Below are 56,020 nucleotides of genomic sequence, written 5' to 3'. Positions count from 1 at the left end.
GGTTCTTTCTGATCGTTCCCGCGCTGGTGCTCTGCTACCTCCCCTACGCGCCGCGGCTCTAGACCTGCCCACGGCGCCAAGGTCGCCGCAACCGACGCAGCAGGGCCAGCCACTTCGGTCGAAAGCGGAGGTGGCTCGGCACAGACAGCCCCCGCGCGAACTTGCCGTGTTCGCGGACGGCAGGGGCGGCGTCGACAGCCTCGCCGTCGATGCCTTTCGTCTCCGGCGAGCTGGTGGGAGGCGCGTCAGTGGGAGAACAGGATCGGCACCGAGCTGAATTTCAGCAGCTCGCGTGTCACGCCGCCCAGCACCCATTCGCGGAAGCGCGAGTGGCCATAGCCACCGGCCACCAGCAGCTCGGCGCCGGACTGTTCTGCGTGTTTCATCAACGCCATCGCCACCGACTCGCCCGATGGCTCACTCACCACGACCCGCACCTTCAGGCCATGCCGGGCCAGGTGCGTGGCGATGTCGGCGCCCGGCTGCGGGCCATCGCCGCGCTCGCCGCCCTGCGGCCCCACTTCCAGCACATCGACCGATTCGGCCGCGTGCAGCAGGGGCATCGCGTCGTGCAAGGCACGCGTGGCCTCGCGGGTCGGGCGCCACGCGACGACGGCATGCTTGGCCGGCTGATGCGACGTGAACCGCGGTGGCACCACGAGCACCGGGCGTCCCGACTCCAGCAGCAGCGCGGAAAAAAAGCCGTGGATGACCGGTTCGTCGCTTGCGTAGCCGCTGGTCGCCGCCGTCATCACGGCCATGTCGCTGTAGCGCGCATGCAGGGCGGCCATTCTGGGAGGCTCGACAAAGAGCGCCTCGGCGACGCGGACCTCGGACGGGACGGACTCCTTGGCCAACCGCTCGCGCCACACCGCGGCATCGCCCTCGGCCTTGGCCCGCAAGGTGGTGTAGAGGTCGCTCATGGCCAGGTCCGGCAGCAGCCCCCACGGACTGGGGGCCGGCATCGGCAGGTTGAATGCCTCGAGCACGCACAGGTGCGCGTCCGTGCGTGCCGCCAGCGCAATCGCCGCAGCCAGCGCATTGGCATCGCCCGCGGTGTTGGTGATGGGGATCATCAGGTCCTTGACCATGATCGGTGCTCCAGCAGCGGCAGAGCCGGCAACGTGGCCTTCATTACGCGCCCGGCGCCGCTGCGCTTGTTGATCTGGATCAATCAAGCGATGCCGCCGGTTCGGCGCGCCCTCGACCGGCCTGGACTTGCGGCCGCACCGCTAGCGTCACCGAAGTTGACGCAGGTCAACGACTCCGCAGCCGGCATGACGACACTGGGATCGGATGTTTCCCATCACCAGTGTGCACAGCATCAACGGAGCCAGGCCATGCGTATCGTGCTTGCGGTAGACGGAAGTCCGGTAGCGGCTCGCGCCGCCCGCTTCGTGGCGCGGCTGGCGTCCAGGCTGGCGGAGAAACCCGAGGTCATCCTGCTCCATGTCGACGAGCCACTCCTGCAGAGCGTCGCGATCCACCTGGGCGTGAAAGGCGTGGAGAAGTATCACGCCGACAACGGCAAGTTCGCGCTGAAGACCGCGAAAGCGACCCTCAACCGGGCGGATGTCGCCTACGACGAGCAGCTGCTGGTCGGCGATCCGGCGGACACCATCGTCAAGTACGCAAGCTCCGCCAAGTGCGACCTGGTGGTCATGGGCTCGCACGGTCGCGGCGCGCTCACCAGCCTGTTCCTGGGCTCGATCACCATCAAGGTGCTGACCCACTGCGCGGTGCCGGTCACGATCGTGCGCTAGCCGCCTCGCGACCCGCCGTTCTCCGGTCGTGGGCACGCGGGAAAAGCCTGATCACGCGACACTCTGGCATTGTCGCAATGACGCCGCCGGCCGCGCCTGGTCGGCCACGCCGCTGCTGGAGTGGCGAGGCACCGTCGCAGATCCGGGCGTCGTCGAGCGGCTCCAACTGACTCAGGTCAAGGCGGCGGCCCCCGGCACCTGCCCACACTGCGACCCATGACTAGTCCACCGCGTCGCTCCTCGCCCGGCTTGTTGGCCGCGGCGCCGCACCGCCTGATGTTCTTCATCGGCGCCACCAACCTGCTGCTGGCGATGGCCTGGTGGGCCGCGTGGCTGGCAGCCGCGCGCTGGCCGGTGCTGGCGATGCCGCAATCATCGCTGCCCGCCGGCTGGGTGCATGCGTTCGTCATGCAGTACCAGATGCTGCCGAGCTTCTTCTTCGGGTTCCTGCTGACCACGTTCCCGAAATGGATGGGTTTGCCCGAGGTCGAGCGCTGGCGCTACGTGCCGGTCGGGCTGGGGCTGTTCGGTGGCCAGATCGCGACCCTGCTGGGTGCGCTGGGCTGGGAGGCCGGCATGCTGGTCGGCACTGTGTTCACCGCCGGCGGCTGGCTGGCGGGGCTGTGGATCCTGGGGTCGCTGCTGTGGCGCGACGAATCGGCGAACTGGCATGCCCGCTCATGCTTCGCCGCGCTCGCGCTGGGGCTTGTCGGTATCGCGGCGTGGGGCGCGTTCGTGCTCGGCGGGTCGCCGATCTGGGTGTTCGCCAGCATCAAGATCGGCAGCTTTGGCCTGCTGCTGCCGGTGTACCTGACCGTGGCGCACCGGATGTTTCCGTTCTTCGCCAGCCGGATCGTGCCCGGCTACCAGCCGTGGCGGCCGTTGTGGATCCTTGCCGCGTTGTGGCCGCTGTGCCTGGGCCATCTGCTGCTGGAACTGCTCCACCTCTATGTGTGGCTGTGGCTGGTCGACCTGCCACTGCTGGGCCTGACCGCGACGCTGCTGTGGCGCTGGTGGCCGCGCGGCGACAAGCCGGGGATCCTGGCCGTGCTGTTCCTCGCGCTGGCCTGGCTGCCGCTGGCGTTCGCGCTGTATTCGGCGCAAAGCTGGGCGTACGCGATGACCGGGGTGTACTGGCTGGGCCGCGGGCCGGCGCACGCGTTGTTCATCGGCTTCTTCGGCAGCGTGCTGGTCGCGATGGTGACCCGGGTGACCCAGGGGCATTCCGGACGGCCGCTGGTGATGCCGGCGGCCGCGTGGTTCGCGTTCGTCGCGATCCAGTTGGTGGCGGCGATGCGCGTCGCGGCGGAGATCGCGCCCGACACCATGGCCTGGCAGGCATTCGCGGCGCTGGGCTGGCTGCTGGCATTCGCGCCGTGGGTGGTGCGCCTGGGCCGGATCTACCTGAGCCCGCGCGCCGACGGCAAGCCGGGCTGATGGTGCGGCCCGACCACTGAATCCTCCACCGGTCCGAAACCCCAAGGAAAGTCGCTCGATGATCGAGTTCTACCCCCAGATCAAGCACGTCCACATCCTGCTGGCGCTGGCCAGCGGTGGGCTGTTCGCGCTGCGCGGCGCCGGCGTGCTCGCGGGCATGGCCTGGCCGAAGTGGCTGCTGGTGCGCTGGACCAGCTACGCGATCGACACCGCGCTGCTGACCGCCGCGCTGATGCTGCTGACGATCCTGCCCGGGGCGATGTTCGCCAACGGCTGGCTCGCGACCAAGATCGTGTTGCTGGTGGTGTACATCGTGCTGGGCGTGTTCGCGATCAAGCGCGGCCGCACGCGCGCGGCCCAGGCCGGGTTCTACGTCGCCGCGCTGGCCACGTTCGCGATGATCTACATCATCGCGCGTGCGCACCATCCGCTCGGCATTTTCCTTCGGTGGTTGGGCTGATCGCAGCGGTCCATCCCGAACGGGGACTGGTCGGCCCGGACGCGCTCGCGCGCAAGCCACGCTGGGCGCAAGGACACTCTCCCGCCCTGAACCGGTGCCTCGCGCCGGGGCCCGGCGCCCCGATTGCTTGCAGTCGGCTGAATGACCCGATCGGTCCGGCAGCCGATTGATCGAGATCAAGGCCGTCTTCGCCCACGGGCCGTACCTTGCATTCCGCAGGCGGTGCTCCGGCACCGGCGTGAAGCGGCCAACCGGCCGCACCGCACGCATCACCGCGCGACCTGCGGCGCGAGAGATGAGGCTCCCCTTGAACACGCTGATCACGCCTTTCGTCCAAACCCCCGCCGCCGTCGACCTGGACGTGCACCATGCCGCCCGCGACTGGTCCGACCGCGTCGCGTTCGGCATCACCCGCGGGCTGCGCTTCCTTGCCGACACGTTCTTCGCCAAGCGTTACGGCAACCGCGCGATTGTGCTGGAAACGGTCGCTGCAGTGCCGGGCCTGGTCGGCGCCGCGCTGGTCCACCTGCGCTGCCTGCGCTGGATGCGCGATGACCGCGGATGGATCCGCACGCTGATGGAGGAGGCCGAGAACGAGCGCATGCACCTGATGACCTTCATCGAGATCGCGCGGCCGAACTGGCTCGAGCGCGCGCTGGTGCTGGTCGCGCAGGCAGCGTTCTTCAGCTTCTTCCTGTTGCTGTACCTGCTGTCCTCGCGCACCGCCCACCGCCTGGTCGGCTACTTCGAGGAGCAGGCGGTGATCAGCTATACCCAGTACCTGCAGGAGATCGATGCCGGCCGGGTCGAGAACGTGCCCGCGCCACAGGTCGCGCGCGACTACTGGCAGCTGCCCGCGACCGCCAGGTTGCGCGAGGTGGTGCTGGCGGTGCGCGCCGACGAGGCCGGCCACCGCGACGTCAACCACGGCTTCGCCAACGACCTGCGCCCGATCCAGCAAGCGAACGCCGGCCTGGCCACCTGATTGCGGCGATCCGAAAAAGCCGCTGCGCGTCCAGCGCGCCGGCAATAACTGTCGCGCCGATTCGCGACCTTCAGACCGCCGCTTGAGTCCGCTCAAGGCGGCGGCGCCCCGAGCCCGACACCCAGCCCCATGCCAGCCTTCGACACCGACCTCCTGCGCCGTTACGACCGGCCCGGCCCGCGTTACACCTCATACCCGACCGCGCCGCAGTTCAGCGGCGAGTTCGGCGAGGCGCAACTGCGCGAGGCCGCGCAGGCCAGCAACGGCGATCCGATCCCACGGCGCCTATCGCTCTACGTGCACGTGCCGTTCTGCCTCAGTCCGTGCTTCTACTGCGGCTGCAACCGCATCATCACCCGCGATCTGTCGCGGTCCGACACCTACCTGGCGCGGCTGTACCGCGAGATCGACCTGGCCGCGGCGCTGTTCGACCGCGACCGCGAAGTGATCCAACTGCACTTCGGCGGCGGCACCCCGAACTTCCTCACCCCGGCGCAGCTGCGCGAGGTGGTGGAGACCCTGCAGCGCCAGTTCCATTTCTCCGCGAGCCGCGACCGGGACATCTCGATCGAACTCGATCCGCGCTTCATCTCGCCGGCCGACGTTGCCGAACTGGCGACGATCGGTTTCAACCGCGCCAGCCTCGGCGTGCAGGATTTCGATCCGGCGGTGCAGGAAGCGGTGAACCGGATCCAGAGCGTCGAGCAGACGGTGGCGGTCATCGAGGCCTGCCGTGCCAGCGGCTTCCGCTCGGTCAACGTCGACCTGATCTACGGCCTGCCGAAGCAGACCGCCGAGGGCTTCTCGCGCACCCTGGACACGGTCATCGGCATCCGCCCGGACCGGATCGCGGTCTACAGCTACGCCCACCTGCCCGAGCTGTTCAAGCCGCAGCGCCAGATCGAGGCCGCCGACCTGCCATCGCCGGAAGCGAAGCTGGCCCTGCTGCAACGGGCAATCGAAAAGCTCACCGCAGCCGGTTACGTCTACATCGGCATGGACCATTTCGCCCTGCCCGACGACGAGCTGGCGCAAGCCCAGTCGCGCGGCGGCCTGCACCGCAATTTCATGGGTTACACCACCCATGCCGACAGCGACCTGGTCGGCCTGGGCGTCAGCGCGATCAGCCACATCGGCGACAGCTTCAGCCAGAACCCCCGGGACCTGATCAGCTGGCAGGGCGCGATCGACGAGGGCCGGCTGCCGGTATTCCGCGGCATGCGCCTGAGCGAGGACGACCAGCTGCGCGCGGACCTGATCCAGAGCCTGATGTGCCAGGGCGAGGTGCCGATCACGGCGCTGGAGCGCCGCTACGACATCGATTTCGGCCGTTACTTCGCCGACTCCCTCGAACGGCTGCAACCGCTGGCCGCCGATGGGCTGGTCCGTATCGAGCCACGCCGGATCACGGTGACGTCGCGGGGCCGCCTGCTGTTGCGTAACATCGCGATGTGCTTCGACCGATACCTGGACAAACCCGTTGCGGTCACCCAGCCGCGATTCTCCCGCGCGATCTAGCGGCTGCATGGGAGTTGTCGTGAATCCGGCCACCTTCCCGCGCCTCGACCCGCGCACGCTCGCGGACGACGGCGACACCCTGCACTTCTGTTCGACCTGCGCGTTCTCGCAGGCATGCCTGTCCGAGGGCATGGACAAGAGCGCGTTGATGGACCTGCACGTGCTGGTCGAGCATGTCGGGCCCTACCACGCCGGTGACCACCTGTTCCGCGAGGGCGATCCGTTCGACGCGATCGCTGCGGTCCGCGCCGGCACGGTCAAGACCTACGTGATCGACCGCGAGGGCCGCGAGCACGTGCTCGGCTTCCATCTGCCCGGCGAGGTCATCGGCCTCAACGCGATCGATGGCGAGCACTACCCGTGCAATGCGGTCGCGCTCGACACGGTCATGCTCTGCCGCTTCTCGTTCCCGAAGATGGCGATGCTCGCCGCGCGCCTGCCCGGCCTGCAGCGGCAGTTGTTCCGGCTGCTCAGCCGCGACATCGGCCGCGCCGCGTTGCTCGCGGGCGACTGGACCGCCGACCAGCGCATGGCGGCGTTCCTGATCGGGCTGTCGGGGCGGCTGGCCGCGCGCGGCTTCTCGCCGCACCGCTTCCAGCTCACGATGCCGCGCACCGACATCGCCAATTACCTGCGCCTGGCCCCCGAGACCGTGAGCCGCGTGCTCAAGCGGTTCCAGGCCGAGGGCGTGTTGCGCGTGGACCGGCGTGAGCTGGAGGTACTTCAGCACGCGCAGCTCGCGGAGCTCGCGGCACCGGTATTGCGCCGATAGAAGCCACGCGCTGACGCAACACAAGACGCCGGCTTCTGCGCCCGGTTGCAGCCCGCCGTCGCACGGCAGATAGCCGCGTGCCCGCATGCCGCGCCGCGCAACTTGATCTGGATCAGGGCGTGCCTGCCCGCGGTGGCCGACCATGCGTCCATTCATTGGGAGGCCATCATGAGCAATAACAGGAAGCTATGGCTGGGCTTGGCTGCCCTGCTCATCGCATCGTTTTCGGTGCTGCTGTGGGCGGGGGGCGAGATCTTCCGCACCGCGCCGCCGATGCCCGAGCGGGTGGTCACGCAGCAAGGCGAGGTGGTCTACACGCGTGCGGACATCGAACAGGGCCGGCAGGTCTGGCAGTCGATGGGCGGCATGCAGCTGGGTTCGATTTGGGGCCACGGCGCCTACGTCGCCCCGGACTGGAGCGCGGACTGGCTGCACCGCGAGGCCACCGGGGTGCTCGACATCTGGGCCCGCGCCGACGGCGGCATGGCCAGCTATGCGCAGTTGCCCGAGGACGAGCAGGCCGCGTTGCAGCGCCGCCTGCAGTCGATGATGCGGGCCAACACCTACGACCCCGCCACCGGCACGATCACGCTGACGCGCGATCGCGCCGTCGCCGCGTCCAACGTCGCCGCCCACTACGTGAGCCTGTTCGGCAACGATCCCGCCACGGCCGAGTTGCGCGAAGCCTACGCAATGAAGGAGGGCACGGTCGACACGCTCGAGCACCGCCGCGCCCTGACCGCGTTCTTCTGGTGGACCGCCTGGGCGGCGACCACCGAACGGCCCGCAGCGGCCGACAACGCTGCCGCTGGCGGCTATCCGCTGAAGGTCGCCAACGCCGTCACCTACACCAACAACTGGCCGCACGAGCCGCTGGTCGGCAACAAGCCGGCCGCGTCACTGTGGCTGTGGTCGGTGTTCAGCGTGATGTTCCTGATCGCCGGCATCGCCCTGCTCGGCTGGCACTACGCGGTCAGCCACGGCCGTGGCGAGGAGCCGCACCAGATCCCGAAATCCGATCCGTTCGCGCTGCTGCGGATTACCCCGTCGATGCGCGCCACCGCGAAGTATTTCTGGGTCGTGCTCGCGCTGTTCCTGTGCCAGATCCTGCTCGGCGCGATCACCGCGCACTACCAGGTCGAGGGCCAGGAGGCGTACGGTTTCGCGCTGTCGCAATGGCTGCCGTACTCGCTGTCGCGCACCTGGCACACGCAATTGGCGGTGCTGTGGATCGCGGTGTCGTGGCTGGCCACCGGCCTGTACATCGCGCCGGCGCTGTCCGGGCATGAGCCGAAGTTCCAGCGCCTCGGGGTCAACTTCCTGTTCGTCTGCCTGCTGGTGATCGTGGTCGGCTCGTTCGCCGGGCAGTGGCTCGCGGTGATGCAGAAGATCGGCCTCGACAACAACTTCTGGTTTGGCCACCAGGGCTGGGAGTACGCCGACATGGGCCGCTTCTGGCAGTGGTTCCTGTTCGTCGGCCTGCTGCTGTGGGTGACCCTGGTCGGGCGCGCGCTGTGGCCGGTGCTGCGCGGCGCGGCGAACGAGGCGAAGTCGATCATCTCGCTGCTGTTCCTGTCCACAGTCGCGATCGGCGTGTTCTTCGGCGCGGCGCTGATGTGGGGCGAGCACACCCACATCTCCGAGGTCGAGTACTGGCGCTGGTGGCTGGTCCACCTGTGGGTGGAAGGCTTCTTCGAGGTGTTCGCCACCGCGGTGATGGCGCTGATCTTCACCCGGCTCGGGCTGATCAAGACCTCGGTGGCCACGGTCGCGGTGCTGTTCGCCACGATCGTGTTCATGACCGGCGGCGTGCTCGGCACCCTGCACCATCTGTACTTCATCGGCACGCCGACCTCGGTGGTCGCGCTCGGCGCGAGCTTCAGCGCGTTGGAGGTGGTGCCGCTGGCCTACATCGGCTTCGAGGCGTACCACACCTACAAGCTGGGCAAGGCCACGCCGTGGATGGCGCGCTACAAGTGGCCGGTGCTGTTCTTCATCGCGGTGTCGTTCTGGAACCTGGTCGGCGCCGGCCTGTTCGGCTTCCTGATCAACCCGCCGCTGTCGCTGTACTACATGCAGGGCCTGAATTTGACCGCGCTGCACGGCCACACCGCGCTGTTCGGCGTGTACGGCATGCTCGGCATCGCGCTGATGCTGTTCTGCCTGCGCGGCCTGCGCGGGCAGATGGTCTGGGACGTGCGACCGGTGAAGCTGGCGTTCTGGTCGCTCAACCTCGGCCTGGTGCTGATGGCGCTGCTGACCCTGCTGCCGCTGGGCATCCTGCAGCTGCGCGCTTCGATCGAACACGGCTACTGGTACTCGCGCTCGGCCGAGTTCATGCAGCAGCCGCTGATCGACATGCTGGTGTGGCTGCGGATGCCGGGCGACACGATCTTCAGCGTCGGCGCGGTCGCGCTGGCCTGGTTCGTGCTGCGCCTATGGGTGGTGCCGACGCGCGACCCGGCGCTGGTCGGCGTTGCCGGCAACGCCGAAGGCTGAAATCTCCGGTCAGCAGGACCCCATTGGGGTGGCTTCGGCCACCCCTTTTTTTCCTCTTGGCGCGGCCGAACTCGGACAGATCGGACAAAGCCAAAGCGCGCAGGCATCACCGCATGCGGCGCAGGGCCCGCGCAGCGATGGCGCAATCGGCGGCGGGCGATCCGGATCAAGGCCGCTGCGCCAGGAATGCCACACCGCGACATGCGAGCGACTGGCGATGACGCGCCGCGCTGGAGCGCGTCACCGCGGCCACCATCGGGCCAACGCGGGGCCGCGGCCCTGCGATCGCAGCTCAGGGCCGGGTCCACTCCAGCTGCAGCCACAGCTTGGTGGTGTCGCGCGCGAACCCGTCGCTGCGATAATCGGCGAGCTTGACCAGCCCGGTCACCGGTCCGCGCACCGGGAAGCCGAGCGACGCGTTCCACTCGCGGCCGTAGCGGCCGCCGCTGTCGGCGCGGTAGTCGTGCCAGGCCGCGGTCCAGCTGAGCTTGCCGGCGTGGGCGCCGCGGCCGAGCTTGCCCGCCACGGCGAGGTAGCGGTCGTCGAGCCCGCCCGCCGGCGTCACGCCGAACTTGTCGGCCCAGCCGTTGAACGGATGCAACGACGCCAGCGGGGTCTGCAGCGCATGGCGGCCATCGCCGCCCAGGTGCTCCCAGCCGGCCCGCCAAGTGACGCCGCGCCGCACCAGCGATGGTTCGAACAGCCAGTAGGCGTGGGCGAAATCGTGCGGATTGCCGGCGTGGTCGCGCTGGCGTGCGGCCTCGACCCGCCAGCCCCAACGGTTGCCGCCGCCGTCGTGCGCGTACTGGCCACTCCAGCGCACTCCGGCAGTCAGGGTCGACGCCGCCGGCACGTCGCGGTCCTCGTGCGCGAGCGCATACCCGCCCCATTGCTGATCGTTGTGCGCGAACGCCAGATCGAGCGCATGGCTGTCGAGGTCGCGTTCGCGCGCGAGCGGATCGCGCGCATCATCGCCGTTGACCCGGTGCACGCGGTCGAGCCAGACATAACGCGCGGTGAGCGCGGCGACCGGGGTCCATTCCAAGGCAACCGCATCGAAGGTCTGCTCGTTCTGGCGCCAGCCACTGTTGCCGAGCCAGCGCTGGTTGTCGAGCTGCACGCGCTGGCGCCCGGCCGTGGCCTTGGCGCGCTCGCCGTGCCAACCCAGCCACAGCTGGTTGAGCTCGGCGCCGGCCGGATCGGCGACCCCAGGATGGCCAACGCGTCCGTTCGCGCCGCTGTTGTAGCGGCCGTCGGCGGCAACGCCCTCGGCTTCCGCCAGCGCTTGCCAGTGGTCGGCCCAGGCGAAGCGCAGCCCGGCGCGCAGGCGCAGCGTGGTGGCCCCGGCGTTGCGCGCGAACGCGTCGTCGGCGACGTGTTCGTGGCGCAGGCGCAGGTTCCATTGCGGTTGCACGACGTCGCCGGCCGCGGCCGGCAGCGCACACGCGGCAAGCAGGAGCGCGGGCAACGCGCCATGGCGACACGACATCGGCAAACCCCTGTCATTGGTTGTGGTTGGAACGCAGCCTCGCGCGGCCGCGGTCAAGCCATCTTGATCCCAATCAAGCCGGAATGCGGTTCCTGCAGCTCCCTGCAGATTGAGCCGATGAATTGATCCAAATCAGGGCGGCGCTGCCGCTGCCGCGGCAACCTGCCGCCATCCGGCCTTGCGCCAACCTTGGGGAGTTCGCAATGAAGCGTGTCACCCGTCCTTTGTTGCTGGCGATCGCGGCGCTGGCGCTGTCATTGCCGGCGTGTCGCAGCGACGACAAGCCCGCGGCCGACGCGGCCCAAACCACTGCCCCCGAGGACCAGACCGGCGGCTCGCGCAAGGGCGACTTCGGCCCGCCGCAGGGCGAGCCGATCAAGGCGGTGCTGACGTCGCCGCCGCTGGTGCCGCCGGCCACCGGCCGCACCGCGCCGGCCAAGGTCATCGTCGAGCTCGACGTGATCGAAAAGGACCTGCCGATTTCCGAAGGCGTCACCTACACGTTCTGGACGTTCGGCGGCACCGTGCCGGGCAGCTTCATCCGCGTGCGCCAGGGCGACACGGTCGAGTTCCACCTGCGCAACATGCCCGACTCGAAGATGCCGCATAACATCGACCTGCACGGCGTCACCGGCCCCGGTGGCGGCGCCGCGTCGAGCTTCACCGCGCCGGGCCATTCCTCGCGCTTCACGTTCAAGGCGCTCAACGCCGGCCTCTACGTCTACCACTGCGCGACCGCCCCGGTCGGCATGCACGTGGCCAACGGCATGTACGGGCTGATCCTGGTCGAGCCGCCGGAAGGCATGCCGAAGGTCGACCGCGAGTACTACGTGATGCAGGGCGACTTCTACACGGCCGGCAAGTACCGCGAGAAGGGCCACCAGGCCTTCGACATGCAGAAGGGCATCGACGAGAACCCGACCTACGTGCTGTTCAACGGCGCCGAGGGCGCGCTGACCGGCGACAAGGCGCTGACCACGAAGGTCGGCGAGACCGTGCGCCTGTACGTCGGCAACGGCGGCCCGAACCTGGTGTCGAGCTTCCACGTGATCGGCGAGATCTTCGACAAGGTCTGGTACGAGGGGGGCAGCAAGTTCCAGGAGAACGTGCAGACGACGCTGATCCCGGCCGGCGGCGCGGCGATGATGGAGTTCCACATGGAAGTGCCGGGCAGCTACGTGCTGGTCGACCACAGCATCTTCCGCGCGTTCAACAAGGGCGCACTGGCGATCCTCAAGGCCGACGGCCCCGAGAACAAGGCGATCTACTCCGGCAAGGAAGTCGACTACGTCTACCTCGGCGACCGCGCGGCGCCGAACATGGCGGCGGTGGCCACCGCGGCGGCATCGGCCAAGACCGGCGACCTGTCGGTCGAGGAGCAGATCAACGCCGGCAAGGCGCTGTTCGCCGGCACCTGCTCGACCTGCCACCAGCCCGAAGGCCAGGGCATGGAGGGGGTGTTCCCGCCGCTGGCGAAATCCGACTACATCGCCGCCGACCCGAAGCGCCTGCCGAGCACGATCCTGCACGGCCTGGTCGGGCCGGTGAAGGTCAACGGCAAGGACTACAACTCCAACATGCCGCCGATGAACCAGCTGACCGACGACGAAGTGGCCAACATCTCCACCTACGTGCTCAACAGCTGGGGCAACCCGGGCGGCCGGGTCACCAAGGCCGACGCCGCCGCCGCGCGCGCCGCCAAGCCGGCCAACGCGTCGGGAGGCCACTGAGCCATGCGCCGCCTCGCCGCCCTGCTGATGCTCGTGCTGCCGCTCGCCGGCCTCGCCGGCGATGCGGGCCCGCGCTACGCCGGGCTGCCCGGCGGCGTGTTCCGCTCCGCATTGCAGTACGAGGACGCGAAGGACGGCGTGCGCATCGCGCCGTTCGCGCTGATGCGCAAGCCGGTCACCAACGCCGAGTTCCTGCGTTTCGTGCAGCGCAACCCGCAATGGCGGCGCGACCGCGTCGCCGCGGTGTTCGCCGAGCCGCGCTACCTCTCGCACTGGCAGTCGCCGGTGCAGCCCGGCCCGCGGGCGCTACCGCAACAGCCGGTGGTGTGGGTGACCTGGTTTGCCGCGAACGCCTACTGCGAGTCGCTCGGCGCGCGCCTGCCGACCTGGTCGGAATGGGAGTACGCCGCGGCCGCCGACGAGACCCGCACCGACGCGCGCAAGGACCCGGCGTGGCGCGAACGCATCCTGGCCTGGTACTCGCGCCCGTCCAACGAGGCGCTGCCGCGCACCGGCCTGCAGGCCCCCAATGCCTGGGGCGTGCACGACCTGCACGGCCTGGTGTGGGAGTGGACCGACGACTACTCCGCCCTGCTGGTCGACGGCGACAACCGCAACCAGGGCGATCCCGACAACGCCAAGTTCTGCGGCGCCGGCGCGTTGTCGATGGACGACCGCGAGAACTACGCCGTGCTGATGCGGGTGGCGATGCTGTCCTCGCTGCAGGGTCACAACGCCACCGCCAACCTCGGATTCCGCTGCGCCTGGAGCGCCAAATGACGCTGATCGCCCCCACCACCCTCGCCCTCGCCACGGCGCTGTTGTGCGCCGGCGCGCTGGCCGCACCACCGGAGCATGCCGCGCCCGCAGCTGCGAAATCCTCCCGCGCCGGATCGGCCGCGGCGTTGCCCACCGATTCGGTCTACCAGCTGTCGCTGCCGCTGACCGACCAGACCGGGCGCCCGTTCGACTGGCGCGCGCGTCGCGGCACGCCGCAGGTGGTGACGATGTTCTACACCTCGTGCCAGTACATCTGCCCGCTGATCGTCGACAGCGGCAAGGCGATCGAGAAGCAGCTGACGCCGGCCGAGCGCGCTCGCGTCGGCCTGCTGCTGGTCAGCATGGATCCGCAGCGCGACACCCCGCAGGCACTGGCCAAGGTCGCCGCGCAGCGCAAGCTCGATCCGCGGCACTGGACCCTCGCCCGCCCCGCGCCCGGCGACGTCCGTGCGGTCGCCGGCGTGCTCGGCATCCGCTACCGCGCGCTCGCCGATGGCGAGTTCAACCACACCAGCGCGCTGGTGCTGCTCGATCGCGACGGCCGCATCCTCGCGCGTACCGAGCAGGTCGGCAGCAAGCCCGATCCCGCATTCGTCGCCGCGGTGCGCCAGGCCGCCGCGCCGTAGGGCGGGTTTTCAACCTGCCGGTCGCGGCTGGCCGAACCGCTCGCGCCGAATTCCTCTTCCACCCGATGGCGGGTTGAAACCCGCCCTATTCACCTTTCCCAACCAGGAGTTACCTCCGTGAATCGCACCTCCAAGGCCCTGCTCGGCCTGGCCCTGCTCGCCTCCGCCGGCCTCGTCCATGCCGCCCCGAACTGCACGATCAAGCTCAAGGGCAACGACGCCATGCAGTTCGACCTCAAGACCGCGACCGTGTCCGCCGCGTGCCCGACGATCACGATCGAACTGGCCCACACCGGCAAGCTGCCCGCCAACGTCATGGGCCACAATATCGTCGTCAGCGCGACCGGCGACGTGTCCGCCGTGGCCGCCGCCGGCATGAAGGCCGGCGCCGCCGCTGCCTACGTGCCCAAGGCCGACGTCCGCGTCCTCGCCGCGACCGCGGTCATCGGCGGCGGCGCCAAGACCAGCACCAAGCTACCGGGCAAGAAGCTCAAGGCCGGCGGCGACTACAGCTTCTTCTGTTCGTTCCCGGGCCACGCCGGGATCATGAAGGGCAAGCTGGTGGTGACGAAATAGGCGCGTCGCCCGCCCCCATCTGCGCAAGATGCCGACGGCGGAGAGTTTCTCTCCGCCTTTTTTTTTGACCGGTGCCGGGCAGCGCCGGCTGTCACCCACAAAAAAGGGCCGGACCGAGGTGCGACCCGTGCAGCGCGGGCCCGGCCTGCGTTCTTCGCGCGCATGACCTGGATCAATGCGCGCGCGCACCGACGCTGCGACGCTGCCAGCCCACCCGAACCCGGACCAACCCATGTTGCTCGACCTAGAAAAGATCGCCTCCCACACCTGCGGCTGCACGATCAAGAAAGCGATCCGCGCCATCGATCCGACCGCGGCGGTCACCGTCGACACCGGCGCCAATCGCGTGCGCGTGGAAGGGCTGCTGACCGGTCAGCAGGCGATCAGCGCCCTGGCCGCCGCCGGCTACCCTGCCCGCCATGCCGCGCCGCACAGCGGCCAGGGCAGCGATTGCTGCGGTGGTTGCTCGTAGCACCGGGGCGCCGGACCGTTTGCGACTCGCCCTGCGGAGTGGAGGCAGATAATTGCCTCTCCTCCAGGAACACCGCCGACGTGCGTGATTTGCCGCAATGCCAAGGATCCCGCAGGGATTTTGGCCGAGCCGCCCGCTACGGCATGGGCCCAATTGATCCAGATCAAGTCGTGATCCGGCCCCCGCCGGGACAATGCGCAGCACCGAATTCCCAAGGTCTGCCATGACTGCGTTCGATCCCCCTGGCGCCGCGACGGGCGCCGCCCCTTTGCCTGCGCGCGGCAACCCATCCCACTCCGCGGCTGCGGCGGATCCGCGCGGCTTCTACAACGACAAGGTCGTCCAGCAGTTCACGATCGCCTCGATCGTCTGGGGCGTGATCGGCATGGCGGTCGGGGCGCTGATCGCGGCCCAGTTGTACTGGCCGGCACTGAACTTCGACACCGCGTGGCTGAGCTTCGGTCGGCTGCGGCCGATCCACACCAACGGAGTGATCTTCGCGTTCGGCGGCTCGGCGCTGTTTGCCACCAGCCTCTACGTGGTGCAGCGCACCTGCCACGTGCGGCTGATCTCCGACAAGCTCGCCTCGTTCGTGTTCTGGGGTTGGCAGGCGTGCCTGGTCGCCGCGGTGGTCACGCTGGCGATGGGCCTTACCCAGGGCAAGGAATACGCCGAGATGGAGTGGCCGGTCGACCTGATGATCACGGTCGTCTGGGTCGCGTACGGCTGGCTGTACTTCGGCACGATCGCCAAGCGCCGGGTCAAGCACATCTACGTCGCCAACTGGTTCTTCGCCGCGTACATCATCACCATCGCGATCCTGCACATCGTCAACAACCTCGCGATCCCGGTGTCGCTGGGCAAGTCATACCCGGTCTACAGCGGCGCGGTCGATGCGATGGCGCAGTGGTGGTACGGGCACAACGCGGTCGGCTTCATGCTGACCACGAGCTACCTGGGGATGATGTATTACTTCGTGCCCAAGCAGGCCGGCCGGCCGATCTTCTCGTACCGGCTGTCGATCGTGCACTTCTGGGCGCTGATCTCGATCTACATGTGGGCCGGCCCGCACCACCTGCACTACACCGCGCTGCCGGACTGGGTGCAGTCGGTCGGCATGGTGTTCTCGGTGATCCTGCTGGCGCCGTCGTGGGGCGGCGCGATGAACGGTCTGCTGACACTGTCGGGGGTGTGGCACAAGCTGCGCACCGACCCGATTCTGAAGTTCCTCGTGGTGGCGATCAGCTTCTACATGATCGCGACGTTCGAAGGCCCGCTGCTGTCGATCAAGTCGGTCAACTCGCTGAGCCACTACACCGACTGGACCGTCGGCCACGTGCACGCCGGTGCGCTGGGCTGGGTCGCGATGATCACGATCGGCTCGCTGTATTCGATGTTCCCGCGCACGCTGGGGCTCAAGGCGATGCACTCGATCAAGCTGATCGACGCGCACTTCTGGCTGCACACGCTCGGCGTGGTGTTCTACATCGTGTCGATGTGGATCGCCGGCATCACCCAAGGCCTGATGTGGCGCGCCACCAACACCGACGGCACGCTGACCTACAGCTTCGTCGAGTCGCTGCTGGCGACGTACCCCTACTACCTCGGACGCCTGCTCGGCGGGCTGATGGTGCTTGCCGGCATGGGCCTGATGGCGTGGAACTTCTGGCGCACCTGGCAACTCGTGCACGAGCCCGTGCCGCAACCGGTACTGGCGCCGCATGCCGCCGAAGCGCTGGGTTGAGGAGCTACCGATGAGCCTTGGACACGAAAAAATCGAGAAGAACATCGGCTTGCTGGCGGTGCTGGTCGCGGTCGCGGTCTCACTGGGCGGCCTGGCCGAGATCGTGCCGCTGATGTACCAGGCCGAGGCGATCGAGCCGCTGCCCGGGGTCAAGCCGTATCCGCCGCTGCAGCTGGCCGGGCGCGACGTCTACGTGCGCGAGGGTTGCTACAACTGCCATTCGCAGATGGTGCGCACGCTGCGCTTCGAGACCGAGCGCTACGGCCACTACTCGCTGGCCGGCGAGTCGGTCTACGACCGGCCGTTCCAGTGGGGCTCCAAGCGCACCGGTCCGGACCTGGCCCGGGTCGGCGGCCGCTATTCGGACGACTGGCACCGCGTGCACCTGGCCGATCCGCGCGCGGTGGTGCCCGAATCCAACATGCCGGCGTTCCCGTGGCTGCTGGAGACGCCGGTCGACGGTAGCCAGGTGGCCGACCGGATGAAGGCGCTGCAGCGGCTGGGCGACCCCTACACCGACGCGCAGATTGCCAAGGCGCCCGGCGAGGTCGCCGGCAAGAACGAACTCGATGCGGTCGTGGCCTATCTGCAGGGCCTCGGCAAGCACGCACCCAAGGGAGGCTGAGCGATGCTTTCGGGAATCGTCACACTGCTGCTGCTGCTGCTGTTCGTCGCCATCTGGGCCTGGGCCTGGCGGCCGCAGCACCAGCAGAATTTCGACCGCGCCGCGCGCCTCGCCCTCGACGAGGACGACGCCGGCCACCAGGGCGCCAGCGCCGGTAACGGGAAACCGCAGCCATGAGCGCCACCTGGTCGTGGTACGTCATCGCCCTGCTCGCGCTCAACATCCTCGGCATCGCCTGGCTGCTGTGGTGGACCGCCAGGCGTCGGCCGGGTGACCCGAAGCCGGAGGACACCAGCCATTACTGGGACGAGGACATCACCGAGTACAACAAGCCGATGCCGCGCTGGTGGATCAACGGCTTCTACCTGGCGATCGCGTTCGGCATCGGCTACCTGTTCTGGTACGGCGGCCTAGGCACGTACCAGGGCTACAGCCAGTGGAGTTCGGCGCGCGAGCACGAGCGCGACAAGGCCGCGCGCAACGCGACCCTGGCCGAGACGTTCCGCGCCTACGACGGCGCGCCGATCCCGCAACTGGCGGCCGATCCGGCGGCGCGGGCGCTGGGCCAATCGATTTTCGCCAACACCTGCGCGACCTGCCACGGCTCGTCGGCGCAGGGCGCGATCGGCTACCCGAACCTCGCCGACGACATCTGGCACTGGGGCGGCGAGCCCGAGCGCATCCTGCAGACGGTGATGGACGGGCGCGAAGGCGTCATGCCCGAGTGGGGCAAGGTGCTGACCGGCATTGGCGGCGACAACGCAGTCGACTACGTGATTGCCTACGTGCGCACGCTGGCGGCGCCGGGCAAGTCGCTGCAGAACGACTACCTCGCGTCGACCGGCAAGAAGCTCTACGACGGCGTCTGCGTGGCCTGCCACGGGGTCGACGGCAAGGGCAACACCGAGCTCGGCGCGCCCGACCTCACCGACGACTACTGGCTGCACGGCAGCAGCACCGCCAGCCTGCGCGAGACGATCGTCAACGGCCGCCACGGGGTGATGCCCGCGCACGCCGAACTGCTCGGCGAGACCCGCGCGCGGCTGGTGGCGGCGTACGTGTGGTCGTTGTCGAACCGGCCGGCACCGGCGGGATCCGCGTCCGCGGCCAACTCGGAACCGGCCAGATGAGCGTGCGCCCTGCCCCGTCGTTCGACCATCCGCCGCGGCCGATGGCGCAGCGGGTCGGCGCGGTGCTGTGGCCGAGCTTCTTCGCCGCCGGGGTGGCGACGATGGTGTTCTTCGCCTTCGTCGACCCGCTGGAACTGCGCGACATGACGTTCCCGCAGCTGCGGATCACGCGCAGCGCCGGCTACACCGTCGGCTTCTTCACGTTCTGGCTGGCGACCGCGTCGTCGAGCCTGTTCACCTGGCTGCTGCTGCGCCCGGCGAGCCGCTTCAACAAGTCGTTGCCGCCCGAGTAACCCGCGCTGTGAGCAAGACCATTCCCATCGATGTGCTGGAAGCGGGCGGCGACTCGCTCTACGTCAGCGAGCGCAAGGTCTACCCGCGCGACGTCGCCGGCCGCTTCGACCGGCTGCGCAAGCTCGCGGTGGTGTGGTTGCTGGGCATGTACTACGGCTTCCCGTGGCTGCAGTGGGACGGCCGCCAGGCGGTGCTGTTCGACCTGCCGGCGCGCAAGTTCCACGTGTTCGGGCTGACGTTCTGGCCGCAGGACTTCACCTTCCTGGCGATGCTGCTGATCATCCTGGCGCTGCTGCTGTTCTTCGTCACCGCGCTGGCCGGGCGACTGTGGTGCGGCTATGCCTGCCCGCAGACGGTGTGGACCGAGGTGTTCCTGTGGATCGAGCGCCGGGCCGAGGGCGACCGCCACAAGCGGATGAAACTCGATGCTGGCCGGTGGACCGGCGAGAAGGCGCTGCGCAAGGGATTCAAACACGTGCTGTGGCTCGTGTTCGCGCTGTGGACCGGCTTCACCTTCGTCGGTTTCTTCACCCCGATCACGAGCCTCGCCGTGCGCGTGTGGCCATTCGACTGGAACGGCACGGAAACGTTCTGGGTGCTGTTCTACGCGCTCGCGACCTGGGGCAACGCCGGCGTATTGCGCGAGCAGGTGTGCAAATACATGTGCCCGTACGCGCGCTTCCAGAGCGCGATGTTCGATCGCAACACGCTGATCATCGCGTACGACCCGCTGCGCGGCGAACCGCGTGGGCCGCGCAGGCGCGGCCTGGCCGACGTGGTCGCGCGCGGGCGCGGGGTGCTCGACAAGGTGCTCGCCTACGAACTGGTGTTCCGCGCCGGCGGCCATTCCTCGGCCGGCGACGCGATGGCGCAGGCGCGCGCCCAGGCCGGGCTGGAGAACGACGCCGCATTCCTGGCCCGGATCGAGGAACCCCTGCCGCGTCCCGCCGCGGACGCCGCAGGCGACTGCATCGACTGCACGATGTGCGTGCAGGTGTGCCCGACCGGCATCGATATCCGCAACGGCCTGCAGTACGACTGCATCGCGTGCGGCGCATGCATCGACGCCTGCGACGACGTGATGGACAAGATGGGCTACCCGCGCGGGCTGATCCGCTATTCGACCCAGAACGCGATCGACGGCGAGCCGACCCGCGTGCTGCGCCCGCGCGTGTTCGTCTACGCCGCGCTGCTGCTGGCGCTGGTGGCCGGCTGGAGCTGGGGCATCGCCGCGCGCAGCCCGCTGATCGCCGAGGTGCTGCGCGACCGCAACGCGTTGTACCGCGTCACCGACGACGGCATCGACAACGGCTACACCCTCAAGCTGGTCAACAAGACCGCGGCCGCGCAGCGTTACCGCATCAGCCTCGAATCCGGCACGCCCGGCATCGTCCTGCGCGGCGGGCCCCGCACGGTGCAGGCGCTGGCCGAGCAGGTCGTGTCGGTGCCGGTCGAGGCGACCGCGCCGGCGACGCTCAAGGGCCGGCACGCCGTGCGCTTCGTGATCGTGTCCGGCGACGGCCGCACCCGCGAGACGGTCGACAGCAGCTTCTTCGGACCGCAGTGATGCCCATCCAGCCCCCTTCCCCCGCAACGCCTCCGGGCCACGCCTCGCCCTGGCGCCAGCCGATCGTGTGGCTGGTCGTGGTGCTGGTCGCCGCGGCGGTGATCGGCGGCATCTTGATGGTGATCGTCGCCAACGACGGCAGCACCGACGCGGTCAGCGAGCCGGTGCAGCGCATGGCGCAGGTGCAGACCACCGACCTGGGTCCGGACGGCGTCGCGCGGAACGAGAAACTCAGCGCGATCGTGCGCGTCGATGCGGAACGGGGGTTGGTCGAGGTGCTGCCGGTCAGTGGCCCGTTCGATCGCGCCGTGCCGCTGCAACTGAGCCTCGCGCATCCGACGCATGCGAGTGCGGACCGGGTGCTGCGGCTGCAGCCCACCGAACTGGGCTGGCGCACCGAGGCCAGCGTCGACGGCAGCCACGACTGGAACGTCCAGCTCGGGCCGGCGGACGCGCGCTGGCGCCTGCGCGGTCGGCTGCCAAAAGGGCAGCAGGCGACGAACCTGCGCCCGGCGCTGCCGGACCGGTAGCGCAGCGACGATGAATAGCGCAGCGGCAACGACAATCGCGCTGGACCCGGGTGTGGCACACCCCGGCGATCTGCGGCTGGCCGATGCCGGCGGCTGCCATCACTGCGGCGAGGAGCTGCCGCCATCGCCGGCGCGGCTGCAGTTCGATGGCGCGATCCGCGCATTCTGCTGCGACGGCTGCGCGGCCGCCGCGCAGTGGATCCGCGAAGCCGACCTCGGCGACTACTACCGCCTGCGCAGCGAGCACGCGGGCCGCGTCGGCACCGAAGCGGTCGACCTGCGGGTGTGGGATCGCGACGAAGTGCTGGCCGAACATGCGCTCGTGATCGAGGGCGGCCGCGAGATCACCCTGCTCACGGACGGCATGCGCTGCGCCGCATGCGCGTGGCTGATCGACCGCGTGCTGGCGCGCGAGCCCGGCGTGCTCGAAGCCACCGCAAACGCGGTGACCGGCCGGATCCGGCTGGCGTGGGACCCGCGGCGCACGGCATTGTCGGCACCGTTGCAGCGGCTGGTGGCGCTGGGCTACCGGCCTTACCTGGCCAGCGGCGAGGCGCGCGAGCGCGAGCGCCGGCGCTCGCGCAACCGCGACCTGATCCGGATCGGCATCGCCGGGCTCGGCGCGATGCAGGCGATGATGCTGGCCGAGGCGCTGTACCTCGACTTCTCGTCGAGCATGTCGCTGCCGACGCGCGACTTCTTCCGCTGGATCACGTTCCTGGTGTCGACCCCCGTGGTGTTCTACGCCGGCTGGCCGTTCCTGGCCGGGGCCTGGCGCGAACTGAGGCACCGCCGGTTCGGCATGGACACCCTGATCGCCGGATCGACCTTGCTGGCCTACTTCGCCAGCGTGTGGGAAACCGTGCGCGGCGGCGCGCACGTCTGGTACGACGCGGCGGTGATGTTCGTGTTCCTGCTGCTGGCGGCGCGCATGCTCGAGCAGCGCGCGCGCGCCATCGCCAGCGCGCAGGTCGATGCGCTCGCGCGGGCACGGCCCGCGTTCGCGACGCGCGAGACGGCCGACGGCCAGCGCGAATCGGTGCCGCTGGCAGCGCTGGCGATCGCCGACATCGCCTGCGTCGCGGTCGGCGAGGTGGTGCCGGCCGATGGCGAACTGCTCGCGCCGGCGCGGTTCGAGGAAGCCTTGCTGACCGGCGAATCGTCGCCGGTCGACAAGGCAAGCGGCGACCGCGTCTATGCCGGGACCGTCTGCCGCGAACAGCCGGCGCGGCTGCGCGTCACCGGCACCGGCAGCACGACCCGGCTGTCGCAGCTCGCGCGCCTGGTCGACCAGGCCCAGGCGCAGCGGCCGGCGCTGGCGCTGGCGGCGGACCGCATCGCGCACCGGTTCGTCGCCGGCCTGCTGCTCGCCACGTTGGCGGTGTATGCCGGCTGGCGCGTGCACGACCCGGCGCGCGCGTTCGAGGTCACCCTCGCCCTGCTCGTCATCAGCTGCCCGTGCGCGTTGTCGCTGGCGGTGCCGGCCGCGCTCGCCGCGGCGCATGGCGCACTCGCACGGCTCGGGGTGCTCGCGGTGCGCGACCACGCGCTCGACCGGCTCGCGCAGGCGACCGACATCGTGTTCGACAAGACCGGCACGCTCAGCGACGGGCGGCCGGTGCTGGCCGCGGTCGAGGCATTCGCCGGCTTAGACCAAGCGCGGGCGCTGCGCATCGCGGCCGCGCTCGAACGCGACAGCGGCCACCCGATCGCGGCCGCGTTCGCGCAGGTCGACGGCGCCCCGAACGCCGACGACGTGCGCGCCGTGCCGGGCCAGGGCATCGAAGGCGTGGTCGAAGGGCGGCACTGGCGCCTGGGTCAGGCGGGTTTTGCGGCCGGCGGCGCCGATGACGGCCAGCTCTGGCTCGGCGACGGCGAGCGCGCCATGGCCCGCTTCGCGCTCAAGGAAAGCGAGCGCGTCGACGCCCGTGCCGCGATCGATGCGCTGCGCGCACTCGGACTGGCGGTGCACCTGTCCAGCGGCGATGCGGCCGGGCCGGTGCAGCGCTTCGCGCGCCAGGTCGGGATCGGCGAGGCGCACGCGCGCCAGAGTCCCGAGGACAAGCTCGCCTTCGTGCGCACGCTGCAGCAGCGCGGCCGCGTGGTCGCGATGGTCGGCGACGGCCTCAACGACGCGCCGGTGCTCGGCGGCGCCGATGTCTCGCTGGCGCTCGGCGACGGCGCCGCGCTGGCCCAGCGCGCCGCCGACCTGGTGCTCACCGGGCACTCGTTGTCGCGCGTGCCGCAAGCCATCGCGATTGCACGGCGCACCCGCCGGGTGGTGCGCCAGAATCTCGGCTGGGCGCTGGGCTACAACCTGCTCGCGCTGCCGCTGGCCGCGGCCGGCATGGTCACGCCGTGGCTCGCCGCACTCGGTATGGCGATCTCGTCGCTGGCGGTGACCGCGAACGCGCTGCGCCTGACCCGCACCACCGGCACCGGGGAGTCCGCGCGATGAACATCCTGCTGCTGATGATCCCGCTCAGCCTGCTGCTGCTTGCCGCGGCGATCTGGGCGTTCGTGTGGGCGGTGCGGCGCGGCCAGTTCGAGGACCTCGACACGCCGGCGATCGACATCCTGCGCGAGGACGCGCACGACCGGCAGGCGCCGGCCGGCACATCCGCTCCGGGGCCCGTCGACCGACCGGGAGGCGGCGCCGATGCCGATTGACTGGCTCACGCTGGGGGCAGCCCTGCTGACCGGGCTCATGGGCGGGGTGCATTGCGCGGCGATGTGCGGCGGCATCGCGACCGGATTTTCGGCGATGGGCCCGCGCGCGGGCTGGAAGTACGCGGTCGAGCCGAACCTGGGCCGCGTGCTGGGCTACGTGCTGGCCGGCGCGATTGCCGGCGGCGTCGGCCACGGCATCGTCGGATTCGCGCAAAGCCCGTGGATAGCGCTCGGCGCGCGGATGCTGGTCGGCGTCGTGCTGGTGGTCGCGGCACTGCGGCTCCTCGACCGCCACGGCCGCCTGGCCTTCCTGCAGGCGCCGGGCAAGGGCCGGCTCTGGCAGGGGTTGCGGCCCTTGCAGCGCCGCCTGTTGCCGGCCAACAGCAGCGGCAAGCGCATCGCGTTGGGCATGCTGTGGGGCTGGATGCCGTGCGGACTCAGCACCACGTTGCTTGCCGCCGCCTGGCTGCAGGCCGATGCCCGCAACGGCGCGCTGACGATGGCGGCGTTCGGCCTGGGCACGTTGCCGCTGATGCTGCCGTTGACCTGGTCGGGCGCGAGGATCGGCCAACGCCTGCAGCGCAGTGGCTGGCGTGCGGCCGCCGGCGCGCTGGTGCTGTCGGCCGGCGTGCTGACCCTGGGGGCGCCTTGGCTGATTCGGACACCTGCTCTGCACGCCCTGCTGACCGCGATGGGCTGCAGCACGCTGCCGGCCTGAGCCGGCTCACTAACCAGCCTGGGGCTTGGCTTCGCGCGCGCGGGTCGCGCCGGCCTCGGCACCGTGCGCGAGCCGGTCCAACTCGGCGGTATCGAGGATTTCGACCCGGCGACCGAACACGCTGATCACGCCGTCGTCCTGCAGCCGGGTGAAACCGCGGCTGACGGTCTCGAGCGCCAACCCCAGGAAGCTGGCGATGTCCTCGCGGCTCATCGGCAGCTTGAAGTCGGTGCCAGACTGGCCGATATGGGTGAGGCGTTCGCCCAGTCCATGCAGGAACAGCGCGATTCGCTCGTTGGCCTGGCGCCGCACCAGCATTGCCAAGTGGTCGTGATCACGACTGACGCTCTGACCGATGACCCGCATCAGCTGCTGCTGCAGGCTCGGCAACTGCGACGCCACGCTGGCCAGATCCGTGTACGGTACCTCGCAGACGTTCGCCGCGGTCAGCGCAACCGCCTCGCAGCGATGGGCCCCCGAGCCGAGGGCGTCGAGACCGACCAGTTCACCCGGCAAATGGAAGCCGATCACCTGTTCGTCGCCGGCCTCGTTGATGCTGATCGTCTTGAACGCGCCGTCGCGGGCGACATACACCGCCGACAACGCATCGCCGAAGCGGAACAAGCGCTCGCCTTTCTCCATCGGCCGGCGCCGCCGCACGATTTCATCGAGGCGGACCAACTCGTGGGCAGAGATGCCCGCGGGCAGGCACAGCTGCTGCAGCGAGCACTGCGCGCAGCCGCGGCGCAGACGAACGATATCGATGACGTGGTCGGCCATTCGACTATCGTGCCACGAGCTGGCGGATGGAGCCGTAACGAACTTGCCGACAACCGATCCGTGCATACCGCATCGGCCGGAGGCCGCCTGGAAACGAGCTCCACAGAACAGCCGCACGAGGAGCTTCAGCGTATCCACAGGCCGCGATGAGGCCAACTGCGTCGCGTGAAAATGACCAGGGCCGTGAAGGAGGGGCGTCCACCATCCACAGCTCGCATCCGCAGCTTGCGGAACACCTTTCGCGTGCCGAAAAACAAAAAAGCCACCCGAAGGTGGCTTTTCGTGTCCGTCCCACGATCAGATCGTAGGGGGTATTTAAGTGGCACATCAGCAACTTGACACCCCAAGTTGCTGATTTTTCTTCGCAGATGGTGCGCCCGGAAGGATTCGAACCTCCGACCCCCAAGTTCGTAGCCTGGTGCTCTATCCAGCTGAGCTACGGGCGCGCAGTCGGAGAATTATGACGACACGGTCGTAGTCCGTCAATATTCCGCGACAATTTTTTGCGTCGATCCGATCAGAAAGAACTCCGTCGAAACCGACAAAAAACCGCTTGAAACCGCGGTTCTTTGCAACTGGCGGAGAGTGAGGGATTCGAACCCTCGATAGAGCTTTTGACCCTATACTCCCTTAGCAGGGGAGCCCCTTCAGCCTCTCGGGCAACTCTCCGCGACACACACGTGTTGCGGGCGGGAAGCATAACGGCTCACTTCACGCGCGGCAAACAATTCTTTCGTCAGCCGTCGCTGTTCTTGCCGGTGTCGGCCTGCTCTTCGCCGCGCTGGATGCGCTGGTAGATTTCTTCGCGGTGAACCGCGACATCTTTGGGTGCGGTGATACCGATACGCACCTGGTTGCCCTTGACGCCGAGCACGGTGACGGTCACCGAGTCGCCGATCATCAGGGTTTCGCCGACGCGACGCGTCAGGATCAGCATGAAAACCTCCTCATGCCAGCAATCCTATTGCCGGCTCTAGCGCCGTCCACCAAGGGACGGACGCTTCCAATTTCGAAACAAACGTTTGCTATGTTAACGAGCGGACATGAATGGCCGCAAGGGTTAGTCGCCAACGGCTGGATCAGGACAGTTTCCGTTCAACCCAATCCGCCACCCCGGCCAAGGCCTGCAGCAGTGCCGGGCCGTCATCGCCACCGCCCTGCGCCATGTCCGGCCGCCCGCCGCCCTTGCCATTGATCTGACCGGCCACGTGGGACAACAGTTCCCCCGCCTTGACCTTGCCGGCGGCCGCGCCGCTCACGCCGGCCACCAATGCCGCCTTGCCCTCACTGGCACCTGCCAGGACGATTACGGCGTCTCCAAGCTGCTGCTTGAGGCGGTCGATGGCATCACGCAAAGCCTTGGCGTCGAACCCTTCGAGCCGCGTCGCGATCACCCGGATGTCCCCAATTTGGATCGCGGAAGCGGCGAGGTCGGAAGTCGCGCCCGAAGCGGCCTTGGCCTTGAGCGACTCGAGCTCGCGCTCCAGTTTCTTCTGGCGATCGAGCAGCACGCGGATCTTGTCCGCCACGTCGGCGGCATTGCCACCGAGCAGCTGCGCAGCCTCCTCAAGCCGGCGCTCCTCGGCGGCGACGTACTCGAGCGCGCCCTGCCCGGTCACCGCCTCGATCCGGCGCACGCCGGCGGAGACGCCGCCCTCGGACACAATCTTGAACAGGCCGATGTCGCCGGTACGCGATACGTGGGTGCCGCCGCACAGCTCGGTCGAGCCGGCGCCCATGCGCAGCACGCGCACCTGGTCGCCGTACTTCTCGCCGAACAGCGCCAGCGCGCCGAAATCCAGCGCCTCCTGCATGCCCATGTTGTGGACTTCGGCCGCATGGTTGCCACGCACTTCGGCGTTGACGCGACGCTCGATCTCCGCCAGTTCGGCGGCGGTCAGCGGCTGGAAATGCGCGAAGTCGAAGCGCAGCCGATCGGGTGCGACCAGCGAGCCCTTCTGGGTCACGTGCTCGCCGACCACGCTGCGCAACGCCGCATGCAGCAGGTGCGTGGCGGAGTGGTTAAGCACGGTTGCGGCGCGTCGCTGCGCGTCGACCGCTGCGAGCACCCGGTCGCCGCGCTTGAGCGTGCCCGCGCCCAGCGTGCCGAGGTGACCATGAAACTGGCCCGCGAACTTGACCGTATCGCGGACGACGAAGCGCGTACCGGACTCGTCGAGTTCGCCGGCATCGCCGACCTGGCCACCGCTTTCGGCATAGAAAGGGGTGCGATCGAGGATCACCACCGCTTCGTCGCCGGCGCTGATCGCGTCGACCGGGCGGCCGTCGCGCAGCAATGCCACGACCTCCAAGCCACCTTCGGTGAGCTTGTCGTAACCCAGGAACCCGGTCGGCGCGAGTTGCGCGGCTAGTTCGGCCGGCATCGTGCTGGTGTTGCCGAACTTGCCGGCGGCGCGCGCGGTGTCGCGTTGCTGGGTCATGGCTGCGTCGAAGCCAGCCATGTCGACCGACAGGCCGCGCTCGCGCGCAATGTCTGCGGTCAGGTCGACCGGAAAACCGTAGGTGTCATACAGGCGGAACGCGTCGCCACCAGGAATGGTGCCGCTGGAGCGCGCGGCGACCTCGTCGAAGATGCGCATACCCGAATCGAGCGTCTCGGCGAACCGCTCCTCCTCGGCCTGCAGGGCGCGCTCGACGAACTGCTGCTTGGCGGCCAGCTCGGGGTAGGCCTCGCCCATCGTTTCCACCAACGTGGCGACCATGCGATGGAAGAACGGCTGCTTCTGCCCCAGCATCCAGCCGTGGCGCAACGCGCGGCGAATGATCCGACGCAGCACGTAGCCGCGGCCTTCGTTCGCGGGTAGCACGCCGTCGACGATCAGGAACGAACAGGCGCGGATGTGGTCGGCAATCACCCGCAGCGACTTGTTGTTCAGATCGGTCGTGCCGGTGTACTGCGCGGCCGCGGCGATCAGGCGCGAGAAGATGTCGATCTCGTAATTGCTGTGCGCGTGCTGCAGCACCGCGGCCAGCCGCTCCAGGCCCATGCCGGTGTCGACGCACGGCGCCGGCAGCGGCGCCAGGCTGCCGTCGGGCTGGCGGTCGAACTGCATGAATACCAGGTTCCAGATCTCGATGTAGCGGTCGCCGTCCTCGTCGGGCGAGCCCGGCGGGCCGCCGAAGTGCTGCTCGCCGTGGTCGTAGAAGATCTCGGTGCACGGGCCGCACGGGCCGGTGTCGGCCATCTGCCAGAAGTTGTCGGAGGCAAACGGCGCGCCCTTGTTGTCGCCGATGCGGACGATGCGCTCGGCCGGGATGCCGATCTTCCGGTGCCAAAGATCGTAGGCCTCGTCATCGGTGTGGTAGACGGTGACCAACAGGCGCTCGGCCGGCAGACCCCAGACGCCGGTGAGCAATTCCCAGGCCCAGGCGATCGCGTCGTCCTTGAAGTAGTCGCCGAACGACCAGTTGCCGAGCATCTCGAAGAAAGTGTGGTGGCGCGCGGTGTAGCCGACCTGATCGAGGTCGTTGTGCTTGCCGCCGGCGCGCAGGCAACGCTGGACGTCGGCAGCGCGCACGTAGCCGGGCTTCTCGCTGCCCAGGAACACGTTCTTGAACTGCACCATGCCCGAGTTGGTGAACAGCAGCGTCGGGTCGTTGGCGGGCACCAGCGGCGCCGAGGGCACGATGGTGTGGCCCTTGCCGCGGAAGAACTCGAGGAAGTCGCGGCGAATTTGGGCGGTGCTGATCTTGGATGGAGTGTTCATGCCAGGCGCAAGGGTCGGAATCGGAGAGGCCGGCGGCCACGGCCGCGGGACGATGCTCCCAAGATGGGGGCGCCGATTCGAGCGTGCAACCAAATGCCGGCAAGCCCGTTAGGTTAGCAGGCCGGCCCAGTGCACGCCTCGGCGGACGACGGCAAGCCTTTGGACCCGGTTGATCAGGCGTCCGGGTCGAAACGGGTCGCGCTGCCGATGCTGGCGAACTCGAAACCGCGGCGTATCAGGAAATCGGCGGCCTTGCGCCGCGCCGCCGGATCCCGGGCGAGCGCTTCGCCGTAACGTCGCTGCACCAGGTCGCGAGCGTTCTCGGCCCAATCGCCGTCGAACGTCGCCAGCGCGCTGGCGATGGCCTCATGGTCGAGGCCATGGGTCGCCAATTCGGCTCGGATCCGCAGCGGTCCGTATCCACTGCTGACGCGGCTGCGCAGCAAGCTTTGGGCGAAGCGGGTGTCGTCCTGCCAACCGGCGTCGGCCAGCTTGGCCACCGCCGCCTCGGCGTCCTGGCTGGCGATCCCGCGGGTCGCCAGCTTGCGGGTGAGCTCCTTGCGCGAATGCTCGCGCCGGGTCAGCAGACCCAGCGCGCGTTGTAGCGGGGTCAGTTCTCGAGATGCGCGGCGGCCGCGCCCGGGGTGGGCGGATTCGCCGCCGTCGGGCGCGGCGGACCGATCGCTTTCCGATCGGTCTTCCGGGGGCAGCCTGTCTGCCATCTACTCCTCCCGTTCGCGACTCAGACCTCGGCGTCCTCGACCTCGTCGGGCTTGATGTCGGTGGGGACGAACTTCTCGCGCAGCGCCGCTTCCAGCCGCTGGGCGACCGCGGGGTTGTCCTTGAGGTACTGGCGGGCGTTCTCCTTGCCCTGGCCGATGCGCTCGTCGCCGCAGCTGTACCAGGCGCCGGCCTTGTCGACCAGCTTGGCCTCCACGCCCATCTCGATCAGCTCGCCCTCGCGCGAAATGCCTTCGCCGTAGAGGATCTCGGTGATGACCTGCTTGAACGGCGGCGCCAGCTTGTTCTTGACCACCTTGATGCGGGTCTGGTTGCCGATGATCTCCTCGCCCTTCTTGATCGCGCCGATGCGGCGGATGTCGAGGCGGATCGAGGCGTAGAACTTGAGCGCGTTGCCGCCGGTGGTCACCTCGGGGCTCTGGCCGGGCATCATCTGACCGATCTTCATGCGCAGCTGGTTGATGAACACCACCAGCGTGCCCGAACGCTTGATGTTGCCGGTCAGCTTGCGCAGCGCCTGGCTCATCAGGCGGGCCTGCAGGCCTGGCAGCTGGTCGCCCATCTCGCCCTCGATTTCGGCGCGCGGGGTCAGCGCGGCGACCGAGTCGATCACCACGATGTCGACTGCGGCCGAACGCACCAGCATGTCGGCGATCTCCAACGCCTGCTCGCCGGTGTCGGGCTGCGACAGCAGCAGGTCGTCGACGTTGACGCCGAGCTTGGCCGCGTAGATCGGATCGAGCGCGTGCTCGGCATCGATGAAGGCCGCGGTGCCGCCCTTCTTCTGGCACTCGGCGATCGCCTGCAGGGTGAGGGTGGTCTTGCCGGACGACTCCGGCCCGTAGATCTCGACCACGCGGCCCTTGGGCAGGCCGCCGATGCCCAAGGCGATGTCGAGCATCAGCGAACCGGTGCCGATGACCTCGGCCGCTTCCACGGCGCGGTCGCCCATGCGCATTACCGAGCCCTTGCCGAACTGCTTCTCGATCTGGCTCAGGGCTGCCGAGAGGGCGCGCTTCTTGTTCTCATCCATCGTGGAGTTTCCTTGGGTCGTGTGCGTTGATGGGCAATGTAGGGAAGGTGGATCGCAAGGACTGAGACAACTCGTCCGAAAGGGAAATTAGCGCCGCTGTCGGCTGGACTGCATCGGGGGCAGGGCTTGGTTCGGGGTGGGAAAATGCCGCGTCGCCGGCCGGGGAATGGCTGCGCGCGGATCGACAACCTCGCGCATCGCCCCGCCCCTCACCGGTTCGGCCTCACCAGGCCGCAATACAGCCCCTCGATCGCGAAGTCCTGGTCGGGCAGCACCTCGATCGGGGCGTAATCCGGGTTGCGCGGCAGCAGGCGGATGCGGTCCTTGGCGATCTTCAGCAGCTTGACGGTGATCTCTTCGTCGATGCGCGCGACCACAATCTGGCCCGAACGCGCCTCCGACGTGCGGTGTACGCCGATCAGGTCGCCGTCGAAGATGCCTTCGTCGCGCATCGAGTCGCCCTTGACCTTGAGCAAGTAGTCCGGCGCCGGCGCGAAGAAGTTCTTGTCCAGCAACACGTAATCGTCCGCGTCCAGCCCGATGCCATCGGAGCCGGCTCCGATCGGCCGGCCTGCGGCAACGCTGCCGAGCACCGGCAGGCGCAAGGCGTCGTCATTGGCGACCTCGGCAACGACCTCGCGGGGCTGGCACAGGCGGATGCCGCGCGCCTGGCCGGGGATGCGCCGGATGGCACCGGCCTGCTCCAGGGCTTCCAGGTGGTACTGAGCGGCGCGCACCCCGCTGAAGCCAAACGCGGCGGCGATCTCGGTCTGCGAGGGCGGGATGCCCTCGGATTCGATCCGGTCGGCGATCATGTCGAGGATGGCGCGCTGGGTGTCTGTCAGGCTCATGTTAGTAGTAATACTACTAACGACTACGAGAACGCAAGCTCCGCGTAGAGGTCAGGCGATCAACGCACCCAGCCCGCGCAGCGCGGCGGCGACCGTCTGCCGTCGCACCGCATCGCGGTCGCCCTCGAAATGGAACACCTCGGCCGCGGGGTAGCCGCCGCGGCGCTTCCAAGCGACCCAGACCGTGCCCACCGGTTTGTCTGCGGTACCGCCACCGGGGCCGGCGATGCCGGTCACCGCCACGGCCAGGCTGGCGCCGGAATGCACCAGCGCGCCGGACACCATCTCCAGCACCGCGTCGCGGCTGACCGCGCCGTGGTGTTCGAGGGTCTCCGGGCGCACGCCGAGCAGCGCCTGCTTGGCCTCGTAGCTGTAGGCGACCAGCCCGCATTCGAACCAGGCCGAGGAGCCGGCGATGTCGGTCAGGGTCTTGGCGATCCAGCCGCCGGTGCAGCTTTCGGCGGTGACCAGCGTGTGGTGATGGCTGAGCGCGGCCTGGCCGAGTGCTTCGGCGAGGCGCCGCAGCGCGGCGTCTGTGGGGTCGCTGGACATGCGGGCACTATAGCCGCTGCGCGACGCCGTCCCGGAACGACAACGGCCCGCACCTTTCGGCACGGGCCGTTGCGTATCGCAGCGCGGTGGAGGCTAGTACATCACGCGCAAGGTCACGCCGTAGGTCGCCGGCGCGCCAAGGAACGCGTTGTAGGAGTTGAACGGGTTGCCCGGAGCCGGCGAGACGTTCTGCAGCGGTGCATCGAAGCCGACCTGCGCGTACTCCTCGTCGAAGATGTTCTGCCCCCACAGCTCGACCATCCAGCGCCGGTTCTGCGCGCCGAAGCCGATCCGAGCGTTGACCACGGTGTACGCGTCCTGATGCTTTTCCGGATCCAGGTCGGAACCATTGTTGTAGTCCGACATGTACTTCGCGCCAATGTTGAAACGCGCCATCAGGTCGTTGGCGAAGCGCCAGTCGTAGGTCACCGAGGCCGAGCCCGACCAGTACGGCGCGAAGCTGATCTGGCTGCCCGGCAACTTGTACAAGTTGCCGGCCGGCGCGATGAAATCCGCGCCCGGGCGTTCGTCGCCGTAACGGGTGTCGGCGTAGGTCAGGCCGCCCTGCAGCATCAGGCCGCGGGTCGCTGCCCACAACACCTCGGTGTCGATGCCCTGCGACACCACTTCCGGGATCGAGCGCACCACGAAGCTGGTGCCCAGGAAGCTGTTGAGCTGGAAGCCGTCGTAGGTCTGGTGGAACAGCGTGGCGTTGAGCAACAGGTTGCCGTCGGCCCAGGTGGTCTTGGTGCCGAGCTCGAAGCTGTCGACGAACTCGCCCGGGAACGAGGTGTCGGCGGTGGTCGGCGTGATCGGCAACGGATTGGCGCCGACCGCGGCCTGGGTGCGATCCAGGTTGAAACCGCCGGCCTTGTAGCCGCGCGCGGCCGAGCCGTAGGTCATCACGTGCTCGTTCCAGCGGTACGCCGCCTTGAACGTGCCGGACCATTCCTTCTCCTCGCGCTCCTGGCGGGTGACGCGACCGTTGTGCAGCGGGTTGGTCCACGGCAGGCACGAGAACGAGATGATCTGCCCGATCGCCGCGCGCCCCGCCGGGGTGGCCAGCGCCGCGGCCGGGAAGCCGCGCGCCACCAGCGCACCGGCAATGCGCGCCTGTCCGCCCGGCCCGAGCATCGCCGAGCACCCCGGACTGCCATTGGGGTTGGAGTAGGACGCATCGAGTTGCTTGTCCTCGCGGGTGTAGCGCAGGCCCAGGGTCAGGTCGAGCGCGTCGGTCGCATGCCAGGTGTTGTTGGTGAACAACGCGGCGCTTTTGGCGTTTTGCTGGTAGCGGTCGTCGGCACCAAAACCCGCGAACACGGTGCCGAACGGGCGACCACTGGCTTCCGACAGGAATCGCGCCGCGGTCGGCGAGGCCCCCAGTGCCGGGCTGATCAGGTTCAGCAGCGCGATCGACAGATACGGCTCGTAGGCGCCGCCGACCCGATAGGTCTCGTTGCGCTTGAGGTCCTCGTCGGAGAAGAACGCACCGACCATCCAGTCGAAACTGTCGGTCGCGCCGGTCAGGCGGAACTCCTGGGTGAAGGTGTCGAAGGCGGTGAGGGACTCGTCCTCGTCGGCGTTGCGAAACAGGATGTCGGCGCTGCTGAAGTCGAAGTCCAGGCCATTGATCGACTGCCACTCGCGTTGCGCCGTGATCGAGGTCAGGGTGGCGCCGTTGAACCATGGCGTGATCCAGTTGACCTCGGCGGAGATGCCCTTGTCCTTGATGTCCTGCTCGGTGCTGCGGTTGCTGTAAGCCACGCGCGCGAACGGGTCGGCCACCAGCGCCACGCCTTCATCGGGCGACAGTCCGTTGACGATATCGCCGGTGCGGCCGCGCACGGTGGTCACGCCGACGCAGCAGTTCTCTTCGCGGCTGGTGAAGTCGGCGATCAGGTTGATGTCGAGGTTGTCGGTCGGTTCGAACAGCAACTGGCCGCGCAGCGAGTGGAAGTTCTGGTCCCCGTCCTCTTTTTCTTGGCGCGGGCCGGCGCCGGTGCGCACGTCGGTGAAGCCGTCGCGCTTGCGCTTGGCTGCGTAGACGCGGAACGCGGAGTTCTCGCCAATCGCGGTATTCAACGAGCCGGCCACGCCAACCGCGTTGTAGTTGCCGACGGTGAGCTCGCCCTCGACCGTGGTGTCGTAGCCCGGCCTGCGGGTGATGACGTTGATGACGCCGGCCGAGGTGTTTTTGCCGAACACGGTGCCCTGCGGGCCCTTGAGCACCTCGATGCGCTCGATCTCGCCCAGGTCGCCGAAGCCGACGCCGTTGCGCGGCCGGTAGACGCCATCGATGACCACGCCGACCGACGACTCCAGACCGGCGTTGTCGCCGACGGTGCCGATGCCGCGGATGCGCGCGGTGGTCTGCGCCTCGCTCTGGGTGCTGGTCACCGTAAGGCCGGGCACCAACACCTGCAGGTCCTTGACGTCGCGCACGCCGGTGTCGAGCAGCAACTGCTCCGGCAACGCGGTAATCGAGATCGGCACGTCCTGCAGCAGTTCCTCGCGCTTTTGCGCGGTCACGACCAGCGCGTCCAGCGTGGTGGCCTCTTCTTCCCCTGCGGTGGCCGCAGGCTGCTGCGCGTGGGCCGACATCGAAAACCCTGCTAGCGCGCTCAACAGCGCCAGCACCAACACACTACGTTCCGGCTTGCGTGAAATCATCGCGACCCCTCCCCTCAAATGATTGGAATGCCTCAATCAGCCCCTTCAGTCCCGTGCGCAGAGCCCTCTTGCGCCGGTCCGTCTTTGTGCGACCACCCTCACAAAGTGAGCTGGTGCCGCGAAACTAGCACGCGTTAGCAAAACGCTAATGTCGCATTGCAGCAATCCGGGCCGAGCGAGCCGGCTGGCATACTGTGGATCGACCGGTCACCCCGCATTGCCGGCCTTTCCGCGCCACCAGCAGCCCACTCCGTGCCCGACGCCAGCCCCAGTTCCAGCGCCCGCCCCGCGGATGCCCACACGCCCCTGATGAAGCAGTTCTTCGCCGCCAAGGCGGAGCATCCCGACGTGCTGCTGTTCTTCCGGATGGGCGACTTCTACGAACTGTTCTTCGATGACGCGCGCAAAGCGGCGCGCTTGCTCGACATCACCCTGACTCAGCGCGGCAATTCGGCCGGGCAACCGATCCCGATGGCCGGGGTGCCGCACCATGCGGCCGAGGGCTACCTGGCGCGGCTGGTGGCGCTGGGCGAATCGGTCGCGATCTGCGAGCAGATCGGCGACCCGGCGCTCGCGAAAGGCCTGGTCGAACGCAAGGTCGTGCGGATCGTCACTCCCGGCACGGTGACCGATGAGGCCCTGCTCAGCGAGCGCCGCGACACGCTGCTGCTGGCGGTGTCGCGCGGCGGCATGTCTGGCAAAGGCCGGGGCTACGGCATCGCGTGGGCGGACCTGGCCGGCGGCCGCTTCCTGGTCAACGAAGTCGCCAGCGATGACGCGCTGGAAGCCGAACTGGCGCGGCTGGAACCGGCCGAAACCCTGTGCGCCGACGAGGACGGCTGGCCAGCGTTCGTGTCGGCTCGGCGCGGTATGCGCCGGCGTGCGCCATGGCTGTTCGATGCCGACAGTGGGCGCCGCCAGTTGCTGCGGTTCTTCGGCCTGCACGACCTGTCCGGCTTCGGCCTGGAAGACAAGCCTCTCGCAATCGCCGCGGCTGCCGCGCTGCTGGGCTATGTCGAGGAAACCCAGAAGCAGCGCCTGCCGCACCTGACGTCGATCGCGATCGAATCGGGCGACGGCGCGATCGCGATGAACGCCGCCACGCGACGGCATCTGGAACTCGACTCGCGCGTCGACGGCGACAGCAAGACCACCCTGCTGGGCGTGCTCGACAGCACGATCACGCCGATGGGCGGCCGGCTGCTGCGGCGCTGGCTGCACCGGCCGCTGCGCGACCGCGTGACGCTGCGCCTGCGCCACCAGGCCGTGGCCACGTTGCTCGAATCGCGCTCGGGCGACGACGTGCGCGAACGCTTCCGCGCGCTCGGCGACCTCGAACGCATCCTCTCGCGCATCGCCCTGCGCAGTGCGCGCCCGCGCGACCTGTCGACCCTGCGCGACGGCCTCGGCCTGTTGCCGGACGTGCGTGCCCTGCTGGCGCCACTGGACTCGCCGCGGCTGGCAGAACTCGCCAACGAACTGGGCGAACACGACGCGCACGCGCACTTGCTGGCCGCGGCGATCGTGCCGCAACCACCGGTGCTGGCGCGCGATGGCGGCGTGTTCGCCGGAGGCTACGACGCCGAACTCGACGAGCTGCGCACGCTGTCGACCCACGCCGACCAGTTCCTGATCGACCTCGAAATCCGCGAGCGCGCGGCCAGCGGCATCCCCACGCTCAAGGTCGGCTACAACCGCGTGCACGGCTACTACCTCGAGGTCAGCAAGGGCCAGGCCGGCAAGGCGCCGACCCACTACACGCGACGGCAGACGCTGAGCAACGCCGAGCGCTACATCACCGAGGAGCTCAAGCAGTTCGAGGACAAGGTGCTGTCGGCGCGCGAACGTTCGCTGTCGCGCGAGCGGCTGCTGTACGAACAACTGCTCGATGCCCTCAACGAGCGTTTGGAGCCGCTCAAGCGCTGCGCTACGGCGATGGCGGAGCTCGACGTGCTGGCGGGCTTCGCCGAACGCGCGCAGGCGCTGGACTGGTCGGCGCCGGAACTGCGCGACGAGCCCGGCCTGGCGATCGAACGCGGCCGCCACCCGGTGGTCGAGGCGGTGCGCAGCGAGCCGTTCGAACCCAACGACCTGGTGCTCGGCGACGACCCCGCGCATGGCCACCGCCGCATGCTGGTCATTACCGGCCCGAACATGGGCGGCAAGAGCACCTACATGCGCCAGAACGCGCTGATCGTGCTGCTCGCGCACATCGGCAGCTTCGTGCCGGCAGCGCGCGCGGCGATCGGCCCGATCGACCGCATCCTGACCCGCATCGGCGCCGGCGACGACCTCGCGCGCGGCCAATCGACCTTCATGGTCGAGATGAGCGAAACCAGCTACATCCTCCACCACGCCACCGCGCAATCGCTGGTGCTGATGGACGAGATCGGCCGCGGCACCTCGACCTACGACGGCCTCGCGCTGGCCGAAGCCTGTGCCCGGCACCTCGCCCACCACAATCGCGCCTACACGTTGTTCGCGACCCACTATTTCGAATTGACCACGCTCGCCGAACCTGGAAGCGGCATCGCCAACGTGCACCTCGACGCGGTCGAGCACGGCGACCAGCTGGTCTTCATGCACGCGGTCAAGGACGGCCCGGCCGACCGCAGCTTCGGCCTGCAGGTCGCCGCGCTGGCCGGCCTGCCCAAGTCGGTGATCAAGCAGGCGCGCGGTCGGCTGGCGGAACTCGAGCAGCACAGTCGCGATGCACCGACGCCGTCGTTCGCGACCGTCGCGTTGGACGCGCCGCAACAGATTGGCCTGTTCGCGCCGACCTCGGCCGCGCTCGACGCGTTGGCCTCGATCGACCCGGACGAGCTGACCCCGAAGCAGGCGCTGGAGGCGTTGTACCGCCTCAAGTCGCTCGGCTGAATGACGTCCTTCGGCGTCAGCGCCGAGGAGCCGGGGGCGAACTGCCGCCATCACGATCACCGAACCCGGCGGCGCTACGATCGGGACCCCAAGCGCCCAGGACCAACCGCCATGACGACCCCGCTCAGCAACGACCTGCTCTCGCAACTGCAAGGCCAGCCGCTCGCACAGATGAGCAACCAGTTGGGGCTGTCGCCGGCGCAGACGCAGGACGCGGTGACCACGGCGCTGCCGCTGCTGCTCGGTGCGCTGGGGCGCAACGCCAGCCAGCCGCAGGGCGCCGAGGCCTTGTTCGGCGCCTTGCAGAAGGATCACGCCGGGCTGGATATCGGCAGCGTGCTCGGCGCGGTCATGGGCGGCGGCGGCCAGGGCGGGCAGATCCTGGAGCACATCTTCGGCGCGCGCCACGACACCGCGGCGCAGGGCCTGGGCACGGCGACGGGACTGGGTGGCAGCCAGGCGAATACCCTGCTCAAGATCCTCGCGCCGATCGTGCTGGCCTACCTCGCCAACCGGATGTTCTCGCAAGGCGCGTCGACCGCTCCGGCAACACCGCAGGGTCTGGGCAACGTGCTCGGCCAGGAGCGCGAGGCGATCCAGCAGCAAGGCGGTCTCGGCGGCGGCCTGCTCGGCTCGGTGCTGGACCAGGACGGCGACGGCCAAGTCGGCTTGGGCGACCTGCTCAAGATGGGCGGCGGCCTGCTCGGCGGCAAGCGCTGAGCACGCGCTACAGCGAGTCGATATCGCCCAACGCGCGGATCAGACGCCGCGCGCGCTTGTCGGGCTTGCTCTCCGGTGCGCTGTAGCCGGTGCGCTGCGCGACGCGCAGCGCGCGCGCCTGTTCGCGCTGCAGACGCGAGGCCTCGGTTTCCTCGTACAGCGCCTGGGCCACCTTGGCGGGACCGCGGCTGTCGCTAAGCGCGAGCACCTGCACCTCGAACACCTCCTCGCCGCGGGCGGCGCGCACGCCATCGCCGACACGCAGCGCGCGCGAAGCCTTCGCTCGCTGTCCGCCCACTTCGACCTTGCCGGTCTCGATGGAGTGCCGCGCCAGGCTGCGCGTCTTGTAGAAGCGCGCGGCCCACAGCCACAGGTCCAGGCGCACGCTGGCCGCTTCTGGCGGATTGGAAGGTGCTGTCGTCGTCATCGGTGCTGTCGTTGCCGGGCGAAGTGCTGCAAGTTGGCGCCATTGCGTTCTAGCGCATCCGACGTGATGCGGCGGTCTTGCCACACGCCATGCTTTTGCGCACCGGATCGAAAGAACGCGGTAGCGATAAACCCGACCGTACGACCAGCGCGCGGCCGCAACGCAAACGGCCGCCTTGCGGCGGCCGTCGGTTGCGCTTGCACGCAAGCAATCCAGGGATTACTTGGCAGCGGCGGCTTCGGCCTTGGCCTTGGCGTACGCGGCCAGGTCTTCCTTGATGCGCGCCTTCTTGCCTTCCAGGCCACGCAGGTAGTACAGCTTGCCGGCGCGGACCTTGCCGCGGCGCTTGACCTCGACCGAGTCGATGATCGCGCTGTGCGCCTGGAACACGCGCTCGACGCCGAAGCCGTGCGAGATCTTGCGCACGGTGAAGGCCGAGTTCAGGCCGCCGTTCTTCTTGGCGATGACCACGCCTTCGTAGGCCTGGACGCGCTCGCGGTTGCCTTCCTTGACCTTGACGTTGACGACCACGGTGTCGCCGGGGCTGAAGTCAGGCAGCTGGCGCTGGATCTGATCGGCTTCGAAGTTCTGCAGCAGCGTGTTGAGCGAGGGCTTGTTCATGGGACGGCCTGTTGGAGTAGTTGTAGCGCGAGTGCACGTGGACCCGCGTCTGGCTTTGGTGGAGCGAAGCCGCGCATTGTAGCGGAGATTTCCCTTGCGTGGCTAGGGGTTACGGTCTTTTTCCGACGCCGCCACGGGAATGGCCGGGGCGTCCGCGGCCGCGGCGTCGCGATAGGCGTCCAGCAGCCGGCGGTCCGCCTTGGACAGGGCCGCCTCGTCCAGCAACTCCGGGCGCCGTTGCGCGGTGCGGCCCAGTGCCTGCTGCCGGCGCCAGCGGGCAATGTCGGCATGGTTGCCAGACATCAGTACCGGCGGCACCGTCCCCAGTTCATGTTCGACTGGGCGGGTGTAATGCGGGCAATCGAGCAGGCCATCCTCGAAACTGTCCTGGACTGCCGATTCGGCGTCGTTGAGCACCCCGTCGCGCAGCCGCGCCACCGCATCGATCACCACTGCCGCGGCCAGTTCGCCACCGGACAGCACGTAGTCGCCGATTGACAGCTCCTCGTCGACTTCGGCCTGGACCAGGCGCTCGTCGATGCCCTCGTAGCGGCCGCACAGCAGGATCAGGCGCTCACGGGAGGCCAGTTCGCGCACCTTGGCTTGGGTCAGCGGCGCGCCCTGTGGGCTGAGGTAGATCACCTTGACCGGCGCCGGATCCGCCGCACGCGCCGCCGCCAGACTCGCGCGCAGCGGGTCGATCAGCATCACCATGCCAGGGCCGCCACCGAACGGACGGTCATCGACGCGTCGGTAGCTGCCTTCGGCGTAGTCGCGCGGGTTCCAGCCATGCAGCGACAACAGGCCGCGCTCCCCCGCCCGCCCGACCACGCCGAACGCCGCGCACTGCGCGACGAACTCGGGGAACAGGCTGATGACGTCGATGCGCATGGGCTAGACCTGTAGCGCCGAGCTTGCCCGGCTACGAAACCGCTGAGAACGCCGCTGATACCGGCGCTGAGGGCTGCTAGAAATCCGGATCCCAATCGACCGTGACCACACCGGCTTCGAAATCGACCGACGTGACGTACTGCGGCGTGATGAACGGGATCATGCGTTCGCGTTCGTCGTCGCGCGCGACCAGCACGTCGTTGGCACCGGTGGAGAACAGGTGCGCGACGGTGCCCAGCGAGACGCCATCGACCGTGACGACCCGCAGGCCCTCAAGGTCGACCCAGTAGTACTCGCCCGGCTGCGGCGGCGGCAACGCCGAACGCGGCACGTAGATCTCGGTACCGCGCATCGCCTCGACCACGTCGCGGTCGGTGATGTCGGGCCAGGTCGCGATCAGGAACTTGCCACTTTCGCGGCCGCGCACGCCGGACAGCTCGTGCTCGCGCCCCTGCGGGTCGCGCACGATCCAGGGCTGGTAGCGGAAGATCGCGGCGCGCGGCTCGGTCCAGGACTCGAGTTTCGCCTCGCCACGAATACCAAAGGCGCCCAGCACCCTGCCCAACAGGATGCGGCGCCCGGTATCGTTCATGTGCAGATGGCCGCGTGGGGCATCCCGGTCGGGAGCCGACGCGGCCTGCCGATCAGGCAGCCGGAGCGGCCTTCGCCGCTTCCTTGACCAGCACGGCGACCTTGTCGGTCAGCTGCGCGCCGTTGGCAACCCAGTGCTTGACACGCTCGAGGTTCAGCTCGACGCGCTTCTCGCCGCCGGTCGCGACCGGGTTGTAGAAACCCACGCGCTCGATGTTGCGGCCGTCGCGGGCGCTGCGGCTGTCGGTGACGATGATGTGGTAGAAGGGACGCTTCTTGGCGCCACCACGGGTAAGGCGGATCTTGACCATCTGCTGCAGTTCCTGTGTTGCCCAGTCGCCGGACGTGGCGAGGTAAGCCGGGCATTCTAGACCATTGATCAATAGAGGGAAACCCGCTGGGGTGCCTTCCGGCGGAGTGCGCCCGCAAACGAAAAAACGCCGGGCCCCGACAGGGCCCGGCGTTTGTTCGTTAACGAGGGCGGGACGACCAGCGCCCCGCCCCACAGCACCTACGGCGACGTCACCGTGAGTTTCACCGGCACGCCCAGCAAGGCCAGCGCCGGGTCGTTGCTGGCCAGGCAGACGCGACCGGTGTAGCTACCCGGCGCCAACCCCGCGGTATTGACGGCGACCGTCAGCGCGGTGGATTGCGAACCGCGCAGCGAACCGGCGCTGGGCACCACCGCACCCAGCCACGATGCACCGCACGCGACCACGCCGTTGGCCTCGAACGCCTGGCCCGGGAAGCCGGCAATCGGGCTCCAGGGGGTAGCGGTGCTGGGCTGAATCACCTGGGCGTTGCTGCCCGAGGCCTGGTTCGACCGGTACCAGGCCCAGCGGTTGGCGAGCGAACTGCGCACGTTGACCACCAGCCAGTACTTGCCCGGCGGCAGGTCGACCTGCTGCCCGGCCAGGGTCGGGTCGAACATCAGCCAGTTGCCGGCCGAACCCATGCCTGGGCCGTTGGGCGCGGTGGTGTAGCTCCAGACGGCCAGGTTCGGGGCGGTTTCCGGGTTGCCAGCCGGCACGCCGTTGGCATCCGGGTAGATCGACCAGGTGACGCTCTGGGCGGTCGTGGCGACCGGGAGCCCGGACACGGTGAAGCCATTCGCCGACAGGAAGTTCAGGCGCGTCGGCTCCAGGACCTGGAAATCATCCGCGCCGTAGATGCCCAGCCCCAGGTCGGTGATGAACGTGCTAACCGTCCCGCTGGTGACGCCCGCGTTGGATGCCGCATGCAGCACGGTGCTGACCGGCTTGCTGTTGTCGAGATTCCAGTTCAGCAGGCCGCCACCGGCGTTCCTGAGGTCGAACGCGACCTGGCCGTTCTGGCCTGCCGGCAGCGACAGGTTGACGTTGGGCGAGGCCTCGATCCGCGGCGCCGGGACCGCGACCCCGAGCGGCAGGTGCAGGTCCGGGGCGCGGTGGCTGGCGTGGGTCGCCAGCACCAGGTTGCCGAATGTCCAGCTCGCATTGGCCGGCAGCTGGCTGCTGTCGATGGTGACCGTCACTTCGACCTTCTCGTTGCCCTTGATCTTGAACGAGGCCGGCGAGACGGTGCCCTGTACGCCTTCCAGCTTCACGTTCCAGGTCATGTTGGGCGTGCGCGTGCTGCGGAACGTGCGCTTGAAGGTGCAACGGTCGATGCAGCGCGGGTTGTTGTAGCTGGGCAGGTTGAGCTGGTTGACCTGGCCGCCGGTGACCGGGTTGGCGGCCTGGTAGTTGGCGGTGGTCTCGTCCATGACCAGACCCGCGCGCGCGGCGTCGTCGACCTGAATGCGACCGGCCCCGCGGGCCAGCGGATCGGCCGCGGTGACGCCGTCTTCCTTCAGCACCGCTTGCTTGGCGGTCATCATCAGCGCCGACTTGATCTCCGCGGCGGTCCACGACGGGTACAGCTGGCGCAGCAGGCCGGCGGCGCCGGCGACGTGCGGCGACGACATCGAGGTGCCGTTGAGCAGCCCGACCGCGTTCTCGAAGCCGGTGATGGTCGAACCGGCGACTGCGGCGAGGATCGCCACGCCCGGCGCGGCCACGTCCGGCTTGATCAGGTCGTAGTTGGCCGGCCCGCGCGAGCTGAAGGCCCCCAGCTGGTCCGGCGTGTTGGCCAGGACCGTAGCCGGGAACGGAATCGCCGCGGTGGCGTTGGGCGCACCGGCGGCGAAATCGCGCAACGCATTGCCGCTGACCTGCAGGATGCCGAACGCCGGCACCGTCGTGCCCGGCACCGACGGGATGATCGCGCCGGCCGCGTTGTTGGCGATGACCACGGCGATCGCGCCGGCCGCGGCGGCATTGTTGGTCTTGATGGTGAACGAACAGGTGCCGCGACGGACCACCGCGATCGCACCCTGGAAGGTGTTGGCCGGAAACGCCGCGCAGCCGTCGGCCGCGGTGTCGATCCCGGCGCTGACCCGGATCGGCGTGCTGCCCGGAATCGAGGCCGTATGCGCGACGCCGCTACCACCAGGGCTGAGCACGATGCCCACCACGTTGGCCGGCGGCGTGCCCGGACCGGTGACGTTGAGCAGGAACTCGAAGCCGCCGCGACCGTGCTGCAACGCCGCGACCGTGGTCACCCACGGCTCGACGTGGCCGAGCGTGTTAGCGGCCGGGCCGGAATTGCCCGCCGACGCGGCAACGAAGATGCCCGCGTTGGTCGCGGCGAGGAAGCCCAGCGACACCGCCTCGCTCCACGGATTGACGCCGCCACCGATCGAGTAGTTGATGACGTCCACGCCATCGGCCATCGCCTGGTTGACCGCGGCCACCGCCGAGACGTTCGGGCACAGGCCGTTACCATCGCTCAGGCGCGTGTAGCAGATGTCGTACGCGATCAGGTTGCCGTGCGGCGCCACGCCGGAAATCTCGCGCTGCACGCCGCGGAAGGTCGCGCTGCGGTGGTTGCCCGCCGCGGTCGACGCGGTGTGGCTGCCGTGGCTGTTGTTGTCGCCGAAGCCCGGCTCCTCGCCGATGCCGGCCACGCCGCAGGTGTTGCCCGGCGCGCCGCAGACGAAGTCGTAGCCGCCGATCAGCTTGTCGTTGCAACGGCCTTGGTCGACACCACCGGGCGCGCAGGTGCCCAGGTAGTTGCCGGAACCGAACGGGTTGACGTGGCGGTAGCCGTCACCGCCGACCGCGGCGAACGACGGGCTGCCGAAATTGATGCCCGAGTCGAGGATGCCGTACACCATGCCCTCGCCCTTGGCATTGCGCGGGCCGCGATGACGGTCCTCGCCCGCGACCTGGCCCGGCGGCAGGCCGGTGCCGCGCTGCCAGACCGCGGTGGCGCCGATGAAGTCCGGGCCGGTGTCGGTATCGACTTCGTACTCGCGGTAGGGCTCGACCAGCACCACGTCGGGAAGCTGCGCGAGCGCTTCGGCCTCGGCCGTCGACAGTTCGGTGATCACGCCATTGAACACGTGCTGCATGCGCAGCTTGACCTGGACCTCGCGGCCGACGGCACGTTCCATCCGCGCTTCGTGGCCGTGCTGGCGAAGCGCCAGGTCGGCGACGTAGGCGCGCGCTTCCTGGCTGGCCACGTCGATGCGGCCCTTGCCCTCGCCCTTGCGGCGCGGGGCCGGCAGGCCGGGACGCTTGCCGGTGTAGTTGGCCAGCGCCGGTTCGGCGAAACCGACGATGTACGGCTGGGTGTCGCCGTGGTCGTCGGCGGCCGCCGCCAGCGGTTGTGGCGGGTCACCGGAAGGTTGCGAGGGCGGCGACTGCGCCGCGGCCGCCGATACCACGACCAAAAACGCCGTCCCGAGGACGACGCCCAATCTTGCTGCTGAAAACATCGGAATTCCCCTTGCGCAGTCGAACAGGGCGACTCGACGTTGCCATTGCGGCAACGAAGGTCGGCGGTAGGTACCGCTTCCTCCCCCTGTCCTCCCGCGCGACAACCGATGGTCCGGCTGCGCAAGGGAACCGCGCCGAAGCAAGCGCGATGGGCCGAAGATAGGAGGCTGGCACGGTCGGCGCAAGCTGCGTCGCGCCAAATTTTTCTGAACGCGCTGGCGACGGAATCGAGCCCCGTTTCCGGCCATGCGCCGCGCCACTGGCCTGACTTGCTTGCGCAATCGGCCGCGTGCGCGCGGCGCAGCCGCGGTCGGCGGAACCTCCGATCCCGCCGCGCTTGCGGTCCCTCAATCCAGGTAGCGAATCGTGCCGCGCAAGGCCGCGGCCGAGCCGCTGCAGCGGTAGACGAAGGTGGCGCGCAGGTTCTGGATCGCACCGGCGCCGTTGACCTTCATCGACTGGATCTCGAGCTTGCCGCTGGGATTCGCGCAGGCCGGCGCCATCGCCCCCAGCCCCCGGCGGATGCGCAAGCTGGCATGGTCCGGATCGGCGGCATCACTGGTCTGGTAAGTCTTCGCCTTCAGCGGCTGGCCCGTGGGCGGCGCGACCGAGATGCGCCAGGTGTCCTTGAGCACCGAGGCCTGGTACTCGAACCCGTCCGCGACCGTGCCATCAAGCGTGAACACGCTAGTGTCGCCATGGTTGGCCTGCGCGATCGCACCCCAGGCGAACGCCGGACTGGCGTTGAGCAGCAGCGACAGCGGCCTGGCCTGGTAGCGGATCAAACCGCCCAGCGCGGGCGCGTTCGCCGAACCCAGGCGCTGGGTGAACGTCGCTTCCAGCGACGTCAGGTTGCCCTCCGCGTCGTAGTCGATCTGGCGGATCGCGAACGAACCGAACAGGTTGTCGATGCCCTGGCTGTCGCTGCACACCGGGTTGTTGTCGGTGATGCCCATGCCCGGCGCACGGCCCATGCGCAACCCGAGCGGGCAGCCGGCGTTGGTGTAGACGCCCGGCCCCAGGGTTTCGCCGGCGGGTGCCTCGAAGCGCAGGTACCAGGCGTCACCGGGGCCGGCGACCGTCACGTTGATCGCCTTGCCGTCGCCATTTGCCAGGAACACCGAGTCCGCGGGCAGGAACACGCGGTCGTAGCCGCTGGCGTCGTTGTGGATGCTGAGGATGGACTGCGCCGGCGCCTGGGTGCTGGCGGCCAGCAAGATGGCGGCCGCGGCCACTGCGCGCGCGGCGGGTTTCAACGTCGTGTTCATAGACCCCTCTGAGGGAAGTGCAGCCACTGACCGGCGGTCAGTGCCCCTGCACCGTCTATCTACGCCGCGACTCGCGAGAGTCGGCCACCGTCGCGGTGGCCGCGATGGCTCACATGCGGAAACCGCCCGCGCCGCCCATCATTCCCTTCATGCCGCGCATCATTCCCTTGATTCCGCCGCGGCCGAGCTTGCCCATCATCTTCTCCATCTGCTGGAACTGCTTCATCAGCTTGTTGACGTCGGCCGGCGTCATGCCCGAACCGCGGGCGATGCGCGCGCGACGTGAACCGTTCAGCAGCGCCGGGTTGCGGCGCTCCTTCTTGGTCATCGAGTTGATGATCGCGACCATGCGCGGCACTTCGCGGCCGGTGACCTGCGCCTTCACCGCATCGGGGATCTGGCCCATGCCCGGCAGCTTGTCCATCAGGCCACTGATGCCGCCCATGTTCTGCATCTGCTCGAGTTGGTCGCGCATGTCGTTGAGGTCGAACTTCTTGCCCTTGGCGACCTTCTCGGCGAGCTTGGCCGCCTTGTCCTTGTCGACCTGCTGCTCGACCTGCTCGACCAGCGACAGCACGTCGCCCATGTCGAGGATGCGGCTGGCGATGCGCTCGGGATGGAACACGTCGAGGCCGTCGGGCTTCTCGCTGACGCCGATGAACTTGATCGGGCGGCCGGTCACGTAGCGCACCGACAATGCGGCGCCGCCACGCGCGTCGCCATCGGTCTTGGTCAGCACCACGCCGGTCAGCGGCAGCGCCTCGCTGAAGGCCTTGGCGGTGACCGCGGCGTCCTGGCCGGTCATCGAGTCGACCACGAACAAGGTCTCGATCGGATTCACCGCGGCGTGCAGCGCCTTGATCTCGACCATCATCGCCTCGTCGATCGCGAGGCGGCCGGCGGTGTCGACGATCAGCACGTCGACGAACGACTTGCGTGCGTCGTCGATCGCGGCGCGGACGATGGCTTCGGGCTTCTGCTCGGCGGTCGACGGGAAGAACAGCACGTCGACCTGCTGCGCCAGCGTCTTCAACTGCTCGATCGCGGCCGGGCGGTAGACGTCGGCGCTGACCACCATCACCTTCTTCTTGCGCTTGTCCTTCAGATGCTTGGCAAGCTTGGCGACGGTCGTGGTCTTGCCCGCGCCCTGCAGGCCGGCCATCAGGATCACCGCCGGCGCCGGCACGTTGAGGTTGAGGTCGCTGGCCTGCGCGCCCATGACCGCGGTCATCTCGTCGCGCACGATCTTGATCAGAGCCTGGCCGGGGGTCAGCGACTTGAGCACTTCCTGACCGACCGCGCGCACCTTGATGCGTTCGATCAGTGCCTGCACCACCGGCAGCGCGACGTCGGCCTCGAGCAGCGCGATGCGCACCTCGCGCAGGGATTCCCGAATGTTCTCCTCGGACAGGCGGCCGCGGCCGCGCAGGCGCTCGATGGTGCCGGACAGGCGCTGGGTCAGGGATTCGAACATGGGTTCCTCGGGGTCTCTCGCCGCGGCCGCGCGCATTGGCCGGCCACGGGGCAGTCGTTGATCTGGGCGCGGATTATAAGCCGCGCCGCGCCAGGCAGCCCTTCCTTTGCGACAGGCCTCCAACGCGCCGCCGCGCGCTGAGTTACCGCGCTAAGCAGAGACCCCCTTGAGACGGGCCCCCAACGCGCCGCCGCGCGCTGCGATACGCCCTTGCGACAGCCAAGCAGCACCGCAGGGCGGGTTTCAACCCGCCATTGCCCTGCACCACGTCCCGGCATGGCGGATAACAACCGGGATTGCGATTCCTCGCGACCTTGTGCGGACGGGATGGCGGGTTGAATCCCGCCCTACACACTTCATACCGGCCTCGGCGGTGTGGTTCGCGGCCGCAGCCGCTCCTACAGGCGGCAGCGCCTATGCGACACTGGCTCGATGACAATCGTTCTCATCGCCGTCGCCCTCTACCTCGTCGCCGCGGCGCTGCTGGTTGCCGACGTGCGCCGCGATGGCGACCGCCGCGCGCGCACCTGGCTGCTCCCCGCGAGCCTCGCGCTGGCGCTGCATGCGGCCGCGCACGTGCTGGCGTGGCGCGCAGCGGGCGGCGCCGACCTGCATTTCTTCGCTGCGCTGTCGCTGGTCGGGCTGGGCATGGCGGTGCTGACCTCGCTGGTCGGCGGCTCCGGGCGCATGGCGGCGCTGGGCGTGCTGGTGTTCCCGCTCGCCGCTCTGACCCTGCTGGGCTACCACCTGCAGGGCCACGAACCGCCGCGCCCGCTCGACTGGCGCCTGCAACTGCACGCCTGGTTCGCCCTGCTCGCCTACGCGACGCTGGCGGTGGCGGCGTTGCTGGCAATGATGTCGTGGCTGCAGGAGCGCGCATTGCGGCGGCGCGAGTTCCACCGCTGGCTGCGCGCGATGCCGCCGCTGGTCGAACTGGAAACGCTGCTGTTCCGCACGATCGCGGTGGGCTTCGTGCTGCTGACCGCGACCTTGCTGACCGGCGTGCTGTTCGTCGAGAACCTGCTGGCCCAGCACCTGGTCCACAAGACCGCGCTGAGCGTGCTGTCGTGGCTGGCGTTCGGTGCGCTGCTGCTGGGCCGCTGGCGCTACGGCTGGCGCGGCGCAACCGCGGTGCGCTGGACGCTGACCGCAATGGCGCTGCTGGTGCTGGCGTTCTTCGGCAGCAAGTTCGTGCTGGAGCTGGTGCTAGACCGGCCGCTGTAAACGCGTTTCGCTGGCGCGTCGGGGCGCATCACACTGGGGTAGGAGCGGCTTCAGCCGCGAGCTTTACCGAAAAGCCGCGGCGAAAAAGCAGTTGCCCGGTCGCGGCTGAAACCGCTCCTACGACGCGCGCTCAGGCCGCTTCAAGCGCCTCGGCCAGCCGCTCCACCCCGATCACCTGCATCTCGCCGATCCGCCCGCCCTTGGGCGCATTCGCCTTGGGCACGATCGCGCGCTTGAAGCCGTGGGTCGCCGCTTCCTTGAGGCGGTCCTCGCCGTTGGGCACCGGCCGGATTTCGCCCGACAACCCGACTTCGCCGAACACCACCGTGTGCTCGCTCAGCGGCCGGTCGCGCAGCGACGACAGCACCGCCAGCAGCACCGGCAGGTCGGCCGCGGTTTCCTGCACGCGGATACCGCCGACGACATTGACGAACACGTCCTGGTCACCGACACCGACGCCGCCGTGGCGGTGCAGCACCGCCAGCAGCATCGCCAGCCGGTTCTGTTCCATGCCGACCGCGACCCGGCGCGGGTTCGACAGCGGCGAGGCGTCGACCAGCGCCTGCACCTCGACCAGCAGCGGCCGCGTGCCCTCGCGGGTGACCATCACGCAGCTGCCCGGCTGCGGCGTGCGGCTGCCGGACAGGAAGATCGCCGACGGATTCGAGACCTCCTTCAGGCCGCGCTCGCCCATCGCGAACACGCCCAGCTCGTTGACCGCGCCGAAGCGGTTCTTGAACGCGCGCAGCACCCGGAAGCGGCTGCCGCTTTCGCCCTCGAAGTACAGCACCGCGTCGACCATGTGCTCGAGCACGCGCGGGCCGGCGATGCCGCCCTCCTTGGTGACGTGGCCGACCAGGAACACCGCGGTGCCGGTCTCCTTGGCGTAACGCACCAGCCGCGCGGCGCTCTCGCGCACCTGGCTGACCGAGCCCGGCGCGGCGCTGAGCTCCTCGGTCCACAGGGTCTGCACCGAGTCGGCGACGATCAGGCTCGGGCGCATCTTGGCGGCGTGTTCGAGGATGCGTTCGACCCCGGTTTCGGCCAGCGCGTGCACGCCGTCGAGCGGCAGGCCGAGCCGCGACCCGCGCCCGGCGACCTGCGCCAGCGACTCCTCGCCGGTGACGTACAGGCCCGGCATGTCCTGCGCCATCTTGCAGATCGCCTGCAGCAGCAACGTCGACTTGCCGATGCCCGGGTCGCCGCCGACCAGCACCACCGCGCCGGGCACCAGGCCGCCGCCGAGCACGCGGTCGAACTCGCCGATGCCGGTGCTGACGCGCGCGTCCTCGGTGTGGCGCACGTCCTTGAGCGCGGTGACCGCCGGCGCGTCGACCTTGCCGGTCCAGGTGCTGCGCCGCGACACCGCCGGGCCAGCCTTGTTCGCCGCCGGCTCCACGACGAACTCGCTGAGCGTGTTCCACACCCCGCACTCGCCGCACTGGCCCTGCCACTTGCCGTGGTCGGCGCCGCATTCGGAACAGACGTAGGCGGTGCGGGCGGCTTTGGCGGCGGACTTGCTGCTGGGCTTGTTCATGGGTGGGGCTTGAGGGCGATGACGCATCGTAGCGGGCGGGCGTCGCGTGGGGCGAGACCGGTGGTGGTTCGCAGGTCGGGGCGACCCGGCGGCGATGGCCGTCCGGAGACGGCCGCTATCGCAGGCCGATCACTCGAGTGACTGATTTCCCTCGGCGACGCGTGATTTCCACTCGAGCGCCAGTGATTTTCGCTCGGCGACGAGTGATTTCCGCTCGCCCGCGAGTGATTTCTGCTCGGCGACGAGTGATTTCCGCTCGCCCGCAAGTGATTTCTGCGCGCCGACGAGTGATTTTGACTCGCGCGCGAGTGATTTCAGGCGGCGCAGCAAGGTAGGGCGGGTTTTAACCCGCCGTTGGGGGCGGCCCCGAGCCGGCGGGTTAAAACCCGCCCTACCCGACCCGCTCCTACAGCCACCAGCGAGGTAGGGCGGGCCCTGGCCCGCCTTCCGGACGCGTCGCCACTCCCCAAATGGCGGGCCGGGGCCCGCCCTACCCCAGCCGCTGCCACAGCCACCAGCCCGCCAGTCCCGCCACCGCCAGAGACAGCCCCGGCAGCACCCACCGCGAATACCAGCCATGGCGGCGCAACGCGAACAGCAGCGGCAGCAGCAGCGCGACCACCGCCAGCTGCCCCAGCTCGACCCCGAGGTTGAAGCCCAGCAGCGCCCGCAGCCGCGCGCCGTCGGGCAGGCCCAGCTCGCCCAGCGCGCCGGCGAAGCCGAACCCGTGCACCAGCCCGAAGCCGAACCCGACCAGCCACAGCCGCCGCGTGACCACCGGCCAGACGTTGTTGAGCGCGGCCAGCAGCACGCTGGCGGCGATCGCGGCCTCGACCACGCGGCCGGCCGGGGTGACCCACCCGAGCGCGGCCAGCGTCAGGGTGACCGAGTGCGCGAGCGTGAACGCCGTGACGATGCCGAGCACGTGGACGAAGCCGCTGCGCAGGCCCGGCGCCGGCTGCCAATGGTCGCCACGGCGCAGCAGCGCGGCCGGCAGCAGCAGGCACAGCAGGAATGCGAGGTGGTCGTAGCCGATCAGGATGTGGTGGACGCCTTCGCGCAGGAAATCGGCGAACACCTGGCCACGGCTGCCTTCGCTTACGGTGCGCGCGGCTAGCGCGGCCGCGGCATCGCGGCCATTCGCAGGCGCGCCGCGGTCGCTCGCGCGCAGCACCGAGGCGCTAACCCGCTCGCCGCGGCGCACGGTCAGCAACGCGCGGTGCTGCGGGTCGCGGTCCATCAGCAGGCGGTAGGCCACCTTCGGTGCTCCGGCGTCCGGGCAGCGCGCGGTCCATTGCAAGGTGGCGTAGGCGCCGTCGTCGTAGCGGCGCGTCGCCAGCCCGGCCGGGTGCAGCGTGCAGGCGCCGCTGCGGGTCGACAGCGCGAGCCCCGACCGCGCCCAGGGCTCGAGTTCGCCGTGCAGCGCGCGCAACTCGCCCCAGGTGATGCGCTCGTCGCGGTTGGCGTCGAGCGGCAGGCTCAGGGCGATGTCGCGCAACGCCAGGTCGAGCTCCACGCGGATCGGGGCGGCGTCGTCCGGCACCTGGATGTCGAGGTGCGCCACCGACAGCGTGTGCGCGCGCGCTGGGGCTGCCACCGCGAGCCAAGCCAGCAGCGCCAGCCCGGCGGCGAGCGGTGCCGCGCACGCGCCGCGCCGGTTCATCGCACCTCCGCGGGCAACGGCCGCAGGTCGAGGCGCTGCGCCCTCGCCCATGCGTGCAGCGGCTGCAGCGCCTCGGGTCGGTTCGCGGCGTGCGACGCGCGACGCAACAGCGCGACGTCCTCGCGGTCGCGCTGGCTGGCGAAGTTGCGCTGCGCCAGCGGCAGTGCGGCCGCGGCGTCGCCGCGCAGGGTCAGTTCGAACTCGGCCTCGTCGCGCAGGTCGGGCTCGCTGCCGGCCGCGCGCGCAAGCCGGTAGCGCCGCGCGAGGCTTTCGATCAAGGCCGGCGCGGTGTCGAGCCGCGCCGCGTGCGCGGCCAGCGCGCGCTCCAGCAGCAGGTGGTCGCTGTCGGCGGTGTCGACGAGCAAGGCGTGCGCCTCGCGCGGCCGCCGGGTTTCGCGTAGGTGCCGGGAATACGCGGCCAGCGTGCGCACGTCATCGGACGCGGCCGCGAGCGCGCGCCGGAACCAGGCATCGGCCACGTCGGTGTTGACGGAGTCAACCTCCGCGGCGGCCTCGGCGCGCATCACCAGCGCATGGCGGCGGCTGGGGTCGCGTGGTCCGGCCTGCTGCAGCCAGCGGTCGAGCAGCTGTGCGGCCCGCGCCGCGTCGTCGCGACGGTGCGCGAGCGCCGCCGCGCACAGCAGCCCGCCGGCGGCATCGACGCTGAGCGCGAGCGTCGCGCACTCCGCGCGCGCCGCATCCAGGCGCCCCTGCACCAGCCACACCTGCGCGCGCATCAGCCGTGCATCGCCATCGCGCGGGTCGCGCTGGACCAAGCGCGCGAGCAGCGCCAGCGACGCCGGAAAGTCGTGCCGGTACTGCGCCGCGTACGCGCGGGCGCGCAGCACCGCCGGGGTGTCGTCGGCCGCCGGCCAGCGTGCCAGCGCGGCTTCGGCGCGCGCCACCAGGCGCGCATCGCCGCTGCGCGCGGCGGTGGCGAGCAGGCGTTCGATCTGCGCCTGCGGCAACGGCGCGTTGGCGCGCGCCGGCATCAGCTGGGCGTAGCCCCGCGGCAGGCGCTCGAGCACCGCGTCGGCGCGGGCGGGAACGACGGCCGGCGGCCGCTGCGCGGAGGCGGCGGAGGCCATCGCCACGGCGAGTGCGAACCCCAGCCCCAGGACCAGTCGCGACGTTCGCGAACGCTGCCAGGCGGCGTGGCCGCCGCCTGGCCCTCGTGACGCTCCGTTCATGGCCGCGCGCCGGTCGCCCGGTCAGTTGCTCGGCGAGCCCGGCAGCGGCGTGTTGAGGTACGGGAACGTGCTGCGGAACTCGTTGGCACTGAGCGCCGCGCCATCGGTGTACGGCAACTGCCCGGACGGCGCGTCGGCCGCCGACAGCAGCACGCCCATCGCCACGCGCAACTCGATGTCGACCACGTCGTCGCCGGGGCGGCGCCCGTTCGGGAACCCGGCCACGTCGCCGGCCAGCACGCCCAGGGTCTGCTGCTCGGCCGCCGGTTTCGGCGCGATCGAGGTGTTGAGCCGCATCATCTCCGCCGCGCGCACGCCGGCCGGCTGGTTCAGGCCCGGCACGCCGGTCAGGAACGCGGCCACCAGGTCGGTGCGCGGGAACAGGTTCGGCGCCTGCACCCCCGGGAACAGCGCCTCGATCAGCTCCGGCAACGTCGGGTTGGTCACGTACTGGGCGAAGCGCGCGTCGTTGCGCGGTTCGGACGCGTTGAAGCGGTCCTTGTCGGGCAGGCCGATGATGACCTCGTTGACCAGCGGCGCCGACAGACGAGACACCTGGGCGTAACGCGCGCTGCCGCGGAACGGCAGGCTGGCCGTGGTCCACGCGCCGATGATCGGGCTGCCGCCGTCGGTCAGGCAGGCGATCGGCACCTCAAGGGCAATCGTGGTGATGTTCTTGTCGTCGATGATGTTGCGCTCGCCGTCGGGCGGCCCGACCGGGTTGGTATTGATCAGGTCGAACACCTCGCCCAGGTTGACTGCGAAGCCTTCCTTGCGCTGCCCGGCGAACACCCGCGCCTCCCCCGCGCAGCCGTCGATCGCGGCGCGGTAGATGTGGCGGTCGGCATAGGCGGCGTAGTCGGGAATCGACTTGTTGCCGATGTTGTCGAACGGCTTGTAGAAGAAGTTGGCGTCCAGGCTCAGGTTGCGCGCGAGCTTCGGTTGGCGGCGCTCGCGCACGCTCGCGAACGCGTACGACTCGATCACGTTGCGGTTGCCCTCCTGCGCCGGACTGGAGCCGAACGGGCCGATGTTGCTCAACGGCACCGCGACGTTCACGCCGTTGACCGGCACGGTGAGCCCGCGCAGGTTGTTGGCGAAGCGGAAGTGGAACGTCAGGTCCTCGCGCGCGTCGCCGTCGTTGTCGATGTGGATGCTGTACAGCGCGTCCTCGTCCATCAGGAAGTAGTTCGGGCCGCCGTACGGGTCCTGCAACGGCTGGAAGTTCGCGAGCAGGGTCACGTACCCCGCGCGCCCGGCCTCGTAGCTGCGGAACAGGTAGAAGTCGGTGTTGTCGACCTTCGGGGTCTTGGTGATCAACGGCGCTTCGCGATGGCTCGACCCGATCGCGACGCCGCCCAGCATCAGACCCGCAAGGGCTATGGCGATGGCTGTGCGCTTCATGACTGAAATCCTGCATGGGTGCGGACGCGGGGGCGCCCGCCGGATGAATGCCCGCGCGCCCGGGGCCACGCCAGTCCAAACGGCGGGGCTGAAAGGCGTCGCGCGGCGATTCATCCGGGACTACGGACGGTGGATGGGAGCGGATGCAGCCGTCGGTCTGGCGGCGGCCGAATCGCACCTGCTCGGGTATCACCAACTGCCCCACGGCACGGCCAGGCAGGCGATCGCACCGCGCTGGTTCGATCGGCGCGGCTAGGTGCGCCGATGCGGCACATGAACGCGCGGATGCAAACGCCGGGAAAGCATGAAGGCCCGCCTAGGCGAGCCTTTTGAAGCAGCGATCCGGAAGGCGTCTGGCCTTCGGATGGTGTGCGTCAGCGGTTGGCTTGCTGACCCGGAAAGCGAAAAGCCCGCCAGAGCGGGCTTCTCGATTGTTTGATCCGGAGGGCGTCTGGCCTTCGGATGGGGTGCGTCAGCGGTTGTCTTGCTGACCCCGAAAGCGAAAAGCCCGCCAGAGCGGGCTTCTCGATCGTTTGATCCGGAGGCCGTCTGGCCTTCGGAGGGGGTTGCGTCAGCGGTTGTCTTGCTGACCCAATCACGTGGTGCCGGAAATAGGAATCGAACCTACGACCTACGCATTACGAATGCGCCGCTCTACCAACTGAGCTATTCCGGCGAATCTGGGGTCCGGCCGTCGATCGCCGGGCGCTTGCTGGGATCCGCAAGGGATGCGGATTCTAGGCTTCGCGCGACCCCGCGGTCAACGCAGCCCACGCAGGGTGAGGGTCAATTGACCAGCTGCAGCCGCAGCTCCTTGGGCAGCGCGAACACCATGTCCTCGGGCTCGCCGTCGAGTTCGGACACCTGCTGCGCGCCGAGTTCGCGCAGGCGCTCGATCACGCCGCGCACCAGCACGTCCGGGGCCGAGGCCCCGGCGGTGATGCCGATGCGCTTGCGGCCGTCGATCCAGAGCGGGTCGATCTCGGGCGCGCCGTCGATCAGGTAGGCCTCGACGCCCTCGCGCTCGGCCAGCTCGCGCAGGCGGTTGGAATTTGAGCTGTTCGGCGAGCCGACCACCAGTACCAGGTCGCAGTGCTTGGCCAGTTCGCGCACGGCGTCCTGGCGGTTCTGGGTGGCGTAGCAGATGTCGTCGTTCTTCGGTCCCTGGATCGCCGGGAAGCGCACCTTCAGCGCCTCGATCACGCTGCGGGTGTCGTCGACCGACAGCGTGGTCTGGGTGGTGTAGGCGAGGTTGCCGGGCTGGCCGACCTCGAGCACCGAGACGTCGTCGATGTCCTCGACCAGGTAGATCTGCCCTGCCCCGGCTTCGCGCTTCCACTGGCCCATGGTGCCCTCGACCTCGGGGTGGCCCTCGTGGCCGATCAGCACCACGTCGCGGCCAGCGCGGCAGTTGCGCGCGACTTCCAGGTGCACCTTGGTGACCAGCGGGCAAGTAGCGTCGAACACCTTGAGGCCGCGGCGATCGGCCTCGGCGCGCACCGCCTGCGACACGCCGTGGGCGCTGAAGATCACCGTGGCGCCGTCGGGCACTTCGTGCAGTTCCTCGACGAACACCGCGCCGCGGCGCTTGAG

Annotated in this window: 50 protein-coding genes and 3 tRNA genes (2 of these 53 cut by a window edge); 26 read left to right on the top strand and 27 right to left on the bottom strand. The window is 69.2% G+C overall.

Translation table 11 applies throughout. The features are described from left to right. Nucleotides 1-62, top strand: partial view of a DUF6868 family protein gene (locus tag ACFQZQ_RS01015; RefSeq protein ID WP_386810828.1) — the 3' end only. Its footprint begins 196 nt before the window's first position; the window shows 62 of its 258 coding nt (coding positions 197-258); its start codon lies off the left edge, out of view; its stop codon occupies nucleotides 60-62. 183 nt (nucleotides 63-245) lie between these two features. Here the strand turns inward: ACFQZQ_RS01015 and ACFQZQ_RS01010 are convergent, their stop codons facing one another. Further along, nucleotides 246-1,091, bottom strand: a complete 846-nt coding sequence (locus ACFQZQ_RS01010; protein WP_386810827.1) for a universal stress protein — start codon at nucleotides 1,089-1,091, stop codon at nucleotides 246-248. A gap of 249 nt (nucleotides 1,092-1,340) precedes the next feature. Here ACFQZQ_RS01010 and ACFQZQ_RS01005 point away from each other — a divergent pair, with 249 nt between their 5' ends. The 7 genes from ACFQZQ_RS01005 (at nucleotide 1,341) to ACFQZQ_RS00975 (ending at nucleotide 9,434) form a co-directional block, all read left to right on the top strand. Then, nucleotides 1,341-1,763 (top strand): universal stress protein, encoded by a 423-nt coding sequence (locus ACFQZQ_RS01005; protein ID WP_386810826.1) that lies wholly within the window; start codon nucleotides 1,341-1,343, stop codon nucleotides 1,761-1,763. Nucleotides 1,764-1,979: 216 nt separating this feature from the next. Beyond that, the gene (locus tag ACFQZQ_RS01000; RefSeq protein WP_386810825.1) at nucleotides 1,980-3,200 is read left to right on the top strand and encodes an NnrS family protein; all 1,221 of its coding nucleotides are present in this window, start codon (nucleotides 1,980-1,982) and stop codon (nucleotides 3,198-3,200) included. A gap of 58 nt (nucleotides 3,201-3,258) precedes the next feature. Beyond that, nucleotides 3,259-3,660: a SirB2 family protein gene (locus ACFQZQ_RS00995; protein ID WP_386810824.1), complete on the top strand. Its 402-nt coding sequence runs from the start codon at nucleotides 3,259-3,261 to the stop codon at nucleotides 3,658-3,660. Between the two features lie 307 nt (nucleotides 3,661-3,967). Continuing rightward, on the top strand, nucleotides 3,968-4,645 hold the full coding sequence (locus ACFQZQ_RS00990) for an alternative oxidase (RefSeq protein ID WP_386810823.1): 678 nt from the start codon (nucleotides 3,968-3,970) through the stop codon (nucleotides 4,643-4,645). Between the two features lie 129 nt (nucleotides 4,646-4,774). After that, on the top strand, nucleotides 4,775-6,163 hold the full coding sequence (gene hemN / locus ACFQZQ_RS00985; protein ID WP_386810822.1) for an oxygen-independent coproporphyrinogen III oxidase: 1,389 nt from the start codon (nucleotides 4,775-4,777) through the stop codon (nucleotides 6,161-6,163). A 19-nt stretch (nucleotides 6,164-6,182) separates the two neighbouring features. Next, complete coding sequence (locus ACFQZQ_RS00980; RefSeq protein ID WP_386810821.1) at nucleotides 6,183-6,935, top strand: cyclic nucleotide-binding domain-containing protein; 753 nt, start codon at nucleotides 6,183-6,185, stop codon at nucleotides 6,933-6,935. A 168-nt stretch (nucleotides 6,936-7,103) separates the two neighbouring features. Next, on the top strand, nucleotides 7,104-9,434 hold the full coding sequence (locus tag ACFQZQ_RS00975) for a nitric-oxide reductase large subunit (protein WP_386810820.1): 2,331 nt from the start codon (nucleotides 7,104-7,106) through the stop codon (nucleotides 9,432-9,434). 292 nt (nucleotides 9,435-9,726) lie between these two features. Here the strand turns inward: ACFQZQ_RS00975 and ACFQZQ_RS00970 are convergent, their stop codons facing one another. Further along, on the bottom strand, nucleotides 9,727-10,923 hold the full coding sequence (locus tag ACFQZQ_RS00970; protein WP_386810819.1) for an alginate export family protein: 1,197 nt from the start codon (nucleotides 10,921-10,923) through the stop codon (nucleotides 9,727-9,729). Between the two features lie 203 nt (nucleotides 10,924-11,126). Here ACFQZQ_RS00970 and nirK point away from each other — a divergent pair, with 203 nt between their 5' ends. The 15 genes from nirK (at nucleotide 11,127) to ACFQZQ_RS00895 (ending at nucleotide 24,385) form a co-directional block, all read left to right on the top strand. Then, a complete protein-coding gene (gene nirK, locus ACFQZQ_RS00965) occupies nucleotides 11,127-12,653 on the top strand; it encodes a copper-containing nitrite reductase (RefSeq protein ID WP_386810818.1) in 1,527 nt (508 codons plus the stop codon). Nucleotides 12,654-12,656: 3 nt separating this feature from the next. Continuing rightward, on the top strand, nucleotides 12,657-13,433 hold the full coding sequence (locus ACFQZQ_RS00960) for a formylglycine-generating enzyme family protein (RefSeq protein ID WP_386810817.1): 777 nt from the start codon (nucleotides 12,657-12,659) through the stop codon (nucleotides 13,431-13,433). Next, nucleotides 13,430-14,059 (top strand): SCO family protein, encoded by a 630-nt coding sequence (locus ACFQZQ_RS00955; protein WP_386810816.1) that lies wholly within the window; start codon nucleotides 13,430-13,432, stop codon nucleotides 14,057-14,059. The genes ACFQZQ_RS00960 and ACFQZQ_RS00955 overlap by 4 nt, the downstream gene beginning before the upstream one ends. A 117-nt stretch (nucleotides 14,060-14,176) precedes the next feature. Then, nucleotides 14,177-14,635 (top strand): azurin, encoded by a 459-nt coding sequence (gene azu / locus ACFQZQ_RS00950; protein WP_386810815.1) that lies wholly within the window; start codon nucleotides 14,177-14,179, stop codon nucleotides 14,633-14,635. Between the two features lie 175 nt (nucleotides 14,636-14,810). Then, nucleotides 14,811-15,107, top strand: a complete 297-nt coding sequence (locus ACFQZQ_RS00945; RefSeq protein ID WP_386810814.1) for a heavy-metal-associated domain-containing protein — start codon at nucleotides 14,811-14,813, stop codon at nucleotides 15,105-15,107. Between the two features lie 223 nt (nucleotides 15,108-15,330). Further along, a complete protein-coding gene (gene ccoN, locus ACFQZQ_RS00940; protein WP_386810813.1) occupies nucleotides 15,331-16,851 on the top strand; it encodes a cytochrome-c oxidase, cbb3-type subunit I in 1,521 nt (506 codons plus the stop codon). 10 nt (nucleotides 16,852-16,861) lie between these two features. Then, nucleotides 16,862-17,476, top strand: a complete 615-nt coding sequence (gene ccoO / locus ACFQZQ_RS00935) for a cytochrome-c oxidase, cbb3-type subunit II (RefSeq protein WP_386810812.1) — start codon at nucleotides 16,862-16,864, stop codon at nucleotides 17,474-17,476. Nucleotides 17,477-17,479: 3 nt separating this feature from the next. Beyond that, on the top strand, nucleotides 17,480-17,653 hold the full coding sequence (locus ACFQZQ_RS00930; protein WP_386810811.1) for a cbb3-type cytochrome oxidase subunit 3: 174 nt from the start codon (nucleotides 17,480-17,482) through the stop codon (nucleotides 17,651-17,653). After that, entirely contained in the window at nucleotides 17,650-18,606 is a 957-nt protein-coding gene (ccoP, locus tag ACFQZQ_RS00925; protein ID WP_386810810.1) for a cytochrome-c oxidase, cbb3-type subunit III, read from the top strand. The genes ACFQZQ_RS00930 and ccoP overlap by 4 nt, the downstream gene beginning before the upstream one ends. Next, the gene (locus ACFQZQ_RS00920) at nucleotides 18,603-18,899 is read left to right on the top strand and encodes a hypothetical protein (RefSeq protein WP_386810809.1); all 297 of its coding nucleotides are present in this window, start codon (nucleotides 18,603-18,605) and stop codon (nucleotides 18,897-18,899) included. Before ccoP ends, ACFQZQ_RS00920 begins: the two co-directional genes overlap by 4 nt. A gap of 8 nt (nucleotides 18,900-18,907) precedes the next feature. Continuing rightward, nucleotides 18,908-20,467 (top strand): 4Fe-4S dicluster domain-containing protein, encoded by a 1,560-nt coding sequence (locus tag ACFQZQ_RS00915; RefSeq protein WP_386810808.1) that lies wholly within the window; start codon nucleotides 18,908-18,910, stop codon nucleotides 20,465-20,467. After that, nucleotides 20,467-20,997, top strand: coding sequence for a FixH family protein (locus ACFQZQ_RS00910; RefSeq protein WP_386810807.1), 531 nt, complete (start codon nucleotides 20,467-20,469; stop codon nucleotides 20,995-20,997). The genes ACFQZQ_RS00915 and ACFQZQ_RS00910 overlap by 1 nt, the downstream gene beginning before the upstream one ends. 10 nt (nucleotides 20,998-21,007) lie before the next feature. After that, the gene (locus ACFQZQ_RS00905) at nucleotides 21,008-23,455 is read left to right on the top strand and encodes a heavy metal translocating P-type ATPase (protein ID WP_386810806.1); all 2,448 of its coding nucleotides are present in this window, start codon (nucleotides 21,008-21,010) and stop codon (nucleotides 23,453-23,455) included. Further along, complete coding sequence (gene ccoS / locus ACFQZQ_RS00900; protein ID WP_386810805.1) at nucleotides 23,452-23,667, top strand: cbb3-type cytochrome oxidase assembly protein CcoS; 216 nt, start codon at nucleotides 23,452-23,454, stop codon at nucleotides 23,665-23,667. The genes ACFQZQ_RS00905 and ccoS overlap by 4 nt, the downstream gene beginning before the upstream one ends. Beyond that, a complete protein-coding gene (locus ACFQZQ_RS00895) occupies nucleotides 23,657-24,385 on the top strand; it encodes a sulfite exporter TauE/SafE family protein (RefSeq protein WP_386810804.1) in 729 nt (242 codons plus the stop codon). Before ccoS ends, ACFQZQ_RS00895 begins: the two co-directional genes overlap by 11 nt. Before the next feature lie 9 nt (nucleotides 24,386-24,394). On the opposite strand, the gene fnr is transcribed toward ACFQZQ_RS00895, so the two are convergent. The 10 genes from fnr to ACFQZQ_RS00845 form a co-directional block, all read right to left on the bottom strand. Further along, nucleotides 24,395-25,303 (bottom strand): fumarate/nitrate reduction transcriptional regulator Fnr, encoded by a 909-nt coding sequence (fnr, locus tag ACFQZQ_RS00890; protein WP_386810803.1) that lies wholly within the window; start codon nucleotides 25,301-25,303, stop codon nucleotides 24,395-24,397. A 231-nt stretch (nucleotides 25,304-25,534) separates the two neighbouring features. Next, nucleotides 25,535-25,611, bottom strand: a tRNA-Arg gene (locus ACFQZQ_RS00885). Between the two features lie 130 nt (nucleotides 25,612-25,741). Beyond that, a tRNA-Ser gene (locus tag ACFQZQ_RS00880) sits at nucleotides 25,742-25,834 on the bottom strand. A 67-nt stretch (nucleotides 25,835-25,901) separates the two neighbouring features. Further along, on the bottom strand, nucleotides 25,902-26,102 hold the full coding sequence (gene csrA / locus ACFQZQ_RS00875) for a carbon storage regulator CsrA (RefSeq protein ID WP_386810802.1): 201 nt from the start codon (nucleotides 26,100-26,102) through the stop codon (nucleotides 25,902-25,904). Between the two features lie 142 nt (nucleotides 26,103-26,244). Continuing rightward, nucleotides 26,245-28,893, bottom strand: a complete 2,649-nt coding sequence (gene alaS / locus ACFQZQ_RS00870) for an alanine--tRNA ligase (RefSeq protein WP_386810801.1) — start codon at nucleotides 28,891-28,893, stop codon at nucleotides 26,245-26,247. A 173-nt stretch (nucleotides 28,894-29,066) separates the two neighbouring features. After that, nucleotides 29,067-29,615, bottom strand: coding sequence for a recombination regulator RecX (recX, locus tag ACFQZQ_RS00865; protein WP_386810800.1), 549 nt, complete (start codon nucleotides 29,613-29,615; stop codon nucleotides 29,067-29,069). 20 nt (nucleotides 29,616-29,635) lie between these two features. Beyond that, nucleotides 29,636-30,667 carry a recombinase RecA gene (recA, locus tag ACFQZQ_RS00860; protein ID WP_386810799.1) on the bottom strand — a complete coding sequence of 344 codons (1,032 nt, stop codon included), beginning with the start codon at nucleotides 30,665-30,667 and terminating at the stop codon, nucleotides 29,636-29,638. Nucleotides 30,668-30,876: 209 nt separating this feature from the next. Further along, nucleotides 30,877-31,518 (bottom strand): transcriptional repressor LexA, encoded by a 642-nt coding sequence (gene lexA / locus ACFQZQ_RS00855; RefSeq protein ID WP_386810798.1) that lies wholly within the window; start codon nucleotides 31,516-31,518, stop codon nucleotides 30,877-30,879. 51 nt (nucleotides 31,519-31,569) lie between these two features. Next, nucleotides 31,570-32,070, bottom strand: a complete 501-nt coding sequence (locus ACFQZQ_RS00850) for a CinA family protein (RefSeq protein WP_386810797.1) — start codon at nucleotides 32,068-32,070, stop codon at nucleotides 31,570-31,572. 93 nt (nucleotides 32,071-32,163) lie between these two features. Continuing rightward, the gene (locus ACFQZQ_RS00845) at nucleotides 32,164-34,740 is read right to left on the bottom strand and encodes a TonB-dependent receptor (protein WP_386810796.1); all 2,577 of its coding nucleotides are present in this window, start codon (nucleotides 34,738-34,740) and stop codon (nucleotides 32,164-32,166) included. A gap of 309 nt (nucleotides 34,741-35,049) precedes the next feature. Here ACFQZQ_RS00845 and mutS point away from each other — a divergent pair, with 309 nt between their 5' ends. Beyond that, entirely contained in the window at nucleotides 35,050-37,617 is a 2,568-nt protein-coding gene (gene mutS, locus ACFQZQ_RS00840) for a DNA mismatch repair protein MutS (protein ID WP_386810795.1), read from the top strand. A gap of 111 nt (nucleotides 37,618-37,728) precedes the next feature. After that, complete coding sequence (locus ACFQZQ_RS00835) at nucleotides 37,729-38,337, top strand: DUF937 domain-containing protein (protein ID WP_386810794.1); 609 nt, start codon at nucleotides 37,729-37,731, stop codon at nucleotides 38,335-38,337. Nucleotides 38,338-38,344: 7 nt separating this feature from the next. Here ACFQZQ_RS00835 and ACFQZQ_RS00830 read toward each other — a convergent pair whose 3' ends face one another. From ACFQZQ_RS00830 to ffh, 8 genes are all read right to left on the bottom strand, one after another. Then, the gene (locus ACFQZQ_RS00830; RefSeq protein ID WP_386810793.1) at nucleotides 38,345-38,764 is read right to left on the bottom strand and encodes an RNA-binding S4 domain-containing protein; all 420 of its coding nucleotides are present in this window, start codon (nucleotides 38,762-38,764) and stop codon (nucleotides 38,345-38,347) included. A gap of 219 nt (nucleotides 38,765-38,983) precedes the next feature. Next, complete coding sequence (gene rplS / locus ACFQZQ_RS00825) at nucleotides 38,984-39,385, bottom strand: 50S ribosomal protein L19 (protein ID WP_386810792.1); 402 nt, start codon at nucleotides 39,383-39,385, stop codon at nucleotides 38,984-38,986. 102 nt (nucleotides 39,386-39,487) lie between these two features. Beyond that, nucleotides 39,488-40,276, bottom strand: a complete 789-nt coding sequence (gene trmD, locus ACFQZQ_RS00820) for a tRNA (guanosine(37)-N1)-methyltransferase TrmD (protein WP_386810791.1) — start codon at nucleotides 40,274-40,276, stop codon at nucleotides 39,488-39,490. Nucleotides 40,277-40,352: 76 nt separating this feature from the next. Then, entirely contained in the window at nucleotides 40,353-40,868 is a 516-nt protein-coding gene (gene rimM / locus ACFQZQ_RS00815) for a ribosome maturation factor RimM (protein WP_386810790.1), read from the bottom strand. Nucleotides 40,869-40,920: 52 nt separating this feature from the next. Further along, nucleotides 40,921-41,178: a 30S ribosomal protein S16 gene (gene rpsP, locus ACFQZQ_RS00810; protein ID WP_386811622.1), complete on the bottom strand. Its 258-nt coding sequence runs from the start codon at nucleotides 41,176-41,178 to the stop codon at nucleotides 40,921-40,923. A 200-nt stretch (nucleotides 41,179-41,378) separates the two neighbouring features. Then, the gene (locus ACFQZQ_RS00805; protein ID WP_386810789.1) at nucleotides 41,379-44,666 is read right to left on the bottom strand and encodes a S8 family serine peptidase; all 3,288 of its coding nucleotides are present in this window, start codon (nucleotides 44,664-44,666) and stop codon (nucleotides 41,379-41,381) included. 348 nt (nucleotides 44,667-45,014) lie between these two features. After that, a complete protein-coding gene (locus ACFQZQ_RS00800; protein ID WP_386810788.1) occupies nucleotides 45,015-45,935 on the bottom strand; it encodes a hypothetical protein in 921 nt (306 codons plus the stop codon). Between the two features lie 109 nt (nucleotides 45,936-46,044). Further along, the gene (gene ffh / locus ACFQZQ_RS00795; RefSeq protein WP_386810787.1) at nucleotides 46,045-47,409 is read right to left on the bottom strand and encodes a signal recognition particle protein; all 1,365 of its coding nucleotides are present in this window, start codon (nucleotides 47,407-47,409) and stop codon (nucleotides 46,045-46,047) included. Between the two features lie 432 nt (nucleotides 47,410-47,841). Here ffh and ACFQZQ_RS00790 point away from each other — a divergent pair, with 432 nt between their 5' ends. Then, the gene (locus ACFQZQ_RS00790) at nucleotides 47,842-48,633 is read left to right on the top strand and encodes a cytochrome C assembly family protein (protein ID WP_386810786.1); all 792 of its coding nucleotides are present in this window, start codon (nucleotides 47,842-47,844) and stop codon (nucleotides 48,631-48,633) included. Between the two features lie 130 nt (nucleotides 48,634-48,763). Here ACFQZQ_RS00790 and radA read toward each other — a convergent pair whose 3' ends face one another. The 7 genes from radA to ispH all read right to left on the bottom strand — a co-directional run. After that, nucleotides 48,764-50,170: a DNA repair protein RadA gene (radA, locus tag ACFQZQ_RS00785; RefSeq protein ID WP_386810785.1), complete on the bottom strand. Its 1,407-nt coding sequence runs from the start codon at nucleotides 50,168-50,170 to the stop codon at nucleotides 48,764-48,766. A gap of 129 nt (nucleotides 50,171-50,299) precedes the next feature. Continuing rightward, complete coding sequence (locus tag ACFQZQ_RS00780; protein WP_386810784.1) at nucleotides 50,300-50,500, bottom strand: hypothetical protein; 201 nt, start codon at nucleotides 50,498-50,500, stop codon at nucleotides 50,300-50,302. A gap of 160 nt (nucleotides 50,501-50,660) precedes the next feature. Continuing rightward, a complete protein-coding gene (locus ACFQZQ_RS00775) occupies nucleotides 50,661-51,833 on the bottom strand; it encodes a HupE/UreJ family protein (protein WP_386810783.1) in 1,173 nt (390 codons plus the stop codon). Next, nucleotides 51,830-52,921 (bottom strand): tetratricopeptide repeat protein, encoded by a 1,092-nt coding sequence (locus ACFQZQ_RS00770; RefSeq protein ID WP_386811621.1) that lies wholly within the window; start codon nucleotides 52,919-52,921, stop codon nucleotides 51,830-51,832. The genes ACFQZQ_RS00775 and ACFQZQ_RS00770 overlap by 4 nt, the downstream gene beginning before the upstream one ends. Nucleotides 52,922-53,044: 123 nt before the next feature. Next, the gene (locus ACFQZQ_RS00765) at nucleotides 53,045-54,427 is read right to left on the bottom strand and encodes a DUF4331 domain-containing protein (RefSeq protein ID WP_386810782.1); all 1,383 of its coding nucleotides are present in this window, start codon (nucleotides 54,425-54,427) and stop codon (nucleotides 53,045-53,047) included. A gap of 600 nt (nucleotides 54,428-55,027) precedes the next feature. Continuing rightward, nucleotides 55,028-55,103: transfer RNA gene (locus tag ACFQZQ_RS00760), tRNA-Thr, on the bottom strand. 110 nt (nucleotides 55,104-55,213) lie between these two features. Next, on the bottom strand, nucleotides 55,214-56,020 hold the 3' portion of the coding sequence (gene ispH, locus ACFQZQ_RS00755) for a 4-hydroxy-3-methylbut-2-enyl diphosphate reductase (protein ID WP_386810781.1). It continues 144 nt past the right edge of the window; the window shows 807 of its 951 coding nt (coding positions 145-951); its start codon lies off the right edge, out of view — the gene reads right to left on this strand; it ends in the stop codon at nucleotides 55,214-55,216.

This window comes from Lysobacter koreensis (assembly GCF_042677045.1).
GTDB classification, from domain to species: domain Bacteria; phylum Pseudomonadota; class Gammaproteobacteria; order Xanthomonadales; family Xanthomonadaceae; genus Lysobacter_K; species Lysobacter_K koreensis.
Note: the sequence above shows the minus strand (reverse complement) of the source record. Positions and strands in the feature narration are given on the sequence as shown.

What these genes read in the sequence shown, in the direction of transcription:
- ACFQZQ_RS00835 (WP_386810794.1), top strand. Translation starts at nt 37,729, where the DNA reads ATGACGACCCCGCTCAGCAACGACCTGCTCTCGCAACTGCAAGGCCAG.
- ACFQZQ_RS00805 (WP_386810789.1), bottom strand. Translation starts at nt 44,666, where the DNA reads ATGTTTTCAGCAGCAAGATTGGGCGTCGTCCTCGGGACGGCGTTTTTG.
- lexA (WP_386810798.1), bottom strand. Translation starts at nt 31,518, where the DNA reads ATGAGCCTGACAGACACCCAGCGCGCCATCCTCGACATGATCGCCGAC.
- rpsP (WP_386811622.1), bottom strand. Translation starts at nt 41,178, where the DNA reads ATGGTCAAGATCCGCCTTACCCGTGGTGGCGCCAAGAAGCGTCCCTTC.
- recA (WP_386810799.1), bottom strand. Translation starts at nt 30,667, where the DNA reads ATGGATGAGAACAAGAAGCGCGCCCTCTCGGCAGCCCTGAGCCAGATC.
- ACFQZQ_RS01010 (WP_386810827.1), bottom strand. Translation starts at nt 1,091, where the DNA reads ATGGTCAAGGACCTGATGATCCCCATCACCAACACCGCGGGCGATGCC.
- ACFQZQ_RS00800 (WP_386810788.1), bottom strand. Translation starts at nt 45,935, where the DNA reads ATGAACACGACGTTGAAACCCGCCGCGCGCGCAGTGGCCGCGGCCGCC.
- ACFQZQ_RS00995 (WP_386810824.1), top strand. Translation starts at nt 3,259, where the DNA reads ATGATCGAGTTCTACCCCCAGATCAAGCACGTCCACATCCTGCTGGCG.
- trmD (WP_386810791.1), bottom strand. Translation starts at nt 40,276, where the DNA reads ATGCGCATCGACGTCATCAGCCTGTTCCCCGAGTTCGTCGCGCAGTGC.
- csrA (WP_386810802.1), bottom strand. Translation starts at nt 26,102, where the DNA reads ATGCTGATCCTGACGCGTCGCGTCGGCGAAACCCTGATGATCGGCGAC.
- ccoP (WP_386810810.1), top strand. Translation starts at nt 17,650, where the DNA reads ATGAGCGCCACCTGGTCGTGGTACGTCATCGCCCTGCTCGCGCTCAAC.
- ACFQZQ_RS00920 (WP_386810809.1), top strand. Translation starts at nt 18,603, where the DNA reads ATGAGCGTGCGCCCTGCCCCGTCGTTCGACCATCCGCCGCGGCCGATG.
- ACFQZQ_RS00850 (WP_386810797.1), bottom strand. Translation starts at nt 32,070, where the DNA reads ATGTCCAGCGACCCCACAGACGCCGCGCTGCGGCGCCTCGCCGAAGCA.
- ACFQZQ_RS00960 (WP_386810817.1), top strand. Translation starts at nt 12,657, where the DNA reads ATGCGCCGCCTCGCCGCCCTGCTGATGCTCGTGCTGCCGCTCGCCGGC.
- ffh (WP_386810787.1), bottom strand. Translation starts at nt 47,409, where the DNA reads ATGTTCGAATCCCTGACCCAGCGCCTGTCCGGCACCATCGAGCGCCTG.
- ACFQZQ_RS00770 (WP_386811621.1), bottom strand. Translation starts at nt 52,921, where the DNA reads ATGGCCTCCGCCGCCTCCGCGCAGCGGCCGCCGGCCGTCGTTCCCGCC.
- ACFQZQ_RS00775 (WP_386810783.1), bottom strand. Translation starts at nt 51,833, where the DNA reads ATGAACCGGCGCGGCGCGTGCGCGGCACCGCTCGCCGCCGGGCTGGCG.
- ccoO (WP_386810812.1), top strand. Translation starts at nt 16,862, where the DNA reads ATGAGCCTTGGACACGAAAAAATCGAGAAGAACATCGGCTTGCTGGCG.
- ACFQZQ_RS00955 (WP_386810816.1), top strand. Translation starts at nt 13,430, where the DNA reads ATGACGCTGATCGCCCCCACCACCCTCGCCCTCGCCACGGCGCTGTTG.
- ACFQZQ_RS00765 (WP_386810782.1), bottom strand. Translation starts at nt 54,427, where the DNA reads ATGAAGCGCACAGCCATCGCCATAGCCCTTGCGGGTCTGATGCTGGGC.
- ACFQZQ_RS00945 (WP_386810814.1), top strand. Translation starts at nt 14,811, where the DNA reads ATGCGCGCGCGCACCGACGCTGCGACGCTGCCAGCCCACCCGAACCCG.
- ACFQZQ_RS00790 (WP_386810786.1), top strand. Translation starts at nt 47,842, where the DNA reads ATGACAATCGTTCTCATCGCCGTCGCCCTCTACCTCGTCGCCGCGGCG.
- recX (WP_386810800.1), bottom strand. Translation starts at nt 29,615, where the DNA reads ATGGCAGACAGGCTGCCCCCGGAAGACCGATCGGAAAGCGATCGGTCC.
- ACFQZQ_RS00895 (WP_386810804.1), top strand. Translation starts at nt 23,657, where the DNA reads ATGCCGATTGACTGGCTCACGCTGGGGGCAGCCCTGCTGACCGGGCTC.
- rplS (WP_386810792.1), bottom strand. Translation starts at nt 39,385, where the DNA reads ATGAACAAGCCCTCGCTCAACACGCTGCTGCAGAACTTCGAAGCCGAT.
- nirK (WP_386810818.1), top strand. Translation starts at nt 11,127, where the DNA reads ATGAAGCGTGTCACCCGTCCTTTGTTGCTGGCGATCGCGGCGCTGGCG.
- radA (WP_386810785.1), bottom strand. Translation starts at nt 50,170, where the DNA reads ATGAACAAGCCCAGCAGCAAGTCCGCCGCCAAAGCCGCCCGCACCGCC.
- ACFQZQ_RS00845 (WP_386810796.1), bottom strand. Translation starts at nt 34,740, where the DNA reads ATGATTTCACGCAAGCCGGAACGTAGTGTGTTGGTGCTGGCGCTGTTG.
- ACFQZQ_RS00930 (WP_386810811.1), top strand. Translation starts at nt 17,480, where the DNA reads ATGCTTTCGGGAATCGTCACACTGCTGCTGCTGCTGCTGTTCGTCGCC.
- ACFQZQ_RS01000 (WP_386810825.1), top strand. Translation starts at nt 1,980, where the DNA reads ATGACTAGTCCACCGCGTCGCTCCTCGCCCGGCTTGTTGGCCGCGGCG.
- hemN (WP_386810822.1), top strand. Translation starts at nt 4,775, where the DNA reads ATGCCAGCCTTCGACACCGACCTCCTGCGCCGTTACGACCGGCCCGGC.
- alaS (WP_386810801.1), bottom strand. Translation starts at nt 28,893, where the DNA reads ATGAACACTCCATCCAAGATCAGCACCGCCCAAATTCGCCGCGACTTC.
- ccoN (WP_386810813.1), top strand. Translation starts at nt 15,331, where the DNA reads ATGACTGCGTTCGATCCCCCTGGCGCCGCGACGGGCGCCGCCCCTTTG.
- mutS (WP_386810795.1), top strand. Translation starts at nt 35,050, where the DNA reads ATGAAGCAGTTCTTCGCCGCCAAGGCGGAGCATCCCGACGTGCTGCTG.
- ACFQZQ_RS00975 (WP_386810820.1), top strand. Translation starts at nt 7,104, where the DNA reads ATGAGCAATAACAGGAAGCTATGGCTGGGCTTGGCTGCCCTGCTCATC.
- ACFQZQ_RS00910 (WP_386810807.1), top strand. Translation starts at nt 20,467, where the DNA reads ATGCCCATCCAGCCCCCTTCCCCCGCAACGCCTCCGGGCCACGCCTCG.
- ACFQZQ_RS01005 (WP_386810826.1), top strand. Translation starts at nt 1,341, where the DNA reads ATGCGTATCGTGCTTGCGGTAGACGGAAGTCCGGTAGCGGCTCGCGCC.
- ACFQZQ_RS00905 (WP_386810806.1), top strand. Translation starts at nt 21,008, where the DNA reads ATGAATAGCGCAGCGGCAACGACAATCGCGCTGGACCCGGGTGTGGCA.
- rimM (WP_386810790.1), bottom strand. Translation starts at nt 40,868, where the DNA reads ATGAACGATACCGGGCGCCGCATCCTGTTGGGCAGGGTGCTGGGCGCC.
- ACFQZQ_RS00970 (WP_386810819.1), bottom strand. Translation starts at nt 10,923, where the DNA reads ATGTCGTGTCGCCATGGCGCGTTGCCCGCGCTCCTGCTTGCCGCGTGT.
- ACFQZQ_RS00830 (WP_386810793.1), bottom strand. Translation starts at nt 38,764, where the DNA reads ATGACGACGACAGCACCTTCCAATCCGCCAGAAGCGGCCAGCGTGCGC.
- ccoS (WP_386810805.1), top strand. Translation starts at nt 23,452, where the DNA reads ATGAACATCCTGCTGCTGATGATCCCGCTCAGCCTGCTGCTGCTTGCC.